The 51,158-nt window shown below is 62.7% G+C and carries 44 protein-coding genes and 2 pseudogenes (1 of these 46 cut by a window edge); 28 read left to right on the forward strand and 18 right to left on the reverse strand.

The features are described from left to right. From OA2633_RS08345 to OA2633_RS08370, 6 genes are all read left to right on the forward strand, one after another. Positions 1–287, forward strand: the final stretch of a protein-coding gene (locus OA2633_RS08345) for a BCCT family transporter (protein WP_206740497.1). The gene continues 1,267 nt to the left of window position 1, outside the view; only the last 287 of its 1,554 coding nucleotides appear in the window; the start codon falls outside the window, past its left edge; it ends in the stop codon at positions 285–287. A gap of 4 nt (positions 288–291) precedes the next feature. Beyond that, positions 292–1,233, forward strand: a complete 942-nt coding sequence (locus tag OA2633_RS08350) for a 3-keto-5-aminohexanoate cleavage protein (protein WP_009802089.1) — start codon at positions 292–294, stop codon at positions 1,231–1,233. After that, on the forward strand, positions 1,230–1,664 hold the full coding sequence (locus OA2633_RS08355) for a thioesterase family protein (RefSeq protein ID WP_009802090.1): 435 nt from the start codon (positions 1,230–1,232) through the stop codon (positions 1,662–1,664). Before OA2633_RS08350 ends, OA2633_RS08355 begins: the two co-directional genes overlap by 4 nt. Positions 1,665–1,735: 71 nt before the next feature. After that, positions 1,736–2,038, forward strand: a complete 303-nt coding sequence (locus OA2633_RS08360) for a hypothetical protein (RefSeq protein ID WP_009802091.1) — start codon at positions 1,736–1,738, stop codon at positions 2,036–2,038. Positions 2,039–2,109: 71 nt separating this feature from the next. After that, a complete protein-coding gene (locus OA2633_RS08365; RefSeq protein ID WP_009802092.1) occupies positions 2,110–3,402 on the forward strand; it encodes an MFS transporter in 1,293 nt (430 codons plus the stop codon). A gap of 139 nt (positions 3,403–3,541) precedes the next feature. Beyond that, positions 3,542–6,532: a TAXI family TRAP transporter solute-binding subunit gene (locus tag OA2633_RS08370; protein WP_009802093.1), complete on the forward strand. Its 2,991-nt coding sequence runs from the start codon at positions 3,542–3,544 to the stop codon at positions 6,530–6,532. On the opposite strand, the gene OA2633_RS08375 is transcribed toward OA2633_RS08370, so the two are convergent. From OA2633_RS08375 to OA2633_RS08385, 3 genes are all read right to left on the reverse strand, one after another. Further along, a complete protein-coding gene (locus tag OA2633_RS08375) occupies positions 6,529–7,989 on the reverse strand; it encodes a DASS family sodium-coupled anion symporter (RefSeq protein WP_009802094.1) in 1,461 nt (486 codons plus the stop codon). The genes OA2633_RS08370 and OA2633_RS08375 overlap by 4 nt on opposite strands. A gap of 139 nt (positions 7,990–8,128) precedes the next feature. Next, complete coding sequence (locus tag OA2633_RS08380) at positions 8,129–8,977, reverse strand: PHB depolymerase family esterase (RefSeq protein WP_009802095.1); 849 nt, start codon at positions 8,975–8,977, stop codon at positions 8,129–8,131. Positions 8,978–9,025: 48 nt separating this feature from the next. Beyond that, positions 9,026–11,998: a TonB-dependent receptor domain-containing protein gene (locus OA2633_RS08385; RefSeq protein ID WP_009802096.1), complete on the reverse strand. Its 2,973-nt coding sequence runs from the start codon at positions 11,996–11,998 to the stop codon at positions 9,026–9,028. 307 nt (positions 11,999–12,305) lie between these two features. Between OA2633_RS08385 and OA2633_RS08390 the strand changes: the two genes are divergently transcribed. The 5 genes from OA2633_RS08390 to OA2633_RS08410 all read left to right on the forward strand — a co-directional run bounded on the left by OA2633_RS08390 (position 12,306) and on the right by OA2633_RS08410 (position 19,369). Then, a complete protein-coding gene (locus OA2633_RS08390) occupies positions 12,306–13,610 on the forward strand; it encodes a TetR/AcrR family transcriptional regulator (protein WP_009802098.1) in 1,305 nt (434 codons plus the stop codon). Next, on the forward strand, positions 13,607–15,118 hold the full coding sequence (locus tag OA2633_RS08395; RefSeq protein ID WP_009802099.1) for a lyase family protein: 1,512 nt from the start codon (positions 13,607–13,609) through the stop codon (positions 15,116–15,118). The genes OA2633_RS08390 and OA2633_RS08395 overlap by 4 nt, the downstream gene beginning before the upstream one ends. Continuing rightward, the gene (locus OA2633_RS08400; protein ID WP_009802100.1) at positions 15,115–15,987 is read left to right on the forward strand and encodes a M14 family zinc carboxypeptidase; all 873 of its coding nucleotides are present in this window, start codon (positions 15,115–15,117) and stop codon (positions 15,985–15,987) included. Before OA2633_RS08395 ends, OA2633_RS08400 begins: the two co-directional genes overlap by 4 nt. A 156-nt stretch (positions 15,988–16,143) precedes the next feature. After that, entirely contained in the window at positions 16,144–17,298 is a 1,155-nt protein-coding gene (locus OA2633_RS08405) for a site-specific integrase (RefSeq protein WP_040612557.1), read from the forward strand. Positions 17,299–17,344: 46 nt separating this feature from the next. After that, positions 17,345–19,369 (forward strand): hypothetical protein, encoded by a 2,025-nt coding sequence (locus OA2633_RS08410; RefSeq protein ID WP_156776196.1) that lies wholly within the window; start codon positions 17,345–17,347, stop codon positions 19,367–19,369. Between the two features lie 77 nt (positions 19,370–19,446). On the opposite strand, the gene OA2633_RS08415 is transcribed toward OA2633_RS08410, so the two are convergent. Both OA2633_RS08415 and OA2633_RS08420 read right to left on the reverse strand, forming a co-directional pair. Beyond that, entirely contained in the window at positions 19,447–19,650 is a 204-nt protein-coding gene (locus OA2633_RS08415) for a helix-turn-helix domain-containing protein (protein WP_009802103.1), read from the reverse strand. Continuing rightward, entirely contained in the window at positions 19,647–19,853 is a 207-nt protein-coding gene (locus OA2633_RS08420) for an AlpA family transcriptional regulator (RefSeq protein ID WP_009802104.1), read from the reverse strand. Before OA2633_RS08420 ends, OA2633_RS08415 begins: the two co-directional genes overlap by 4 nt. A 409-nt stretch (positions 19,854–20,262) precedes the next feature. Between OA2633_RS08420 and OA2633_RS08425 the strand changes: the two genes are divergently transcribed. The 10 genes and pseudogenes from OA2633_RS08425 to OA2633_RS08465 all read left to right on the forward strand — a co-directional run bounded on the left by OA2633_RS08425 (position 20,263) and on the right by OA2633_RS08465 (position 30,197). Then, positions 20,263–21,051, forward strand: coding sequence for a type IV toxin-antitoxin system AbiEi family antitoxin (locus OA2633_RS08425; protein ID WP_009802105.1), 789 nt, complete (start codon positions 20,263–20,265; stop codon positions 21,049–21,051). Between the two features lie 3 nt (positions 21,052–21,054). Beyond that, the gene (locus tag OA2633_RS08430; protein ID WP_009802106.1) at positions 21,055–21,978 is read left to right on the forward strand and encodes a nucleotidyl transferase AbiEii/AbiGii toxin family protein; all 924 of its coding nucleotides are present in this window, start codon (positions 21,055–21,057) and stop codon (positions 21,976–21,978) included. Positions 21,979–22,270: 292 nt separating this feature from the next. Beyond that, positions 22,271–22,420, forward strand: a pseudogene (locus tag OA2633_RS16690) (phage integrase N-terminal SAM-like domain-containing protein); the annotation flags it as partial. Between the two features lie 93 nt (positions 22,421–22,513). Beyond that, complete coding sequence (locus OA2633_RS16500) at positions 22,514–24,043, forward strand: IS91 family transposase (RefSeq protein WP_256377101.1); 1,530 nt, start codon at positions 22,514–22,516, stop codon at positions 24,041–24,043. Positions 24,044–24,731: 688 nt separating this feature from the next. Next, on the forward strand, positions 24,732–24,962 hold the full coding sequence (locus OA2633_RS08440) for a hypothetical protein (RefSeq protein ID WP_009802108.1): 231 nt from the start codon (positions 24,732–24,734) through the stop codon (positions 24,960–24,962). 25 nt (positions 24,963–24,987) lie between these two features. Further along, on the forward strand, positions 24,988–25,326 hold the full coding sequence (locus OA2633_RS08445; RefSeq protein ID WP_256377102.1) for an aspartyl/asparaginyl beta-hydroxylase domain-containing protein: 339 nt from the start codon (positions 24,988–24,990) through the stop codon (positions 25,324–25,326). A 98-nt stretch (positions 25,327–25,424) separates the two neighbouring features. Further along, a complete protein-coding gene (locus tag OA2633_RS08450) occupies positions 25,425–26,570 on the forward strand; it encodes a DUF1611 domain-containing protein (protein ID WP_206740498.1) in 1,146 nt (381 codons plus the stop codon). After that, positions 26,563–28,227, forward strand: coding sequence for an ABC transporter ATP-binding protein (locus OA2633_RS08455; protein WP_040612561.1), 1,665 nt, complete (start codon positions 26,563–26,565; stop codon positions 28,225–28,227). The genes OA2633_RS08450 and OA2633_RS08455 overlap by 8 nt, the downstream gene beginning before the upstream one ends. Further along, positions 28,220–29,035, forward strand: a complete 816-nt coding sequence (locus OA2633_RS15355) for a PHB depolymerase family esterase (protein ID WP_162010989.1) — start codon at positions 28,220–28,222, stop codon at positions 29,033–29,035. Before OA2633_RS08455 ends, OA2633_RS15355 begins: the two co-directional genes overlap by 8 nt. Next, a complete protein-coding gene (locus OA2633_RS08465) occupies positions 29,028–30,197 on the forward strand; it encodes an OprO/OprP family phosphate-selective porin (RefSeq protein ID WP_009802113.1) in 1,170 nt (389 codons plus the stop codon). The genes OA2633_RS15355 and OA2633_RS08465 overlap by 8 nt, the downstream gene beginning before the upstream one ends. A gap of 339 nt (positions 30,198–30,536) precedes the next feature. On the opposite strand, the gene OA2633_RS08470 is transcribed toward OA2633_RS08465, so the two are convergent. Together OA2633_RS08470 and OA2633_RS08475 are read right to left on the reverse strand one after the other, a co-directional pair. Further along, positions 30,537–30,764: a conjugal transfer protein TraD gene (locus OA2633_RS08470; protein WP_009802114.1), complete on the reverse strand. Its 228-nt coding sequence runs from the start codon at positions 30,762–30,764 to the stop codon at positions 30,537–30,539. Positions 30,765–30,786: 22 nt separating this feature from the next. Then, on the reverse strand, positions 30,787–31,092 hold the full coding sequence (locus OA2633_RS08475; RefSeq protein WP_009802115.1) for a conjugal transfer protein TraD: 306 nt from the start codon (positions 31,090–31,092) through the stop codon (positions 30,787–30,789). A gap of 173 nt (positions 31,093–31,265) precedes the next feature. On the opposite strand from OA2633_RS08475, the gene traA reads away from it, so the two are divergent. The 4 genes from traA to OA2633_RS08495 all read left to right on the forward strand — a co-directional run bounded on the left by traA (position 31,266) and on the right by OA2633_RS08495 (position 35,733). Continuing rightward, positions 31,266–34,151 carry a Ti-type conjugative transfer relaxase TraA gene (gene traA / locus OA2633_RS08480; RefSeq protein WP_009802116.1) on the forward strand — a complete coding sequence of 962 codons (2,886 nt, stop codon included), beginning with the start codon at positions 31,266–31,268 and terminating at the stop codon, positions 34,149–34,151. A gap of 10 nt (positions 34,152–34,161) precedes the next feature. Further along, positions 34,162–34,929: a DUF6118 family protein gene (locus OA2633_RS08485; RefSeq protein ID WP_009802117.1), complete on the forward strand. Its 768-nt coding sequence runs from the start codon at positions 34,162–34,164 to the stop codon at positions 34,927–34,929. A gap of 209 nt (positions 34,930–35,138) precedes the next feature. After that, positions 35,139–35,426: a hypothetical protein gene (locus OA2633_RS08490; RefSeq protein WP_009802118.1), complete on the forward strand. Its 288-nt coding sequence runs from the start codon at positions 35,139–35,141 to the stop codon at positions 35,424–35,426. An 82-nt stretch (positions 35,427–35,508) separates the two neighbouring features. Then, a complete protein-coding gene (locus tag OA2633_RS08495) occupies positions 35,509–35,733 on the forward strand; it encodes a TIGR03643 family protein (protein WP_009802119.1) in 225 nt (74 codons plus the stop codon). Here the strand turns inward: OA2633_RS08495 and OA2633_RS08500 are convergent. After that, positions 35,723–37,318: an ABC-F family ATP-binding cassette domain-containing protein gene (locus tag OA2633_RS08500; protein WP_009802120.1), complete on the reverse strand. Its 1,596-nt coding sequence runs from the start codon at positions 37,316–37,318 to the stop codon at positions 35,723–35,725. The two genes, OA2633_RS08495 and OA2633_RS08500, sit on opposite strands and share 11 nt — an antisense overlap. A 178-nt stretch (positions 37,319–37,496) precedes the next feature. On the opposite strand from OA2633_RS08500, the gene OA2633_RS08505 reads away from it, so the two are divergent. Continuing rightward, complete coding sequence (locus OA2633_RS08505; protein ID WP_009802121.1) at positions 37,497–37,676, forward strand: hypothetical protein; 180 nt, start codon at positions 37,497–37,499, stop codon at positions 37,674–37,676. Between the two features lie 236 nt (positions 37,677–37,912). Here the strand turns inward: OA2633_RS08505 and OA2633_RS08510 are convergent, their stop codons facing one another. The 4 genes from OA2633_RS08510 to OA2633_RS08525 form a co-directional block, all read right to left on the reverse strand. Next, a complete protein-coding gene (locus OA2633_RS08510; protein ID WP_009802123.1) occupies positions 37,913–39,283 on the reverse strand; it encodes a M28 family metallopeptidase in 1,371 nt (456 codons plus the stop codon). Between the two features lie 93 nt (positions 39,284–39,376). After that, positions 39,377–40,753, reverse strand: coding sequence for an efflux transporter outer membrane subunit (locus OA2633_RS08515; protein WP_050752863.1), 1,377 nt, complete (start codon positions 40,751–40,753; stop codon positions 39,377–39,379). After that, positions 40,750–43,869: an efflux RND transporter permease subunit gene (locus OA2633_RS08520; protein WP_009802125.1), complete on the reverse strand. Its 3,120-nt coding sequence runs from the start codon at positions 43,867–43,869 to the stop codon at positions 40,750–40,752. Before OA2633_RS08520 ends, OA2633_RS08515 begins: the two co-directional genes overlap by 4 nt. Next, positions 43,866–44,978 (reverse strand): efflux RND transporter periplasmic adaptor subunit, encoded by a 1,113-nt coding sequence (locus OA2633_RS08525; RefSeq protein ID WP_156776198.1) that lies wholly within the window; start codon positions 44,976–44,978, stop codon positions 43,866–43,868. Before OA2633_RS08525 ends, OA2633_RS08520 begins: the two co-directional genes overlap by 4 nt. A gap of 175 nt (positions 44,979–45,153) precedes the next feature. Between OA2633_RS08525 and OA2633_RS08530 the strand changes: the two genes are divergently transcribed. Beyond that, positions 45,154–46,086: a glutaminase gene (locus OA2633_RS08530; protein ID WP_009802127.1), complete on the forward strand. Its 933-nt coding sequence runs from the start codon at positions 45,154–45,156 to the stop codon at positions 46,084–46,086. Positions 46,087–46,101: 15 nt separating this feature from the next. Here the strand turns inward: OA2633_RS08530 and OA2633_RS08535 are convergent, their stop codons facing one another. Further along, positions 46,102–47,313 carry a glutathione S-transferase family protein gene (locus OA2633_RS08535; RefSeq protein WP_009802128.1) on the reverse strand — a complete coding sequence of 404 codons (1,212 nt, stop codon included), beginning with the start codon at positions 47,311–47,313 and terminating at the stop codon, positions 46,102–46,104. Between the two features lie 831 nt (positions 47,314–48,144). On the opposite strand from OA2633_RS08535, the pseudogene OA2633_RS16695 reads away from it, so the two are divergent. After that, positions 48,145–48,292, forward strand: a pseudogene (locus tag OA2633_RS16695) (transposase family protein); the annotation flags it as partial. A gap of 51 nt (positions 48,293–48,343) precedes the next feature. Here OA2633_RS16695 and OA2633_RS16700 read toward each other — a convergent pair. From OA2633_RS16700 to OA2633_RS08555, 5 genes are all read right to left on the reverse strand, one after another. After that, positions 48,344–48,454: an IS66 family transposase gene (locus OA2633_RS16700; protein WP_009802130.1), complete on the reverse strand. Its 111-nt coding sequence runs from the start codon at positions 48,452–48,454 to the stop codon at positions 48,344–48,346. 18 nt (positions 48,455–48,472) lie between these two features. After that, positions 48,473–48,610: a transposase gene (locus tag OA2633_RS16705; protein WP_206740499.1), complete on the reverse strand. Its 138-nt coding sequence runs from the start codon at positions 48,608–48,610 to the stop codon at positions 48,473–48,475. Positions 48,611–48,621: 11 nt separating this feature from the next. Then, positions 48,622–48,846, reverse strand: coding sequence for an IS66 family transposase (locus OA2633_RS16710; protein WP_009802131.1), 225 nt, complete (start codon positions 48,844–48,846; stop codon positions 48,622–48,624). 740 nt (positions 48,847–49,586) lie between these two features. Then, the gene (locus tag OA2633_RS08550) at positions 49,587–50,273 is read right to left on the reverse strand and encodes an OmpW family protein (RefSeq protein WP_009802132.1); all 687 of its coding nucleotides are present in this window, start codon (positions 50,271–50,273) and stop codon (positions 49,587–49,589) included. 94 nt (positions 50,274–50,367) lie between these two features. Next, positions 50,368–51,158 (reverse strand): AMP-binding protein (locus OA2633_RS08555; protein WP_040612563.1); only part of this gene is annotated, 791 nt, incomplete at its 5' end.

The raw sequence follows: 51,158 nt of genomic DNA on the forward strand, positions 1-51,158 counted from the left end.
GCGCCTCCTACATTCTGGCGTCGAGCGCAACCCAATCCTTGCCCGCCGGGCAGGACCCCGCCCTGTGGCAGCGCCTGTTCTGGGCCGCCATGCTGGGCGCGCTGCCGGTGACCTTGCTGTTCGTGGGCGGCTTGCGCGTGGTGCAGACCGCCGCCCTGATCGCCTCCGCCCCGGTCGTGCTGATCGGCCTCGTGATGGCGCGATCGCTGATGACCCAGCTGTCCGAAGACTTCTCTTCCCCCGGGAGCGCCCCTGACGGCGATCCTGATCCGCAACCGATGGAGTGACGACGTGACCGCCCAAGATCAAAAGCTCAACCGCAATGTGATCCTGACCTGCGCCGTAACCGGCTCGGGCGACACCGCCGGCAAGACGCCCCATGTGCCCGTCACCCCCGCCGAGATCGCCAAGGCCTCCATAGAGGCGGCGAAAGCGGGCGCCGCCATCGCCCACATCCATGTGCGCGATCCGCACACCGGCGCGCCCAGCCGCGACCCCGAACTGTTCAAGGAAGTGGTGGACCGCATCCGCGAACACGATACCGATGTGATCATCAACCTGACCACCGGCATGGGCGGCGATCTGTTCCTGGGCCCAGATGACAATCCCACCGACTTTGACCGCACCGATACCGATTGCGTGGGTCAGGTGGAGCGCATGCAGCATGTGGAAATGCTGCTGCCAGAGATCTGCTCGCTCGATTGCGGCTCGTTCAATTATAACGTCCCCAACTATGTCTATGTCTCCTCCATCGGCATGCTGCGCATCGGCGCGGAACGGCTTCAGAAGATCGGCGTGAAACCCGAGCTGGAGGTCTTTGATCTCGGTCATATCTGGTTCGCCAAGCAGTTGATGGCGGAAGGCCTTCTCGAAGAGCCGCCGCTCTTCCAGCTGTGCATGGGCGTGAAATGGGGCGCTGAAGGGCTGACCCGGAACATGCAGGCCATGGTCGACAATCTGCCCGAGGGCGCGAACTGGGCCGCCTTTGGTCTTGGCGCCAACGAAATGCCCATGGCCGCACAGGCGGCGCTGATGGGCGGGCATGTGCGCGTCGGGCTTGAGGACAATCTCTATCTCGCCAAGGGCAAGCCCGCCACCAACGCCCAGCTCGTTGAACGCGCCCGCTCCATTGTCGAGATGATGGGCGCCAGCATCCAGACGCCCGAAGAGGCGCGCCAGACGCTGGGCCTGCGCAAGCTTGAAGAGATGAAGAAGCTGCGAGCGGCGGCATGATCGCGCCGTTTCGCGCCGTCGCCCATCCCTGGCTGTGCGATGTGATGGGGCATCTGACGACACGCGATTACATGGCGATGTTCGATGACGCCTCCTATCACGCGCTCAATGCGGTGTTCGGATGGTCCGGTTCGGACGCCGAAGCCGGCGGGACCGGCTTTGTCGATGTGCGTCACGAGATCGATTATGTGGCCGAAGTGCGCGCGGGCGACCTTCTGGAGATCCGCGCCCGACTCGATCGTCTCGGCGGCAAGTCCGTCACCTTCGTCTATGACATGATCATTCTGGGCCGGGAGGATCGCGCGGCGCGCCTGACGGCGGTCTCGGTCTGCTTTGACACGCAGGCGCGCAAGGCCGTCGCCCTGCCGGAGGACTGGCGGAGCCGCGCCCGAACCTTCGAGGGATCGAGCCCAGGTGAGGGCCAGTCTTAGCCCTTGCCCGGACCAACAAACCACACGCACAGTGCCACGGGTTCCTCGTGTGACGACTGAAAGGGCGCGCCATGCCATATCCGACCCTCGCCCTGACGGGCGCACTCGTCCTGATGCTGGGCGCCTGCACGACGCCTTCACAGCCGGCGCCCTTCGTCTTCCCGGCCTCCGTGGGCGCCTTCGGCGACGGATACCCCGTCTCCGGCGCCCCGTGCCGGCGGCTTGGAGAGACCGCCGCCACCGGCAATTATCTTGATCATACCGCCGACCTCGCGGGCTGCCCGGATCGCCCCTCGGCCATGGCGCTGGGCGGACGCATCGTCGATCAGATAGACGGCGTCTGGCTCGTTTCGGTTCCGAACGGGAAACCCTGACGCCCTGGCGTGATTAACACCCGGACCCGGGCTGCGGCACACGCGCGGTTCAGTGGCGAAGGAGTGCAGCGATGAGCCTCACCGACCCCTCCGGCGAACGCAGCCTTCTTCAGGCCGTCCTGCAGCTCTGGGCGCTGTTGCTGGGGATTGCGCTGCTCCTGGCCGGCAATGGCCTGCAAGGCACGCTGCTGGGCGTGGTGGCGGAAGATTCAGGCTTCTCCTCGGCTCTGACCGGTCTTGTCATGACCGCCTATTTCGCGGGCTTTTTCGCAGGCTCCGCCAGCGCCGAGCGCCTGATCGGCCGGGTCGGACATGTGCGGACCTTCGCCGCTCTCGCCTCGCTGGGGTCCATCGCCATTCTGATCCACGGCATGATCATCGACCCCTGGGTCTGGGCCGGCATGCGCTTTCTGACAGGGTTCAGCTTCGCCGGGCTCTATGTGGTGGCGGAAAGCTGGCTGAACCGGGAAAGCTCCAACGCCTATCGCGGCGCGCTGCTGGCCATCTACATGATCATCACCCATGGCAGCCTCGCCATCGGCCAGGGGCTTCTGAACATCGCCTCCACCACCAGCCTGACGCTCTACGCCCTCTCCTCGATCATCATCTCCGGCGCGCTGGTGCCGATCCTGCTCAGCTCCGCCCCCCAGCCGCACTTCACGCTGGAAATCGAGCGCCTGACCCTGCGCAAGCTGTTCTCGATCTCGCCCCTGGGACTGACCGGCAGCTTCAGCGCCGGCGTCGCGAACGGGATCATCCTGGGGATGGGCGCGGTGTATGCGCGTCGTCTGGGCCTTGAGGTGGGCGGCGTCTCCATCTTCATGGCGGCGACCCTAGTGGGGGGCGCCGCGCTGCAATGGCCGATCGGGCGCCTGTCTGACGCCTGGGACCGCAGGATCGTGATCGCCGGCGTGGCCGCTGCGGCCGCGGTGATTGCGGCCCTGTTGCCGATGGCTGCGCAGCAGGGCCTGATGACCCTGACGCTGGCGGGGTTCTTTGCGGGCGGGCTGACCATGACGCTCTATCCGCTGTCGATGGCGCACACCCATGACTGGCTCGAAGTCGATCAGATGACCCCGGCCTCGAGCGCCCTTGTCATGGTCTATGGCGGCGGCGCTATGCTGGGGCCGATGGGCACGGGCCTCCTGATGGGGGCGCTCGGCACGAACGGCTTCGCCTGGTACCTCGTCGGCCTGTGTCTGGCGCTGAGCGCCTACGCGGTCTACCGCATCACCCGACGCCAGGCGCCGGATAGCACCGAGGATTACCTTCTGGCCCCCGCCGCCATGTCAGCAGGCGAATACTGGGCCGAGACCGCGGTCGAGGAAGCGGGCGAATCCGAGACCGACGCCTCCGCCCCATGACCCGCTCCGTCCGCGGACGGGTTCACCTTCTGGTCGTATCCGATATAACTGAACCGGAATGCGCCAGGCGCGCCGGGGGTCCATTTGGACATCCAGCCCCCATATGCCAGCGCGACCAAGCGGCTGGGGGGCCGGGCACATGCGGGCGATTGTCTGTCTCATTGCGTTTTGGCTGATGGGCGCCGCCGCGTCGGCGCAAGGCGCGGACTGCCTCGGAGCGGGCGAAACAGGCGGGCGCTATCATGCGTTCGCCGAGCGCCTGACGGAACTGGCGGACGGGGTGGAGCTGTGCACCACCGACACCGCAGGCAGCGTCGAGAATCTGGACGGCCTGCGCACGAGCCGTTTCGATTTCGCGCTCGCCCAGAACGATCTGGCCTATCACCATTTCTACGGCAATCACGGCTTCCCGCGCTGGCGGGAATTTTCCGCCGTCGCCCCCCTGTTCCCCGAATATGTGCAGGTCTTCGTGCGCAACGCCGCCGAGGCTCCGACCTTGCTGGGCGATCTCAGGGGCCTCTCCGTCAATCTGGGGCAGACCGGCTCGGGCAGCTATTACAATGCGCGCGAAGTGATGGATGCGGCGGGTCTGCGGGAAGGCATCGACTATCGCGCCCGCAATCTGGGACTGGGCGAGGCCTTTGCTGCGCTCGAGAACGGCGAGATCGACGCCCTGTTCGTGACCGCCGCCGCCAATCTCGAGTTCGACCCCCAGCGCGTCAGACGACTGGCCCTGCCGCCCATGGTGGTGTCCGAGCTGTCCGCGGGCCGCCCCTATTACGAAAGCGGCTTTCTGCAGATCAACGGCGCTCCGGCCGCCGCCCTCGCCGTACGCGCCTATCTGTTCACCCGGTCCGACGCCACCGCAGGCCGCGTGGCGCAACTGAGCGCGGCCCTGATCGCGAACTGGGATACGCTGTCCTCGGAATTTGACGGCCTGTTGGCGCCGGACCAGTTCCTCTTGCGCGCCTCCCTGCCGGTGCACCGGAGCGCGCGGGGCTCTCTGGTGGACGCCGGCCACGCCAACCCGCAACCGCAATACTGGATGTGGATGTTGATCTGGGCGGCTCTGCTGGCGATCAGCTTCATCGCCGTCACGTTCGAGACAACCTATGACCGCACCGGGGTGAAGCGGGAACGACGCGGGCGCTTCGCCTTCATCCAGGTGGCGCTGGACTGGTGGGCGCGCCCCAGCCCCTGGATCATCGGGTTGAGCCTGTTCGCGCTTCTGTTGCTGACCGCGCTTCTGACCCTGCGCTCGGCGGAGACGGCCCACGCCCAGGCCTATCAGCTGGACAATCCCTTCGCCGACCTGACCCTGTCGGAAGGCTTCATCTGGATGCTGACCTTCGTGGCCAGCGGCTTCACCGAGAACAACGCCTATCCGCTCAGCACCATCGGCCGCGTGCTCGTGGCCATTCTCGCCTTTATCGGCGTCGGCGGCCCGATCGCTGCGATCATCATCATCGTCAACATGTGGGGTCGACGCCGCTCCGAGCGCATCGCCGGCCTGATGCCGGCCAGGTTCAGCAATCACGTTCTGGTTTGCGGCTGGAACGAACATCTGGACGGGGTGGTCTACGCGCTGACCGGCAATGACGCCGAGCACGCCAAGAAGGTCTGTATTGTTGCGGAGTCGGGAGACGCATCGCCGCTGGCGACCCATCATTTCGACCAGAACAAGGTCAGCTTCAGACGCGGGGACAGCGCGGACCGGGACACGCTGGAGAAAGCCGGCGCCCGGGAGGCCGGGCACGCCATCATCCTGGCCGATTACGATCGACGCTCGAGCCAGAATATCGGCGCGATCCTGACCGCGATGAACCTCAAACGGCTCAATCCCGACATTCATATCTCGGCCGAGCTCGCCTTTTCCCAGAATGCGGATCATTTCGCGGCCTTCGGCTGCGCGACCCTGATCACGCCCGACATCTTCGTCGCCAAGGCCGCCGCGCTGAGCACAATCCATCCCAACATGATCGACTACCTGCTCGAAGTGCTGACCTATGACGCCTTTGACGAGCTCTATTCCATCCGGTTCGAGGAATTGTGCGCGCAGAACCCGGACATTTCACTGGGCATGACCAATAGCGACCTGGAAAGCGCGCTCTGGTCGTGCGGCGCAAACCTGGTGGGGCTGGTGTGCAGCGAGCTGCGCCGCGAGGCGGTGTATGACGCCGAGGTGGTGGATGGCGGCCCCATCATCTCGCTTACCCGCGCGGAGGGCTATGCCTACACGCCCAAGCCCGATGACCGCATCATCTACGCCGCGGCCCGGCGCAAGAGCGTGATGCGCACGCGCGACCTGAACGAGGTGCGCGACGCCGAACCCATCCCGCGCGACCGGTTCCAGCTCCAGCGCAGTGAAGGCGCACGCATCCTTCTGTATGCGTCTCGCGCCCACCTTGAACGTCTGGAAGCCAATCTTCGGGTCTTCCACCAGAACCCGACCATCCACGCCATCACCATCGAGGACACGCCCTTCCTCACATCGGAAACCCTGAACGAGCAGCTGCCCGCCAGTCTCGAATTCGATCACGTGATCCTGCTCGCCGACGCCGCCAAGAAGCGCGACGCAACAAGTTCGGCAGAGGTGCGGGCCGTGGACGCCTCCACGCTCCTGGCGACCAAGCTGATCGCCGAGCATGCGAACCGGCGCGGCTGGCCGTGCAAGATCATCGCCGAAGTGCTCGACCGGGAAGACCGGGACGCCTTCCTGACCGAAGGGGCTGGCGCCCATGTGGTGATCCCCAGCACGACGCTGGTCGAACGCTTCCTCGTGAAAGACGTGTTCGACGGCAACGCCATGCTCGATTTCCTGATTGCGGTCATGAACATGCGTGACGGAACGCATCTGTACATGCACACCCTCGAGCCTGGGGATCCGCTGATCGGACACAGCTATGCCAGCCTGATCCGGACCCGGCATGCCGGCCTTCACCTTGTGGGCTGGCTGCCCGTGACCAAGCGCGAGGAGCTGCGGAACCGGGCCGGGGATTTCGCCTTCCACTTCCGCACCGCCTATGACGAACGCATCGAGCAGAAGACCCTGCAGGCCGGAGACCTTCTGGTCTTCACGGCCTGCCTGCGCATCTGGGATGGCGACCCCGACCCGGTCGAGAGCGCCTAGAACACGATCGGGGCCAGCAATAGCGCCACGAGGCTCAGCACCGCCACGGCGATGATGTTGAGCACCAGGCCGGCCCGCGCCATTGCGGGGATCGCCACCAGCCCCGAACTGAACACCACGGCGTTGGGCGGCGTGGCGACGGGCAGCATGAAGGCGCAGCTGGCCGCCAGCGTCACCGGGATCACATAGACCAGCGGATCCTGTCCGGTCTCGACCCCGATGGCGGCGATCACCGGCAGGAAGGTGGCGGTGGTGGCGAGATTGCTGGTCAGTTCGGTGATGAAGATGACCAGTGCGGTCGCCGCAACCACCAGCAGGATGGCGTTGACAGCCCCGATGCCCACCAGTTGCTGACCGATCCACAGGGCCAGCCCGGAGCTGGTCACGGCGGCGGCCAGCGCCAGCCCGCCGCCGAACAGCGCCAGCACGCCCCAGGGCAGCTTGCCCATGGCGTCCCAGGTCATCAGCGCCTGGCCTTTCTTGCCCGAAGGGATGAGGAAGGCGGCGACCGCCGCAGCCATGGCGACGCCCGTATCCGTCAGCTCCCCCAGGATCGACAGATTGCTCAGCCAGCCGCGCGACAGCCAGCCGAGCACCAGAAATCCGAACAGCAAGGCGGTGCGGACCTCGGCCTTGCTCATCCGGCCCAGCCCCTCGCGCATGGCCCGGATATGGTTCATGGCCTCTTCGGACGCCTTGAAATCGATCGGGTAGATGAACCGCGTCAGCACCAGCCAGGCGAGCGGCAGCATGACCAGCGAGACCGGCAGACCCACGAGCATCCAGCGCGCGAAATCCATGTGGACATCGTAATTGTCCGCCATGAAGCCGACCATGAAGGCGTTGGGCGGCGTGCCCACCAGCGTCGCCAGACCGCCCAGCGTCGCGCCATACGCCAAGCCCAGCAGCAGGGAGACGCCGAAATTCTGGCGCTGTTTCGGCGCCAGACCGGGCATGGTCTCGCTAATGACGGTATAGACCGAGACGGCGATGGGCAGGAGCATCAGGGTTGTGGAGGTGTTGGAGATCCACATGCTGACAAAGGCCGCAGACGCCATGAACCCAGCCACCAGCGCCCGCGCATCCGCGCCCGCGAATGCGAACACGCCCAGCGCGATGCGTCGGTGAAGACCGCAGCGTTCAATCGCCAGCGCCACCACGAAACCGCCGAAGAACAGATAGATGATCGGGTGTGCGTAGGGCGCGGCGATGTCGCGCATGGGCACGACGTCCAGCAGGGGCAGGACGACCAGCGGCAGGAAGGCGGTGACCGCAACCGGAATGGCTTCGGTCGCCCACCAGATCGCCATCCACAGCCCCAGCGCGGCCACGATCACGCCCGCGCGCGACAGGCCCTCCGGTTCGAACGTCAGAAACAGGATCAAGGCGGCGATCGGGCCCGCAATCAGTCCGATCCGCTGGTATAGCGCCTGTCCGGCGTCATCTTGTGCAGTCATGGTCGGTCGGCCTTGTGTATGTCAGGTGGACAGTCCGGCCGCAGGAGACCTTGCGATGAAGGCCAGGCCTGCGGCGGCGGGAGGAGCGATCCGCGCGCCCCGGGTTCAGCGGCGGCGTGTGCAGCTCCGGACGGCGGCGTCAGTCATCGCGAGCGGTCTGTGCAATCAGGCTCGCCGCGGTCCGGGCCATGCCGGCATTGTCATGGGCGACGCCCGGAACCGTGACGACCCGCCAGCCCAGGGACACGCCTCGCTCCTGCGCTTGCCGGCCCGCATGATCAAAGAAGTAGTGACCGCGGGCAAGGCGGTGCGGCCCCTGGGCCAGCGCTTCAGGCGTGCGACGCAGATTCGGATCCCCCGGATCGATGTCGGCCTCTCCCAGGAGAAGCGTCATCGGGCGCTCCAGCCAGGCCCCGATCCGGCCCTCATCAATGTCGATCCCGGAGAGGCCGTAGGGCCAGGTCTCGTTCCGGTCCGGCAAGGTGTACCAGCCGGCATTGGCGGAATACGCCGTCAAAAGATGCGGCAGGTCTTCAAACAGAAGGGCCCGGTGGACAAATTGCGCGCCGGCGGAATGCCCGAACAGGACATAGCCGCTCGCGGCTCCGCGTTGCGTGATGGCGGTGAAAAGCGGCTCGATCGCGGCATAGGAGGACGGCCCGTCCCGCCCCACGCCGCCCAGATTGTAGGATGCGGCGCCCGGGAAGGCGTCCTGGGTGAACTCCGGCGCATAGACGCGCAGGCCGTAGTGCTCCGCCAGCGCGATCCAGTTGTCGCGATAATCGTCGGCATTGCGATTGACGCCATGCATGACGATGACCACAGGGGCGTCCGGCAAGCGGCCTTCGGGCGGCTCCACATAGAAGACGCGCAGGGCCGGGCCGTCCCAGTCGGACAGGATGAACTGGCCGGTGCGCCAGTCCTCGGCCCAGGCCGCACTGATCTGTGTCGCCGCAAGGACGAGAAGGGAGAGAAGAAAGCGCATCATGACAGCGTCCGGGCGCCCTCGCGAGGAGAGCGCCCGGCCTTGCCGGTTCTAGAAGCGTTTACGGACGTCGAAATAGACCTGACGTCCGCGAATGCTGTGATACGCGGCGTCATAGCCATTGGTCTCGTCGGCCAGCGGCGGATCTTCATCGAAGATGTTGTTCGCGCCGACACGGACCCGCATGCCGTCCAGGATGCCATTGGCGTCAATGTCGTACTGGACATAGGCGTTGGTCTGGGTCCAGGCGTCCACGATGAACGGATCGCCGTTCGGATCGAGGCCCGCGCCGGTGTCGATGAACTCGCTGGTGTAGTCAGCCCGGATACCCGCGCCCCAGCCGCTATCATGACGCCAGGTCAGGGACGCAGCGACCCGCCACTCCGGCTGACCATCCTGGAGGATGATGTCGCCTTCCTGGGAGACCGTGATCTCATCCGAGATCAGACCGCTATCCACCGCGTCCGCGATCTGCTGGGCGCCAGGAGACAGGGCGATGAAATACGTGTCGAGATAGGACGCGTTGACCTTGAAGTCGAAGTCGCCGATCGGGGTGTCATCGAGTGAGTAATAGACTCCGTAATCGATACCCTCGACATCGATATCCTCATTGTTGTCATAGGTATCACGGATAAACAGGATATCGCCCGCCGGGGTCAGGCCCGCCGCGTTGAAATAGTCGATCTGGTCCTGGTTGGGATCAGCCCGCACCACGTTCGGGTTCGAGGAGCCCTGCAGACGCAGCAGGTAGTCGAGGCTGATATGGTTCTCCGCGCCGAACACGCCGACCACGTCGGTGCGTTCGATCTCCCAGCGGTCCACGGTGACCGTCAGACCGTTCAGGAAGCGCAGCGCGCCGTCCAGACCCCGCGGCTCGAACACGAAGCCATAGGTGATGTTGGTGTCATCTTCCGGACCGATGTCATCAGCGACCGAACGCCGCTCGGTGCGGCCTTCGGAGAAGCCGGTGCAATCAGCAAAGCTCGCGAACGTGCCGTTGCGTACGCCCGCCTCACAGGCATAGCTGTCTTCGCGCCCATTGGAGCGGTCCACGCCTTCATTGACGACGATCAGGTTCGGCGCCCGGAAGCCCTCCGAATACGCGCCGCGCAGCTTGAGGCCGTCAAAGGGGACCCAGGCCGCGGCCACACGCGGCTTCACGCCGCTGCCGCCGAAGTCGGAATAATCCTCGTAGCGCGCAGCCAGCTGCACGTCGAACGTCTCGACGAGCGGGATATTCATCTCGGGGCTGACGATCGGCACGGACGCCTCGGCGAAGATGCCGAAGACTTCGCGGGACCCGCTGGAATCCGGCGTCGGGCTGGTGCCGTAGACATCGGTCTCGCTGACCTCGCCCGTCACCATGTCGGTGAAGGTGATGGTGCCGTCCAGACGGGAATCGCGATCCTCGTCATAGGCCTCATAGCGGGCCTCAACGCCGGCCGCGATGCCGATCGGTCCGCCCGGCAGGGTGAACACATCGCCATTGCTGACCTTGAAATCGATCAATGCCAGCTCGGAAGTGCTCTTGCGCACCACATCGATCAGGAAGGGTTCGATCAGGTTGCGCGGATTGGGCGTGGCGTCGCCGACCGAGGGGTTGGCCGGATTACCGCCATTGAACAGATTGTAGACGTCCGGGCCTTCGCGGAAGAGCTCCTGCTGCAACAGGGTGCGGGAGACCGAGTTGTTCGCCGTATCCTCGGCATAGCCGCGGTTGTACAGCGCCGCGCTATCCCAGTCCCAGCCTGAATCGCCGAACTCGCCGCGGGCACCGCCCAGAATGCGGTACTGTGTGTTGACGACCTCGATGTCGCGGAAGCCCACATCCACGAAGCGGTAGCGACCCGCATCGGTGAACACCGGCAGCCCTTCGGCCGGCACATTGGTCAGCCCCGGCAGGCGATTGGGGTTGATGGAGCCGTCCGAGAAGGTCACAGGCCCGAACGGGTTGTAGTAATAGCTCGCCGGCACGGAGATGCCGGTGGCCGTGATGCCGTTGCGCGGCTCGTTCGTGGAGCGCGTCTCGGCGTAATAGACGCCCAGCTCGCCATACAGATGCACGCCATTGTCGAGGTCGTGATTGAAGAAGCCGAAGGCGTTGAACCGGTCGCGATCTGAAATGATCGACCGCTCATACGCGCCGTCATAGCGCAGGTCGCGGTCCTGGCTGCCGTCGTCAATGCACAGGCCCGGCGTGGACAGGCTGTCGGCCCGGCATCCGGGGAAGCTGTCAGGCTGGAAGTGGAAAACGCCCGAAGTCGTGGTCAGGATATTGCCGTTCTGGCGCACCCGGGTCGAGGATGTGGTGTTCAGCGTCCACTGGCCCCAGGGGGTCTGGGTGGCGCGATTGTCGAAGGACACGTCGCCTTCAAAGCTGGTGCCCACGAGGAAGCGGCGCAGATCCTCGCTCGACGCGCGATCCACCTCATTGGCGAACAGGCCGTCACGGCGTGAATATTCCACGGCCAGCGAGGCGTTGGTGCGACCGTCATTGAAGTCCTGACCCGCCTTGATGGTCAGGGTCTGCTCATTCAGGCCATTGCCCGTGGCGTAGAGATGTCGCGCACGAACATCAAAGCCCACGAAGTCATCGTCCAGGATGGTGTTGAACACGCCTGCGACGGCGTCGGTGCCATAGATGGCGGAGGCGCCGTCATTGAGCACCTCGACGCGGGCGATGCCGGCGACGGGAAGGGAGTTCACATTTGTGGTGGTCACCGGGGTCGACAGCTCGGCCTGGGTCGAGGGGTGGTTGACCACGCGGCGGCCGTTGAGCAGCACCAGGGTGCCGCTCGATCCGATAGAGCGCAGGTTGATCGAAGCGACGTCACCGCGCGCATTGTTGTTGGTGGTGTTGTTGTCGGTGCGGAACTGCACGCCGCCCTGGGCCGGCAGCGAGCGGATCAGGTCTTCCCCGTCCACGCCGCCGATCGTGGCGAGATCATCCTGCGTGACAATGGTGACCGGCAGCGCCTGATTGATGCGGGCGCCCTGGATATTGGTGCCGGTGACGATGATCACGTCTTCCGAAGCCGGCGGCGCGGCTTCTGGGGTTTACTGCGTCGTTTCAACCGCTTGCGCGAATGCGGCCTCACCCAGCGCCAGTGCGCCAAGGGCGATTCCGGAACGCAGAATCATCTTGAGTGTCATTTGTCCCTCCCATGCGTGTTGTTTTCATGACGAGAGCAACGCTTCTGGACACTGTCAACGAAAATTATACACTCGGTTCAAATTCCGTACGGACTGCCGACTGTAAATTGTCAGCCGTGGCGCCGAAGCTACTATCATCACCCGCAACACACGGGCGGAGACGAAGGGGACCCCGACGATGACCGTACTCAGACCGGACTTCCCCGATCACGGCTCGCCCTTTTCCCGCCGCCAGGAGCGCGATCTGAAGACCGCCGCCATCCGGTCCGCCGCCTCGCGCCGCTTCAACGCCCAGGGGGTTCTGGGCGCGCGACTGGAAGACATCGCCGCCGATCTCGGCCTCACCAAGACCAGCATCGCGTATTATTACGCGTCCAAGGAGGAGCTGGCGGAAGCGGCGTTCCTGTCTTCCGTGGAGTTCCTGATCGAGGCGGTGAGCCGCGCCGAGGCGGCCAATGACGCGCCGGGCCTCAAGGTGCTGGCGCTGTTTCAGGCCTATGGCGAACAGCTGAGCGAGGCGATTGAAGGCCAGCGTCCCTTCCCGGCCCGCCTGCAGGAACTCGACACCCTGTCTGAAGAGGTCCAGACCCGCATCACCGGACAGCTCTCCGAAGCCGTCAACCGCGTCAACGCGATGACCTGCGACTGGCTTGAAGAAGCGGGACTCAGCGCGCGGCGGGCCGAACCTGTCACCTATTGCCTGTTCGGCTTGCTGGACTGGCTCACTGTCCGCGCCGGCGAGGAGACCGCTGCACAATTCTCCGATTCCGCCAACGTCCTGCGCGACATTCTCCGACAAGGCCTGACCGAGGCGGGGCCCGTCTCCAACGAGATCGCCCCGCAATTTGTCTCCAATGACGAGCTGCCGCAGATCTTTGATCGCGAAGCGCGCAATCGCATGAAGCGGGACGCCTTTCTCAAGGCCGGAATCCGGTTCTTCAACCTGTATGGTTTTGAAGGCGTCTCCCTGGCCGAGGTGGCGGGATCCCTGGGCGTGACGCGGGGCGCATTCTACTATCACATCCCGGACAAGGAGAGCTTCCTGGACCAATGCCTGGAGCACTCACTGCAGATGGTGGAAACCACGCTCGACGCCGCTGCGGACAGTCTGGACGGGCTGGCCTTCCTGCGTCGCGCCGCCTTTGACCTCATCTACATGCAGGCCAGCGGAATCTCGCCGATCATCCGGCTGGAACTGATGGCGGCCCTGCCGGCCGCCCGCCGCAACCGGCATCAGGCGCGCCTGCGCAATATCACCCGTCGCCTGGGCGACAGCCATGACGCGGCGGTCAGCGCCGGCGAAGCCCGGCCCCATGAGGCCTCGATCGTGGAATCCATCCTGACCGGGGTGACGTTCATCAATAGCGGCTACACCCTCGCCGCCAGCAGCACGATGAATGACTGGCGCATGTCCCAGAATCCCCAGTCCGCGACCAATGATTTCCTGTACGTCCTGTTGTACGGGCTGGCGGCGCGCCCATGAGCACAAGACTGACGCTTCTGCTGTGCATCCTCGTCGCCGCCTGCTCGGCGCAGGAGCCCGATGCGGCACCGACCGGGTCCGAGAGCGAGACCGGAGCCGCCTCGTCAACCTCCGGCCCCTCCGAGGCCGAACGCACGCGCTTTGATCCGCAAAGCCCAACCCTCTCCGCCAATCGTGAGATCGAGGCGGTCTTCTCGACCCAGGCTCTCAACGCCCAGGTCCTGCGCCTTGAGGCGGCCCTGGCCCGCGCACAGGCGCAGGAAGGCGTCATTCCGCAATCCGCTGCGGACGCGATCACGGCCGCCGCCATTCCGGACAACATTCCCCAGGACGCGCTCGACGCCGAATACGATGTGGTGCGCCACCGCATGGTCGCTCTGCTCAACGTTCTGCGCCGCTCACTCGATGAAGACAGCGCCAATTACCTGCACTATGGCGCGACGACCGTGGACCTGTATGACAGCGCCGCCATGTTGCAGATGCGCGAGGCGGTCCTGGCGCTGATCGCGGATTTGCGGGTGATCGAGCTGCAGCTTATCGAGCTGGCCGAGCGCTACAAGTCCACGCCGATGATCGGCCGCACGCTGGGCCAGCACGCCCTGCCCCTGACCTACGGCAAGTCTGTCAGCGGCTATATCGGCGAGAACCGCCGCCATATCGACCGGCTGGCGGACCTCCTGGACCGGATCGACCGGTCCATCATCATGAAGGGTGCAGTGGGCAGCTATCTGGGGCTGGGTCCCGAAGGCCAGCGCGTCGAGGCGCGGATGGCGCAGGAGCTGGGCCTGCCCGCCCCCTATCCCGATGACTGGCACGCCAGCCGGGACGTGTTCGCCGAGTTCGCGCTGGTCCAGTCCATGATGGCGCACACCTGGGCCCGGTTCGGGCAGGAGGTCTTCCTGCTCCAGATGACCGATATCGGCGCGGTGGTCGAGGAACGCCCCGGCGGCGCCGTCGGCTCCAGCACCATGCCGCACAAGGTCAATCCGTCGCTCTCTGAAGCGCTGATCCAGCATGGCCGGGTCATCCCGCGCCTTGCCGAGATCGTGCAGGACGACATGATCAACTTCTTCGAGCGCGACAACACATCCCGCCCCAACAGGGCCGTTGGGGATGTCGCCATCGCGACCGAAGACATGCTGGGCGATGCGAGCCGTCTGATCTCGCGCCTGCGGGTCAACGAGGCGCGCATGGCCGAGACGCTGGAGCTGAGCGAAGGCTGGATCCTGACCCAGCGCATCGTCTTCGCCATTCAGGATGATCTGGGCCGGGAGGGCGCCGAGCACCGCCTGCGCGATCTCGCAGCCGACGCCAGTGAAACCGGCGTGAGTTTGCGCGAAGCCCTTGAGAGCGATCCTGACCTCCTCGCCCTTTTCGCGCCCGGGGAGCTGGACGCGCTTCTCAACCCGCGCACCTATCTCGGTCTCGACGCCGCGCTTGTCGACGCCGTCATCGCCCAGGCCCGCGCCGCCAGAGAGACCGACCCGGTCCGAACGGAGACCCCATGACCTCATCCGCTCTCGTGCGCTTTGTTGCGCTTGGCGTCGCGCTGATCCTGCCGGCTTGCGCCACGCAGACGCCCTTGGCGCCCCAGCCTGTCTCCACGTGTGAAACGGGCGCGACACGCCTGACCCAGGACTTCTCCACCGCGCCCGATTACGCCTGTGAACGCGCGGGCGAAGCGGCCTTTGCACTGACGGTGACGCCCGAAGATCCCGACATCAATCCCAGCCCCTGGTATGCGTTCGACCTGCATGCGGAAGCCATGAGCGCGGCGCAAGTCGCGCTGGAATACCCCGAGTACCGCCATCGCTATCATCCGCGCATCGAGCTGGAAGGCGGTCACTGGGCCGCCCTGCCGGAAGACGCCGTATCCGTGTCCGAAGACGGCCGGCGTGCGGTGCTGGCGCTCGAGATCGCTCCCGGCGCCACCCGGATCGCCGCCCAGGAAGTCATCACGCTGGAAGAGCGCGCCCTCTGGCGCGCCGATTTCGGCGACCGCACCGGCATGACGCGCAACGTCATCGGCGAGAGCCGCGAAGGTCGCGTCATCGAAGCCCTGACCCGGCCCGCAGCCGTGTCTGGTGCGCCGCTCATCATCATTCTTGGCGGTCAGCATCCGCCGGAAGTGCCGGGCGTTCTGGGTCTTCGTGCGTTTCTGGACGCCCTGTTCGGAGAGCAGACCGACCTCTCCGTCCTTGACCGATATCAATGGCTGATCATTCCCGATCTCAATCCAGACGGGGTCGAGCATGGTCATTGGCGGCACAATACCGGCGGACTGGATCTGAACCGCGACTGGGGCCCCTTCACCCAGCCCGAAACCCGCGCCGCCTTCGCCGCCATCGAGGCGCAGATCGCGCAGGGACAATGCTAAAACTTCTGTCGCAGGCAGTGTCGGGACGTCCCTAACTACTCTGTAAAATCAGGGATTTGTCTTCTACCGTGTTCACGGTTGATCGCCCCCGTTTGCCTGCATTTCGATCACCATGTGGGGTCGAAAGTTGGAACAATTTTATGGTGTGTATAACCTATGGCACTGACAGCATTGAAGGTGAAGAACGCCAAGCCCGGTCGCTACGTTGATGGCCGTGGCTTGTGTCTGTTCGTAAAGGAAAGTGGCTCGCGCAGCTGGGTCTTGCGGATGCAGCATAACGGCAGGCGGCGCGACTACGGATTGGGATCAGCACTCGATGTGACGCTGACCGAGGCGCGGGACGCAGCGGCAGCCTTGCGCCGCCAGGTTCGCGCAGGGATCGATCCAGTGGCGGAGCGGCGAAAGTCGCGCAAGGTGGTGCCGAGCTTCGAAACCGCAGCGCGCGAATGCTACGAGGCGTTGAAGGACGGGTGGAAGAACCAGAACTATCGCAACTGGATTTCCAGCATGGAAAACCACGTCTTCCCGCTGATCGGCAGGAAGCCCGTCGATCAGGTGGACAGCACCCATGTGGTTGAGGTGCTCACGCCCATCTGGCTCGAAATCCCCGACACCGCCCGCAAGATTTTGCAGCGAATCGGTGCCGTGCTCGACTTCGCGCATATCAAGGGATGGCGGGAAGAAGAGGCCGCGCTGCGCTCTGTCCGCAAGGGCTTGCCGCGCCAGACCGACAAGGTCGAGCACTTCAAGGCCATGCCCTATGCAGAGATTCCGGCGTTCATGAAGGAGCTGGCGACCGCATCACCCACCACGGGCCGCGATGCCCTGCGTTTCACCATCTACAACGCCGTGCGGTCGAGCGAGACGCGCAAGGCCGTCTGGACCGAGATCGACTTGGACAAGGCGGTCTGGACCATCCCTGGCGAGCGGATGAAGGCAAAGGAAACGCATGTGGTGCCGCTCTCCAAGGCAGCGGTTTCCATCCTGCGGCGGCGCTGGAAACTGCGCACGAGCGACGATGGCCTCGTCTTCTCGAACAATGGCGAGAATCCCATAAGCGACATGACAATGACCAAGCTATTGCGCGACGCAGGGATCAAGGGCGCAACCGTCCACGGATTCCGCTCCGCTTTCACCGATTGGGCAGCGGAAAAGACCGACTTTCCGAAGGAAGTGGCGGACAAGGCTTTGGCGCACAAGCTGAGCAACCAGGTTGAAGCCGCCTATCGCCGCACTGACTTTTTCGACAAACGGCGCGAGTTGATGGCGGTTTGGGCGGCGTTCTTGGACGAAGCACCCAACAGAAATTAGCCAATCACGCCTTCCAAAAGAAAAGTCAGCTGAATTGGATGGGCTGTTGGTTCAGCCCGTTGCCAGTGGCAATTCCGAAATTCAGAATGCATACACCGCTTGTATGCACCTAGACGCACAACCGAATTTCAACGACAGGGCCAGCAAATTGAAGTCTTTCCCATTCCTGCTGGCCGCGTTTTCGCTGACTATCTGCAGTCCAGCATCAGCCCAGACTGAGCAGCTGGATTTCGGCCCACAGTTTAAAACCATCCTGGCCGTCGCCCGCCTGAATGCGGATTGCTCCAATCAGCAGCCTTGTGTCGTCCCCTCAGGGCCGGCTCAGTTGCTGCAACAAGAAATTGATGGCGCACGTTGGATCGGCAATGGCGGCGACGAATACGTTGATGGCTATCAAGACGGCTTGGCCCGCTATTTGATCGAGCAGAAGGTGCGTCCTCAGATAGATCCTAACTTCTCGACAGCGGATCGAGGTCGCGCAGAACTGGCACTGAATATTCTCGGTCGCTACTGGGATTGCCTTGATCGCCACATTAGGATGGCAGACGAGAGTGAACTTGCGACCGATGCTGCGCTAGATGGCTTGGCAGAGGGCGCTTCCGAGAGTTGCTCCGAGTATCGCATACAAGCGATGACGCGCATTGCGCCAGACGCTCCAGATTTTGCTGGTTTTGATCCGCTCCGCGATGGCGGTTTGCCTGATGCAGGAATTGCTGAGGTCTTGCACGCGATCCAGCGCTTTGCCGTTGCGTACAACGCAGGCTTGCGAGGCTACCGACACGGCCACGCGATTGAGCTGATCCTCCTGCCCGCACCAATCGTGGCGCAATCATCGCCAACAGCATCCCCGCTTGTAACTCCTGCAACACCACAGGCGGTTGAAGCCTTCACGCTGTCGAATGATGATTGTGTCAGCGTCCACGCCGATGGTGACCCCTGGAGGGAATGTGGGTTCCAGTCTTTCGCTGTCAGTCCCGATGGCACCAGAGTTTTGACCGTCAGCGCGCGTGGGACAACCCAGCTATGGAATGAGCGCGGAGAGGAAATCCGCAAGGTTGTGTGGAGCGACCAGCCAGGTGGAGCAAGCGGTTATCCAGATGGCCGCACGCTCATCTTCGGGCAGTACGCAATTGCAGTCGTCCATCAAAACCAAATTGTCGTTCTGGATTTGGCCAGTGGCGAAATACTCGCTCAGAATGCAACCGACGCAATGTTAATCGACGAACTGAGGCCGGGCACTGCAAATAGCGCATTTGTCGGTTTCAGGCTGTGGGACTGGCATGGTCGCCGTGCTGCTGAGCTTTCTTTGCCGGACGGCCAACTGCGTGAGGCCGAAAATCTCGACGACCTCAGGCGGTCTGGACCAGGATATTGGGTTAGCGGCAGACAAGCCCCCTTTACCCTACATCGTCCTGACAGAACGCCGACCGAGCTTTCGCTCGAGAGATCGTGCATGCCAATCAACGAGCGCTATTGCAGTTGGCGCGATATTCCAGGTCAGTCGGTGCATGTTTTGAGCATCGAAACCGGAGAATGGAGTAGTTTCGATCTCGGCAGAGTTTTCTCAGGCCAGGAAAGCATTGAGGTCGTTCCTGCCGGGGATACCCACTTCGCAGTCATCTGCGGTCGCACAATCTCCTACTTTCCCGATATCAAACCTTGCAGCGTCAGGAACCTCCGGGAGGGAGGAGAGCTACACCAGTTTCAAGCAACACGATATCGAACTGCTGGTTTTGTCTCCCCGAGCGGTCTGGCAGAGATTCGTTTGACGATTCAGACTGGCGATGAGTGGCGCACAATCACTGTCCCCGGGATGGGGACGCCTACACACTCGCTGAGGATGAGGGCGCGTGGCTTGGATCTTCGGATGGAAACCTGCTTGTCTCTCGTGGCGACGATCAAAGCGCATTGGTCACACCGCGCAATGGGGAACTTGTGCAATTTCCATTTTCGGCGCGGAGTTGCGGCATTGGTTGGCCGAATTGGTCTACACAATGCAGGCTTGCCGCGAATGGCAGGCGCTGGCTTGTTGCACGAAGGCAGCCTTCGGAATCTCAAGATAACCACTTAGCACTTACCATGTATGAGGTTCCGTCCCGTTTGGAAGAATCCGCAACGGCGCTGGGCCAGCTTCCTGAATGACCGGCATCAAGCGCGTTGGTCGCGCGCGCGCCGCCGCCTCACTAGGTCATGCAAGCTGCTAGTGGTAACGCGCGTTGCTTTTCCGATCTTTACCGTTTCGAGCTCTCCTGTTGAAATCAGCTCGTACAGCTTCGTGCGCCCGATGCCGATCATGCGGGCAGCCTCATTGATCCTGACGCAGATCGGCTCGACGGTTTGCTCACCGCTCATTCTGCCGGTTCCTCTTCTCGATAGTGAGCGGGATCGGCGATCCAGCGATTGATGGCTGACTCGTGCCAGCCCGCGCCGTGGATGCTGATCTTCACTTGCGACGGGAACGTGCCCTCGGCGATTTTGCGATAAATGGTGGAGCGGGAAAGTCCGGTGCGGTCGAGCACGGTCTTGAGGCGGATGATGCGTTCGGTATTCGACATAGGGCATTCTCTCTTTGGTATCGGCAGCCCCTCGCCGGAACATAATGAGAACTTTTCTTGGAGGTGCAAGGGTGAGGTTCAGTTGGAATTCGGGCAATTCTTCAACGATTTGCACGATTTGAACCGACTATGGACGGTCCGAGACCTTTACGGACAAACCGCTCCGTTGCCCTTGGTTTTGAGATTTTTTTCGTTCGACGCGAATTTACGGCTGGCACGCGCGAATTTGCGACGGCAGCGACGGATTTCCGCGCCAGCGTTGCCGGATTTCGCGCACGAATCATGTCTTCTTTCGCGCAGTCGGCTTGGTTAGGCGGTTTGATTCTTTGCCAGAACGCTAAGTTAAGCTTAGTCTTTTGAGGTTATTTCAAACTGGACACGAGTTTACACAAATGGCAAAACACTAAGCATGGCTACGCGTTTGGACAGCAAGCTAAACCAACTCCAGCAGGAGCTCCCGGAAGGACTTCTGGTCGATGCCGCCTGGCTGGAGGCCAATGGCTATTCGTCCGCGCTGCGTAGCCAGTATGTAAGTTCCGGCTGGCTGGATAGCCCAGCGCGACGGGTCTATCGCCGTTCACGCGGGCCTATGACCTGGCAGCAGGTCGTAATCTCGCTCCAGACCATGCTTGACCTTCCACTGACCGTTGGCGGTCGCACCGCGCTCGAACAGCAAGGCTATGCCCACTACCTTTCGGCAAACGTCCGGACAGTTCACCTTTACGGACCGACACGACCGCCAACCTGGCTGGATGATTTGCCGCTCGACGTGACATTCGCATGGCACAACAGCTTGCGCCTGTTTCCGACAGATGCCGACACGCCGCCATTGCCAAGCCCCACCATATATAGTGCTGCTGGCGCGCAATTGCCTGTTCGCTATTCGAGCAAGGAACGCGCCGTTCTCGAATTGCTCGATGAACTGCCCAAGCATGAGAGCTTTCATCAGGTCGATGCCTTGATGGAAGGCTTGAGCGATCTCAGCCCTCGTCGCCTGCAAACTCTTCTCGAAGCCTGCTCCAGCGTGAAGGTAAAACGGCTATTCCTGTTCTTTGCCGACCGGCACCGCCATGCTTGGCGACCGAAACTCGACCTGGCCAGGATCGATTTGGGTTCAGGCAAACGAGTTCTGGTGAAGGGGGGCAGGCTCGATCCGCAATACGACATCACGGTGCCCGCCGATCTTGGAGGGCAATAGGAAATGGCCTTCCAGGACGCTTATCGGCAGCAGGTTGCCCTCCTGATCCGCACCATCCCGTTCGTGGCGCAAGAGCAGTGTTTCGCGCTCAAGGGCGGCACAGCGATCAACCTCTTCGTGCGCGACTTGCCGCGCCTCTCGGTGGACATCGACTTGACCTACTTGCCGGTCGAGGATCGCGCTTCATCACTCGCAGCTATCGACGCGGCGATGGTGCGGATCAAGGAGCGGATCGAAGGCGGGATACCGGGCGCGGCAGTCGCCCCATCGCGTTCAGCAGGCGACAACATCATCACCAAGCTCATCGTCCGTTCCGAAGGCGTTCAGATCAAGATCGAGGTCACGCCTGTCTTGCGTGGCACCGTCTACGATCCCGTGGTCATGAGCGTCGTGCCCTCAGTCGAAGATACGTTCGGCTTCGCCGAAATACAGGTTGTTTCCTTCGCCGACCTCTATGCGGGAAAGATCGTGGCGGCACTGGACCGCCAGCACCCGCGTGACCTGTTCGACGTGCGTGACCTGCTGGCGAATGAAGGTATAAGCGACGAACTGCGGCGCGCATTCCTCGTCTACATTATCAGCCACAATCGCCCGATGGCCGAAGTGCTCGCTCCGACCCGCAAGCCGCTGGACGAGGAGTTAGAGCGCGGATTTGTCGGTATGACGCAAGAGAATGTCGAGCTTGCCGATCTGGAGGCTACGCGCGAGGCACTCGTCGCCACAATGGTTCGCGAGATGCCAGACGTGCACCGCCAGTTCCTGATCGGCTTCAAGCGCGGTGAGCCGGACTGGGAACTTCTCGGCATACCAGAAGCCAGGCACTTGCCAGCGGTGTTGTGGAAGCAGCGGAATCTGGGAAAGATGCTACCTGAGAAACGGCAGAAGCTCATTGCGGCATTGGAGAAAGTGCTAATGGTGGCCCGATGAAGCCTGATGCGATTTCCTTGACGATTTCCCAATTTGCACGCGGCGAGAGATTTGTCTTCTGCCGAACCTGACCGCCCGAAATGGCTGAAACTGGGCCAATGCACGAACCCGCTTCGCGGGAGTGGTTCTGGCGGCAAGGATGACGCCAGGCAGCGGGCGTAGCGCATAGATCGAGCAAGGCCGAACATTCCGGCTCCTTCAACTGAGGAGTCGAACGATGAACGATCTTGTACCGGTTATTTCAGCCACTCCGGTCAGCCCGCTGCGTCAGCGGCTGATCGACGATATGAACATGCGGCACTTCAGCCGCGAGACGCAGCGTAACTATATCCGCGATGTCGGGCGGTTCGCCGCCTTCCTTGGGCGTCCTCCCGATACGGCGACATCAGAGGATCTGCGCCGGTTCCAGGTCGAGCAGCGTGAAGCAGGCATGCCCATACCAACCATGAACAGCGTGGTCTCGGCGCTGCGGTTCTTCTTCACTCATACACTTGACCGTCCCGATCTTGCCCGACGGCTCGTGCGCATGAAGCAGATGCGCAAGCTGCCGGTGGTGCTGAGCCGGGATGAAGTCGCCCGGTTGCTGGGTGCAACCACCTGCCTCAAGCATCAGGCTGCATTGTCGGTTGCCTATGGCGCGGGTTTGCGCGTCGGTGAAGTGGCGATGCTCAAGGTCCGCGACGTGGACAGCGAACGCATGCTGCTGCGTGTCGAACGTGGCAAGGGTGGCCAGTACCGCAACGCCATGCTGCCTGCCGACCTGCTCACACTGTTGCGGCAATGGTGGAAGCTGGGCCGCGAACAGGGCGTGATGCACCATGATGGCTGGCTGTTCCCCGGCCTGCATGCGATGAAGCCGATCAGCACAAGGCAACTGCACCGCATCGTCGTCGAGGCGGCGCAAGCTGCAGGGATCACCAAGCGCGTCAGCCCGCACACGCTGCGTCACAGCTTCGCCACCCACCTGCTTGAGGATGGCACCGACATCCGCATCATCCAGGCATTGCTCGGCCATGTCGAAGCCTGCACCGACTGCGGCCACTGGCGGATCGCCTACAACTCGTGCCGCAACCGCCACTGTCCCAAGTGCCAGGGTGCGGCGGCACGCACATGGCTGGAGGCGCGGGAAGCCGACCTGCTGCCGGTGGGTTACTTCCATGTCGTGTTCACGCTTCCGGCCGAGGTTGCCGCCATTGCCTTTACCAACAAGGCGCTGGTGTATGATCTTCTGTTCAAGGCAGCAGCCGAGACGATGATGGCCATCGCTGCTGATCCCAGGCATCTGGGTGCCCGCATCGGCATCACCGCCGTGCTCCACACCTGGGGCTCGGCCATGACACATCACCCGCATGTACACATGATCGTGCCCGGCGGCGGCATCACGCCTGATGGTCAGCGCTGGATATCGTCACGCCCTGCATTCCTGTTGCCCGTCCGGGTGCTCGGCGCATTGTTCCGCCGTGTGTTCCTGACCCGCTTGATGGCACTGCACGATGCCGGAAAGCTAACCTTCTTCGGCAAGCTGGCCGGGCTGACTGATCGACGTACCTTCCTCAAGCACCTCTCACCGGTGCGCAAGAAGCGCTGGGTGGTTTATGCCAAGCCGCCCTTTGCCGGACCTGAGGCGGTGCTTGCCTGCCTCTCGCGCTACACGCACCGGGTTGCCATCTCGAACAGCCGCCTGATCCGGTTCAACGGTCAGAATGTCACCTTCCGCTACAAGGATTATCGCCGCTCCGGTGCCGACCGCCAGCAGGTGATGACGCTTCCTGCCGACGAGTTCATCCGCCGCTTCCTGCTCCATGTCCTGCCAACCGGCTTCCACCGCATCCGCCATTACGGCCTGCTCGCCGGGGCCACGCACAAGGCCAACATCGCGCTCGCCCGCAAGCTGCTCGCGGTTGCATCACCGCCGGACGATGATGAACTGGAGGAACCGGCCCAGTACCATCCGCCATGCCCTCACTGTGGTGGGGACATGGTCGTCATCGAGACCTTCACGCGACGGCAACAACCCCGTGCGCCGCCGACAGCCACACCGCCCATCCGGGAACTCGCGCCATGACCCGGCATGGCTCGATTTCACCGCACCGGGCCCCTGACAGGCTTCCGGTAATGTCGGCGCTCGCCCTGACGTCGTCGTCGAACGGTCTTGTACGCGCATCACACCATGATCGGCACCGCCGCCCGCAAAAAATGCTTCAGAACACGCTCGTCCCCGATCACTTCAGCGCACATCTCTGCCGCAGTGCTGGTCAGTCCAGGTCTAACCGAAATCCGAAATCCCCATAGCTCACCGCGTGCGGCCCGCGGGTTCGGGCCTCGCAGACTTCCGTACGCCTCCGGCGCCCGGAACCCTTCACGGAAGAGGAACTTCTGGTTTGAGTAGCGAACATGCAGAAAGCGGCCTTTCGGCGACCATCTCGAAAATTGTCGCTTAATACGCACAACTTACACTGCAACTGAGGTGCATTTGCATTGTCAGCCTTATGTCAGGTCCACTAGTCATAAATACCATTCATTTCGCCGAAAACTGACCATTAGGACCCTGTGGTCGGTTAGGGACCATTCGGATCAGGACTAGAGTCAAAGCTCGTTCCATCGTTACGAGATGTGGGATGAACGGCTTGGCAGGCATTGGAACAGAATTCTTCACCGTTGGAATAAGTTGCGCCGTGCCACGTTATTGAGAGTGTCCGGGGCAATCGCCCCGAAGTTCAGATGATATCCGCGCAGGAAGACGGGAGAAGGTCGTGAACCAGATTGTTGCTGCTGCAACTGCTGAAGAAGCCAGCGAACTCAAGCTGTTCAAACTACTCAAGGCCGATGTCGACCCTGATCCTTTTCTCGCGGAAATAGCCGCGATTGACGGCGTTTGGGATCTCAACACTGGACGGCAGGACAAGATCAAGGTTCAGCAGGAAGCGCGCGGTCTCACTGCGCGGAGTTCGCAAGTCTGCAATTCAGGGGCGCAAACGACGTGACGTTCACGAAACGCGCTACACGACGATTTCCCATCGCTTTCCCTACACGATGTCCTTCCTGAGCGCCTTTGCCGAGGAGCAGGGAGGGGAGCTGAGCCGGGCGAAGCTGGTCAGCCTCCCGCCCGGGCACAGAGTCTATCCGCATATCGACCGGGGTGAGTATTACGCGCTCCGCAACCGCTATCACCTCGTGCTGCAGGCCGGAGCGGGATCGTGGCTGAAAACCGCCGACGAAACGGTGCACATGCAGGAGGGAGAGCTTTGGTGGTTCGACAACAAATCCATCCACGAGGCATTCAACGGCACCGACACTGATCGCATCCATTTCATTTTCGACCTCAAGCCGGGTGCCACGAACGATTAACCCAATTTAAAGCACCGAATTATACCATTGGACGGAATAGACGCCACAGCGAACCGTTCTCCAGGCAGACGAAATAGATAAAGGCAGATATAATGCTCATGGAAAACATGAAGGGCATCGATGCGCAGAGCGGTGATGAGTTAGAGTGCGAAAACGCTTTTGAGTACGGAAGGGCCACGCAGCTGCGCAGTCGGCTTGCAGGTGCGCGCCATGCCTTCACGACCCGTAATGTAAATATGGATTGCGCTGCTCAGCTGGATCGCAAGGCCTCGCCGGAAGTCGGTGACCTTGTCCTCGCTCGGGTTGTCGCCATCGGCCACCATACCAAGCTGGAAAGCCCCGAGGGTCGCCGCCAGCAAATGTATGTCGGTGACGAGATCGTGGTCGCCTATGGCCATCGCTATGCCCCTGACCAGTTCGAGGCAGAAGTTCCCGCGACACAGGAAGAATGCCATCTCGTGGCAGGCGGAGGGGTCGCGTCGTCCATGCTCGCCAAGCATGCCCGTACCCGCAATCCCACGCGCATCCAGCCAATCGGTCTGCTGGCCGACTGGAAGGGCAATGTGCTCAACCTTCGCAGGTTCACGAAGGATGTCGAAAGCGTTTCCGCCCGCTCCAATGCTTGCAAGGTCGTAGTGATTGTCGGCACCTCGATGAACGCTGGCAAGACGACGACCGCAGCCAAGCTGATTCACGGCCTGAAACGCGCGGGGCTTCGGGTAGGCGCGGCCAAGGTCACCGGGACAGGATCTGGCGGCGACATCTGGTCGATGATTGATGCCGGTGCGCGGACCGCGCTCGACTTCACCGATTTAGGCCATGCGACCACGGCAGGCGTTCCTTTGCCCCAGTTGGTCGAGGACAGCCTCAAGTTGGTCTCCACCGTCAGCCGGGAGAACGACGTCGCCGTGATCGAAGTGGCAGACGGTCTGCTCCAGGAAGAAACCGCAGGCCTGCTCAAGTCGCGCGCCTTCGCTTCGGTTGTCGACCATGTCGTGTTGGCCGCCGGTGACGCGATGGGGGCCGCCTATGGCCATTCTTGGTTGCGCCAGAACTGCCTGCCGGTTTCGCTGATCGCAGGCCGTGTCAGTTCCTCCCCGCTGAGCATCCGCGAGACCGAAGCGGCGACGGGGCTGAAGGTGGCGACACTGGCCGAGCTCTCCGACAGCGAGCTTGCACCGAGCTTCTGCTTCGCCACCGCCCTGCGGGGATGTGGCCTGAACTCACTAGCCAGCTATGCCTGATTTTTTCTCTCCACGGCGCGCACGTTTGTTCGCGCTGCTGATGCTGGTCTCACTGATCCAGTTGGCGATCGCGGTAGCAGTTGCAGGCCTGGTGGGCGAACTATTCCGCCAGCTACTGGAAGACGCCTCAGTCGGGCAGGCTCATCTGCCGCTGCTGGGTGGCGCCATTCTTGCCACCGTGCTTGCCGAGTTCGCCCGGCGTCGGCTGACCGAGGCACTCGGGCTCGACTATGCCCTCTCCGTCCGGATGGTATTACTCGAGCGGCTGCTGAGGCGCACGGTTCGTGGCCCCAAGCCACGCAGCCGTGGAAGCCAACTGCTACCCTTCGTCGGTGACCTGACAGCTCTGCGAATGTGGTGGGCTGACGGCATCGCCCGGGGCAGCTCTGCAGCACTGATCGCCACTGGCATTTTGGGCTGGCTGTTTTTCAAAAATATCACGTTGGGCTGGTGGGTGCTGGCGTGGAGCGGTGCCACTCTGGCGCTGATGGTAGCGATTGCCCGACCTTATCACCGCGCCACCAGCCGCCAGCGCCGCCTGCGCGGTTCGATGACAGCACTGATTTCCGATCGCGTTGCGGCGGCGCACAGCGTGATGGGCATGGGCGGGATGCGGCGCGAGCTCAATCGAACCGAGAAGCGCATCGGGCGGATGAATGCCGCTTCGATGAAGCGGGCGACCTGGTCGGGCAGCATGCGCGGCCTGGCGGCGGCCTTTCCTTTGGCCGGGTTCTTCATCCTGCTGCAACTGGCTGCCAGCGGATCGCGGGCGGGTGCGATTGCCCCCTACGAAATAGCAGGGCTGCTGACATTGATGGGTATTCTGGCCGGGTCCGTGGCAGATATCGGACGAGCCATCGAATTGGCGATCCCGGCCCGTATTTCGGGCCGACGCCTGCACGGTCGCCTGAGCGAGATCGAGCCGGTCATGCCAGATAATGCAACCGGCAAGGCGGCGACCAAGGCAATCCTTCAACTCGATGCCTTTGCCTTGTCGCCCAAGGCCTCCGGCTTTAGTGCGAAGGCGCGAAAGGGCGATATCATAGCGCTCGAAGGCGGGCCGGATGACGATCCGGGGCGGATGATCGAGGCGATCGCCGGGCTGCAGCCACCCGCTCAGGGGGAGCTGACCGTTTCCGGCCGCCAGGCCATCGGCCTTGGCCAGCGGCAGCGGCGCCAATGGCTTGGCATCGCGGCAGCATGGACCCCGATTTTGCAGGGCAAACTGCCGGAGAACCTGTTTTACCGCATGCGCCGCGGGGCCGGGCTGGACGAGATCGAACCGCTTATGCGCAAGCTGGGCCTTGCCCACCTGTGTGGCCAGGATGGCCAGCCAATAGCGCTGTCGCTGCGTGAGGAAGGCAGCAAGCTGTCCCCGCAGGACCTGGCGGCAGTCCGCCTTGTTCGGGCGTTGATTGGCTCTCCGCGCCTGCTCTTGCTCGACCGGGCGACGCATGATCTGACGGAAGCGCAATTGCGCGGCCTTGCCGAGATCATCGCTGGTTGGCGCGGTGTTGTGGTGATGGTGGCAGATAGTCCCGAGATTCGCGCGCTGTGCAACCGCTGCTGGAGGATTGCCGACACCGGGATTGTTGAAGTGGAGAGCTCAGCCAGCGTGACGCCGCTCCATGCCTCAATGGACGCAGGTCGTGACTGATCCAGCCCTTGGTCAATCCGGCTATTTCGCCTTCGGGTCAGCCGTGCCCCGGCGCTATTACTATCACGTCCCGGCAGTTGTCAGAGCGGACAGTCCGGTGATCGTGTCGGTTCACGGCATTTCACTTAACGCTGCCGAACACATGGTGCGCATGCGCCAGGAAGCCGATCGTATCGGCGCCGTCATAATCGCGCCGTGGTTTGATCGCACGCATTACCGCGGTTATCAAAAACTGCTGTGCCGCGACGGTGAAACCCGCGCTGATCTCGCCCTGATTGACATGCTTGAGGATGCGAGCGAGCGCTTTGGCGTTGATACCTCACGTGTATACCTCTCGGGGTTTTCCGGTGGCGGACAGTTCACTCACCGCTTTTCAATGTTCCATGCCAACCGGGTGATCGCTTGCGTCACCTGCGCTGCCGGCTGGTATACTTTCCCTGACGCCACGTCTCCCTATCCGCTCGGAACAGCGCCCGAATCCGGCCCTGCTGGAATGTCGCCCCATCCGCAGGCGCGCAAGGTCCCGATGCATGTTTTCGTCGGTAGCCGCGATGACCGGGTCGAACCTTATCTGAACATGGATGACGACGTCATTGCCGTCCAGGGCGTGGGACGGCTGATGCGTGCCAAGCGTTGGGTCAAGGCCATGCGCCAGGATCGCAAACAGCACGGCGGCGCAGATGTAACCCTCACCCGACTTAAACAACTGGGGCACGATTTCACCAAGGCCATGGAACGCAATCGGCTCGATGCGCGTGTCGTCGAGAGTTTCGGCCTGAGTAGTTCAAAGGAGACAATAGATGCGTAAATTCAACATGGGGGCCGCCATGGGAGCGGTGGTAGCTGTCGCTTCCTTTGCGACGCCTGCATATGCCGAGGACGAAGTTACCGTCGGCGACCGTGGCCTCGAAATCGAAATCGGGGACGAGGCGCTGGATATCAGGCTGGGCGGCAAGATCCAGTTCGATGGCTACACCTATGACGATGGGATCATCGATACGACTTCCGCCGACTTCCGCCGTGCGCGCCCGGACCTGCGTATCCGCGTCGCCAATGTCCTTTCAATGCGTGCCGAGTGGGAATTTGCCGGCAGCAAGGGCTGGCGCAACCTCTATGCCCAGCTCGAGCCGATTGAGGACCTGACTATTCGCGGCGGCAATTTCACCGTTCCCTTCGGCATGGAAGACGTGCAGGCATCGGCACGCATCCCCTTTGCCGAACGCTCGCTGGTGTCAGCGATCACTCCGGGCTTCGGCCTTGGGGGGCAGGTCGGTTATTCGGGCCGCCGCTTCACCGTGAAGGCCGGCTATTTCGACGATGCGCTGGATACCGAACGCGGCCGCTCGCCCGAACGCGGGGAAGGCTTCAGCGCACGCGCGACTTTCCTCCCCATCGACCACCGGCGCACCAAGTTGCATATCGGCCTGGGATTCGAAACCCGCGATTTCGATGCCACTGAAACGCTGCGTTATTCCGCGACGGCAGGCACCGCTATCGAGCCCGATTTTCTCACCACCACGCGCCTCCGGGACATTAATTCCCTGCAGTCGATAAACGGCGAACTGGCCTTCATCAGTCATAACCTCGCCTTTCAGGGACAGTATGTGCACCAGGAAATCAATCGCGACCTCCTGCCCGACGTGTCGGTTTCGGGCGGTTATGCGCAGGGCAGTTGGATGATCACCGGCGAGCGCTATCGCTATTCGCGCGGTGGCGGCACGGTCAGCGGGCCGCGTCTGCGCAACATGGATGGCATCGCGCTGGAACTGGCTGGCCGGTTCAGTTGGCTGGATGCGGGCGATGTTGCACTTGGTGGCCAGACCGCCGAGGCGATCGACATCTCTGGTGTGGTTCACCTCACTCCGTACGCCCGCGTGATGCTGACCGGCACCAAGGCCTGGTGGAATGACGAACTGAATGTGGACCGCGATCTCACATCCGGTCTTGTCCGGCTGCAACTCAACTTCTGATCGCGTCCAGTGGGCCCGCTCGCGCAACTGCAGCGCGGGCGGAGCCGTCGCAAACTCGATCACACGATGCGCTAGTCGGCATCCAAATCTTCGATGCAGTTCTGCTCTCAGAGCGCTACCAAAGCCAGCCAACCAATAAGATTCCAAAGCAGGAGAATACCCAGTCCATTAGTGATCGATATAATATGTTCTCATGATGCTCCTTTGTGAGAAGCAGCCCCAGCGAATGTCCGTTTTTGGACCGAGAGAATCAGAAGCTCATGTCTTGGATTAGGGCGCTTAGCTGCCATTAGCCAGCAGACGAAAAGCCATAAGAATTCTCCATGACACTCGTCTATCTCAACCCTGCTGCTCCGCCTCGAACGCCCGCTTTCCCTTGCGCCTGAACAGGACCAGCGCCTGTGCACCATCCGGCCCGCGCAGCTTGGCGGCTACGGTGAGAAACGCACCATAAAGTGCAGCCCGATCATCGTCGGTTAGTTCGACCAGATTGGCCTTGGCCACAAGGCCGCCCAGCTCGATCAGTTGCCGGGTCCGTTCGCGGCGTTTGACCTGCCATTCGCGCATGTCAGTTCGTGCCTTTGCCGCCTCAAGCCGATGCCGCGCCGCCGTCGAGCGGGAGAGTGCCTTCCTGCTGCTGGCGAGGTCCGCTCGAAGTGTCGTGTGACTTGCCCTGAAAGAAGGCCGCGCCGCGCTTGTGCCAGCCCTCCCCGATTGCCTTGTCGGTATTGGCAGCCGCATCGAGCAGCGCACCTGCAAGGGTCTCGGCATCGAGCACATCGGCTCCGGTTGCCGTGACCAGCACGCCGAGGTCGCGCACGCGGCGCTCCTTCAACTGTTTGGCCTTATCGGCCAGTGCTTTCAGTTCCGAATCAAAATCGCGGGGTTTGCGCATCTGTTGTCTCCATCGTTGGTGTGATGAAGCCATGATAATCGGTGAGCTTTCTCAATGCAGTAGGGTCGCCGGGACAGTGTGATACCGCCTAGTCCCGATCAGGATTTTATCATGAGAGGGCGCGCTTATACGTCGTGCCGACGTGGCGTTTGCGGTGTAACTGGATTGCCGCCATGGCAATCTTTCATTTCAGCGCAAAAGTCATCGGAAGGTCGAGCGGACGCAGTGCCGTTGCGGCTGCGGCCTATCGTGCTGGCGAACAGCTCCACGATCAGCGAATTGATCGAACCCATGATTTCACCAACAAGGCAGGCGTTCTCCACTCCGAAGTGATGCTGCCCAAAGGCGCGCCTGAAGCCTTCGCCGATCGGGCCACGCTTTGGAATGCAGTCGAGGCTGCCGAGAAACGCAAGGATGCTCAGCTTGCCCGCGAGGTTGAGTTCGCCCTGCCCCGCGAGCTGTCGAAGAAGGACAACATCAAGCTGACCCGCGAGTTCGTGAAGGCCGAGTTTGTCGAGAAGGGCATGATCGCCGATCTCAATGTCCATTGGGATATTGGCGAAGACGGCAAGGCCAAGCCGCACGCCCACGCCATGCTAACCATGCGCGAAGTGACCAAGGACGGCTTTGGCGCAAAGGTCCGCGACTGGAACAGGACCGCGCTCATTGAACAATGGCGCGAGCGCTGGGCCGATCACGTCAACCGCGCGCTGGCGGAGCGCGACATCGATGCGCGGATCGACCACCGCAGCCTGGAAGCGCAGGGCATTGCGCTCGAACCGCAGGACAAGATCGGCCCCGCCGCCTCGCGCATTGGTGGACGCGGGTTGGAAGCCGAACGGATCGAAGAGCACCGCGCCATCGCCCAGCGCAATGGCGAGCGGATCATCGCCAATCCCGCGCTGGCATTGGATGCGATCACGCACCAGCAGGCGACCTTCACCCGGCGAGACCTTGCTGCCTTTGTTCACCGGCATAGCGACGGGAAGGAGCAGTTCGACGCGGCCTACAACGCCGTGCGCAGTTCCGCCGATATGATCGCCCTGGGCACGGACGGACGCGGGCAGGATCGCTTCACTTCGCGGGCGATGATCGAGGCCGAACAGCGCCTGCATCGCGCCGCCGACACGATGGCAGAGCGCAAGGGTCACGCCGTCAATGATGTGCAGCGAAACGCCGCTTTCGCCAATGCTGCGAAGCGCGGCTTAGTACTCTCCGGCGAGCAGAAGTCCGCCTTCGAGCATGTGACCAACAGCAAGGGCCTTACTATTGTCGTTGGCTATGCCGGGACCGGCAAAAGCGCGATGCTTGGCGTTGCGCGCGAGGCTTGGGAAGGCGCTGGCAACACTGTGCGTGGCGCAGCGCTTTCCGGTATTGCCGCCGAAGGGATGGAGAACGGCTCTGGCATCGCATCGCGCACCATCGCCAGCCTAGAGCATCAATGGGGCAAAGGACGCGAACAGCTCACGTCCCGCGATGTGCTTGTTATCGACGAGGCGGGCATGGTCGGCACGCGCCAGATGGAGCGCGTACTGTCCCATGCCGCGAAGGCCGGGGCGAATGTTGTTCTGGTGGGCGACCAGCAGCAGTTGCAGGCCATCGAGGCAGGCGCAGCCTTCCGGGCAATCCACGAGCGCCACGGCGGCGTCGAGATCAGCGAAGTCCGCCGCCAGCTTTCCGCATGGCAGCAAGACGCGACCAGGCACCTCGCCACGGGCCGCACCGGCGAGGCTATCAGCACCTATGAAGAGCGCGGGATGGTCCATGCCGCCGATACGCGCGAGACTGCGCGCGCTGACCTGATCCTGCGTTGGAATCAGGAACGACAGGACAGCCCCGGCGACAGCCGGATCATCCTTACGCACACCAATGACGAGGTCCGCGAGCTGAACCGGATGGCGCGCGAAAAGATGCGCAAGGCTGGCGCACTGGGTGCCGATGCCACCATCAAAGCAGCACGCGGCGAACGCCAGTTCGCGTCGGGCGACCGCATCATCTTCCTGCGCAACGAGCGCGGGCTTGGGGTCAAGAACGGAACTCTCGGAACGGTCGCAATGGCCAATGACCAAAGCATGGCCGTGCGCACCGACGATGGCCGCGAGGTTGCGTTCGACACCAAGGATTATGCGCACATCGATCATGGCTACGCGGCCACGATCCACAAGGCGCAGGGCATGACAGTGGACCGGGCCCATGTGCTCGCCACACCGGGCTTGGACAGCCATTCTGCCTATGTTGCCATGTCGCGCCACCGCGAGGGGCTGGCGCTTCATTATGGGCGCAATGATTTTGCCGACCAGTCCAAGCTTGTCCGATTGCTAAGCCGCGAGCGCGGGAAGGATTTGGCGGGCGACTACAAGCCCGAGCAGGCTTTCGCCGAACTGCGCGGAATCAGCTTCCGCGAGCGGATCATCGAGGTGGTTCGACAGGTGCCCGAACGCGCCAAATCGATCTTCGGAAACTTCCGTCCGCAGGCACGGCAGCTTGAGCCAATCCCGGCATTGGCGAACATGCAAGACGACCAGCGTCGCGCGGTCGAACGCTACGCCCGTGCGCTTGGCGATATCGCTACGATGCAAACGAAGGGTTTGCCCGTCCTCCCGCATCAAAAGGCCGCTCTGGAGAAGGCTGGAAAGGCGCTTGATGCGATCCGGCCCCATGCCGCCACCGATCTCGCCAAGGCACTGGATCGGCGTCCCGAGCTGATTGCAGAGGCCGCTGGCGGGCGCAGCCAGGAAGCCATGCGCGCCATGCAGCATGAGGCTGCCGTGCGCACCGATCCGGCGCTTCGAACCGAACGCTTTGTCAGCGATTGGCAGGGACTCAGCACGGCCCGCAAGCAGCTTGAGCAGCAGGGCGACCGTGCGGGCGCTGCCCGCGTATCGGCAAAGCAGAACGAGCTGGCGAAGTCGCTTGAACGCGATCCGCAGGTCGAAGGTCTTCTGCGCGGGAAGAGCCGCGAACTTGGCATCGATCCGAAACCCGAACGCAGCATCGCAAACGAACTCAGCACAACCCTCACCCGCGAGCGCACCCGCTCTTTCGACATGGGCATTTAGGAGAACCGAAATGGAAGAAGACCACATCGAAGAAGTGCAACTGGACCTCGAAGTCGAGGAACCACCAACCCCAGAACGGGAAGCCGTTACGGAGAGCGACCCGGCAACAGAGGCCTTCGCCCGTCTCGAAGGCGAAATGGCGATGGTGAGACATACGGTCCAGAACATGGCCAGGGAACGAGCCGACATCGTGATTCCGGACTACACGGCCACACTCGGCCAGATCGCTACTCAGCTAGAGGAGGTGTCCGAAATCCTGGGGGTTATGGGCAGCAAACCCGCAATGAAGCTCACTCCCGAGACGATTGCCGATCAGATTGCCCACGCCTCCGAAGGTTCGCGTCGTTACGACAGCAACCAGCTCATGAAGGCCCAAAACTTCCATCGTGAGGCAACTGCCGAGATGCACACACTGGTAGGGCGCGCCCGCACCATCGAAGAACAGAACCGCAAGTTGCAGCACATGGCAGGCGCGGGCCTACTTGCCGGTATCCTGCTCTGGTCAGTACTTCCCGGTACCATCGCCCGCGCCATGCCCGAAAGATGGCAGTGGCCCGAACGGATGGCGGAACGAGTTCTGGGAGAGTCGTCGCGGTGGAACGCGGGCAGCAGGATGATGCAGAGTGCCGATCCTCTCGCGTGGCATGTCCTTGTTGCGGCGGCTGACATGCAGCGAGATAACCGGGACAAGATTGAAGATTGCAGGAAACGTGCGAATTCGAGCGGGAAGAACGTATCCTGCACGCTCCAGATTCGGGCGCAAAACGGAGACGACTAGCGCGCCGGAAATCGCCTTCACGCACCAAGAAGCGTCCCGGAAAGCCCCAGATTGTGCTGGAAAAGCCCGCACATTGTGTGGGGTCAATCGTAGGAACGCTTTCTACAAGTCTGCCGAATTTTGTTTTAAAACAACGCACTAAGGCGGTTGACTGGCGCACCCGACATGCGCCCTACCTGCTTCTGGACTTTCACGCGACCCGTCGTGACGTGCTCTACACCCCGCCGGACGCAGCCGAACTGACGCCGTTTGCGTTCAGCGAGGACTGGATCGCCCTGATCTCCGCGGCCTGGCCCGGTGACGAGCCGGCCTTTGACCGCGGCCCCAGCCACAATGTGGGCATGCCCACCTCCAAGACCTGGTTTGCGGACACTTACGCCGCGCCCGGCGTCACCGTAGAGTACGGCGATGACACCGATCGCGACCGCATCACCGCCCTGTCGCAGACCGCGGCGCGGGCCCTGGTGCGTTATCTTGGCGTGGCGCAGGCCGACTGAGCCGTCCGTCAGTCGTTCTCTCCTCGTCCCGATGCGGGTTACGCCCTAGATCCTGTGCGCGACGCAAGGAGGATGAAGGCGCATGAGTCCGGAACAGATCAGCGAAGTCATCGCGCTCGCCTGGGCTGACGATGTGAGCTTTGAGGCGATAAAAGCAGAGACCGGGCTCAGCGAGCCGGAAGTCATTGCGATCATGCGCAGCTCGCTGAAGCCATCAAGCTTCAGGCTCTGGCGCCAGCGCGTGTCCGGACGGGTCAGCAAGCATGCCAGGATCAAGGCCATGCGGGACAACGCCCCTAGACCCTGATTGTGCCCTTGTCGGCCTGGAGGATCAGCTTGCGATAGTCATTGAGGTCGCCGTCATAGCGGGTGGCGCGACCGTTATTGACCAGCCAGAGCTGATCCGCCGTGCCTTCGGCCAGATAGACATCGTGGGTGATGAGGATCACCGCGCCCTTATAGTCGTTGAGCGCGTAGATCAGCGCTTCGCGGCTGTCGATATCCAGGTGCGAGGTCGGTTCGTCGAGGATCAGCACATGAGGCTTTTCCATCGCCATCAGGCCCAGGAGGAGGCGGACCTTCTCGCCGCCTGACAGCTTCTCGATCTTGGTGCCGACCTTCTCATGGGGAAAGCCCATGGCGGCGGCCGCGGCGCGCTGCTTGGATTCCGGCGATCCCTGGGGCAATGCGTCCTGAACGTGCTGCAGCACGGTTTCGCCTTCGCGCAGCTCGTCCATCTGGTCCTGGGAGAAATACCCGATCCGCAACGAGCGCGGCGCGGTGCGGTCGCCCGCAATCAGCGGCAGGCGCTCTGCGATGGATTTGACGAGCGTGGTCTTGCCCTGACCATTGGCGCCGACAATGGCGATGCGATCCTCGGGATCAAGGCGCAGATCGACGCCCTTGAGGATCACCGCATCCTCGCCATACCCCACCTTGGCGTCGCGCAATTGCAGAAGCGGCGGCGACAGCGTGTCGGCCGAGCTGGGGAAGGAAAACGGGGTCGTGCGCTCGGCGATGGGGATGGTGATTTCCTGCATCTTCTCGAGCCGCTTGACCCGCGACTGGGCCTGGCTGGCCTTGGAGGCCTTGGCGCCGAAGCGGTCGATGAAGGCCTGCAGGTGCGCGCGATCGGCTTCCTGCTTGGCGCGCTGGCTTTCAAGGAGCGCAGTCTTGGCGGCGCGCAGCTTCAGCCAGGCGTCATAACCGCCCGGCGAGATCGACAGCTGCTGGTGTTCGAGCGCCAGCGTATGGGTGACGCAGCGATTGAGCATTTCCCGGTCGTGGCTGACGATCAGCACGGTGTGGGGGTATTTCTTCAGATAGCTCTCAAGCCAGGCCGCGCCCTCAAGGTCGAGATAGTTGGTCGGCTCGTCGAGCAGCAGAAGATCAGGTTCCGAGAACAGGACGCCCGCAATCGCGGCGCGCATGCGCCAGCCGCCGGAGAACTCTTTCGTCGGCCGATAGAGATCGGCGTCGCTGAACCCCAGACCCATCAGGACTTCCGCCGCGCGTGATTCCGCAGACCAGGCGTCGATATCGGCAAGACGCATATGGATCTCACCGATCCGGTCGGGGTCGGTCGCGGTCTCCGCCTCCTGCATCAGGGCATGGCGTTCGGCATCGGTGGCCAGCACCACATCGAGAATGGTGTCGTCAGAGGCTTCCACCTCCTGAGCCACCCAGCCCATGCGCGCGCCCTTGATCAAACGGATCGGGGAGTCCGGCGACGGCTGGTCGATCTCTTCCCGGATCAGCCGCAGAAGCGTGGACTTGCCCGTGCCGTTGCGCCCCACCAGACCGACCTTCCAGCCGCTGGAGATTTGCGCCGAGGCGTTTTCAAACAGCGAGCGGGCGCCGATGCGGTAGTCGAGATTTGAGATCGTAAGCATGGGGGCGGTGTAACCGTCACAGCGCCAGACGCAATGAAAACACGCTGCACCTGCAGCATTCGGCCCTCATTCAACAGACGCGTTCATTGTCACAAATTCGTTGCGAACCATGGACAAGCGTCAAAATGTATATACGCTGCATAGACATTGCATAGCAGATCGGGACCGGAGTGCGCTCATGGCGGACGAGAAGAAGGCCAAGAAGAAAAAGGACAGCCAGCTTGTCATCCGCCTGAACAAGGATCAGCGCGACCAGTTCGTTCAGCTATGCGATGAGCTGGATACCAGCGCCGCCCGGGAGCTGCGCCTCTTCATCAAGGGCTTCATCGCCCGGCACAAGCCTGAAGTGTCCGCCTGATCCCAAAAGACGCGCCTCACCTAAAAAGGAGACCCGACATGGCGTCGAAGAAAGTCAAAGACCTGAAAAAAGAGATCAAAGCGCGCAAGCAAAAGATCGAAAAGCAGGAAACCAAGCTGAAAAAGGCGAAAAAAGCGCTCAAGAAAGCCGCTTGACGCCAGGCCCAGCCTGACGAAAAAGCCCGCCGGTTCATCCGGCGGGCTTTTTGCTGACTGAAGGCGTCTGCCCCCTCGGCGTCAATAGCCGCCGAATGAGCCTGCCGGACCGGGGAAGACCACCGGGCTTTCAGAGCCATCGGGCGCCACCGACGAGACGCCGAAATAGTAATTGTCGATCACGACATTCTCGAGCGTGAACTCGGTCACATCGCCGACATAGCGGCTGTGGGTCCATTGCGGCGCGTCTGTGAGACGCCAGTAGACGCGATAGCCCATCAGGTTCGCCGCCGGCTCGCCTTCAGGACGCGCCCAGCTCAGCGTCGTGGATGGCCGGACTGCGCCGGAGATCGTGACATCGGCCGGGAAGGGCGGCGCCCCGGCCAGTTGCGCCAGCGTGGCGATGTTCAGGGCGGTCAGCTTGGCGGCGTAGTCAAAGTCGACGGCTTCGAGCACATCGCCATATTCGATGCCGTCCTCGACCCGGATATCCTGATGCTGGCGGTTGTAATCCTCATGGGTCTCCATGATCCGCACGCCCGGCATGCCCGCCTCGTTGAAGGGGCGGTGATGCCCGCCGCGGCCAAACCGGTCGAGGCGATAGACCATCATCACATCCAGATTGGGCACATACTGATCCGCCGTGCGGTCAATGAAGCGCGCCAGATTGCGTGAGGGAGAATCCACCTCGCCCCCGGTGAAGCGGCGGATGCGCGCCTCTTCGGGGGTCTCGGTCGCCCGCGTGCCCTCTGAGAAGACGCGCGCCGTGGCGTTGTCGACCACGCCGTCAATGCCGGCGCTGTTGCCGATCATATCGTTATTGATGACCGCCTTGATCCGCCAGCCCTGTTCCAGCGCGTAATCCGCCACGATGCGGCCGCCGAACAGACCCTGCTCCTCGCCCGCCAGCGCCGCGTAGATGATCGAACCGGCGAACTCGTCCTGACTGAGGACCCGGGCGGCTTCCAGCACGCCCGCGACACCCGAGGCGTTGTCATTGGCGCCCGGCGCATCAATCTCGGCGTTCATGACGTCCGACGCCCGGCTGTCGATATCGCCGGACATCACCACCATGCGGTCGGGATCCGTGGTTCCGCGCTGGATCGCGATCACCGAAACCACGTCGACCGGATCGGGAATGCGCCGCTCGCCGCTGATGGTCTCGGAGACATACATCACCTCAAGGCAGCCGCCGCATTCTGCGGAAATGCGCTCGAATTCATCATGGATCCAGCGCCGGGCCGCGCCGATGCCGTGGGTCTCGCTCTCGGTTTCAGACGCGGTGTGGCGCGTGCCGAAGCTGACCAACGTGGTGATGTCGGCCTCGATTCGGTCTGCGGACACCGCCGCGACATGATCATGCACATCGAGAACCTCTGAGGGCGGCGCGACCTGCGCGCCCGCGGCCCCGGTCAGGCCGGCGGCCATGACCATGCTGACAAAAATCCGCATACTGAAAACTCCCCTTCTCCGGTCCGTTCGGACTCAGTTCGGCTGCAAGCTAGACCGCACGGGACCGCGCGCCAAGGCGCGGCGTGAACTGCGTCACCCGCCCTGCCCTGTCGGAGCCGCCAGGGCGAGATTGAGTTCGATGACGGCGAGCGCCAGATCGGCCTGGGTGTCGACAAGAGCCTCCCGGTTGCCGATCAGGGTGCGCTGGGCGTCCAGAACGTCAATGAAGCTGGCCAGGCCCTCACGATAGAGCGCGTTGAGCTGGTCATAGGCGCGTTCGCCTTCGGCCACGGCGACGCCAAGGTCGTCCAGGCGATCCTGAACGCTCTCAATCGCCACAAGACCGGTCTCGACCTCCTCCAGAGCGCCCAGCACCACATTCTGATAAGCCAGCGCCGCTTCCGCCGCCTGCGCCTCGGCCGCGGTCAGTTCGGCCTCGCGGCGCCCGAAATCGAGCAGGGGGATGTCCAGCACGGCGCCGAGACTGGCCGTCAGACCATCCGACAGCCCATCCTCCAGATCCGTGCTGACCGAGCCGGGGAGCCTGAGAGACGGATATAGCTCGGCCGCCTGAACGCCCACATCCGCCGTCGCAGCGATCAGGCGCGCTTCCGCAGCGCGCAGATCGGGCCGGCGCTGGATCAGCCGGGCGGGCTCGCCGATCTCGATCTCGGCCACATAGCCCAATTGCAGGGCGTCGCTGTCTCGCGCGCCGGCGTCTTCCAGCAGAGCAATCGGCGCGCCGGGTGTCCGGCCCAGCAAGACTGCGAGCGCGTTCAGGGCCCGGGTCTGCTGCAGCTCAAGGGCGCCGCGCTGCGCCCGCGTGCGGGCCAGGTCCGCCGCCGCCCGGCGCACATCGAGGTCGGCGGACAAGCCCGCCTCGGCGCGTCTTTGAACAATGTCGAGCGTGCGCTGTTGCAAATCGAGCGAGGCGTCCAGCAAGGCGAGCCGCGCCCGCGCCCGGCGCAACTGCACGTACAAGGTCGCAGCAGAGGCGGCTGTCAGACGCCGCACATCCTCGACCTCGTAGGCGCTCGCGAGGACACGGGCCTGCGCACGGTCTTCCAGGCGACGCAAGCGGCCATTGATATCAAGAACCTGACCAAAGGAGAGCGAGGCCGTTCCCGTATCCCCGCCCGAGCTTCGAGCCGTATAGGACACGCCCGCGTCCAGATCGGGCAGGAAGTCCGAGCGGGCCGCGCCCAGAAGCGCTTCGGCGGCGATCAGCCGCTGAGTGGCCTGGGCAATGTCGAGATTGTCGGCCAGCGCCTCGTTCACCACCGCCGCCAGGGTCGGATCCTCGAAACCCGACCACCAGGCCTCGCCCGCCAGATCATCGGCGTCCTGCTCGAGGGAGCGGGAAAACTGCTCAGGTTCCGGCGTGATGGGTCGAACATAGTCCGGCCCCGCCATGCAGCCGCTCACGGTCAGCGCGGCGGCGACCATCAGAAGACCGGTCCACCCCCTCATTGCGCCGGCCCATTTTCGCGCAGGACGATGGCGTCTGCGGCTTCCAGCTCCGAGGCCAGGCGCTCCTCGGCTGCAGCGCGAGGCGTGCCGAACCGCGCCAGACCCAGATAGACCACGGGCGTCAGGAACAGGGTGAAGGCCGCAGACAGGCCCAGACCGCCAAAGACGGTCCATCCGATGGAAATGCGGGCCTGGGCGCCGGCGCCCGTCGCCAGGATCAGCGGCAAGGCCCCCAGGACCGTCGAGATCAGGGTCATGGCGATGGGTCGCAGGCGGATGATGGCGGCTTCCTCGATCGCCTCGCGCACGGACTTGCCCTCCGCGCGCAGCTGGTCGGCGAACTCGACCACCAGAATGCCGTTCTTCGCCATCAGGCCAATCAGCATGACGAGGCCGATCTGGGAAAAGATGTTCAGCGAGGTGCCCGTCAGGAACAAGGCGTACACTGCCGCCGCCAGGGCGAAGGGCACCGTCAGCATGACCACCAGCGGTCCGGTGAGGCTCTCGAATTGCGCGGCCAGAACCAGGAAGACGATCACCAGCGCGAACACATAGGTCAGTATGAGGTCCCGCGTCGCCTGGTTCAGCGTTTCGGCTTCGCCTTCAAACAAGAGTTCGATATCGTCGGGCAGCGTGTCGGCGGCGAGCCGACGCATCTCGTCTGCAGCTTCGGCGATGGTGAACCCGTCCAGGATATCGGCTTCAAGCTCGATCGCCCGACGCTGTTCGGTGCGATCCAGCTCGGCAGCTACGCCCTGCTCGATGATGGTGGTCAGGGCCGAAAGCGGGATGAGCTCGCCCGAATTGGCGCGCACATACAGGTTGCGCAGGTCGGCGGGGTCGCGCACCGCGCCGGTCTCGCTTTCCAGCACGATCGGGATCGCGCGGTCGTTGACATTGAGATCCACCAGGTTCTCGCCATCCACCATGGCGCGCAAGGTGACCGCAAGCTGGTCCAGGGGCACCCCGAGATCGGCGGCGCGACGACGGTCAATCTGGATGGACAATTGCGGCTGGGTCGGCTCATAGCTGATCTCGGGATTGTCGAGAATGTCCGACTCCTGATCCAGACGATCCGCCAGCGTCCGCGCCGCCTCGAAGATGGACGGGTAATCACCGCCCGTCAGAGCGACCTCGATGCCGCTGCGCTGCCCGCCGCCGCCAAAGCTCAATCCGCCCCGCCCGAAGGCGCTCGCGCGCACGCCCGGAATGTCAGACAGCGACGCACTGATTTCGGCGGCGATCTGTGACTGGGTGCGGTCCCGCTCGGTATAGGGCGCCAGCGGCGCCGTGATGAAAATCCGGTTCGGGTCCCAGCGCCCCACGACGGTCAGAAGCGACTCGATCTCGCCGCGGTCGATATAGGGTTGCAGGATGGCTTCAATCCGGTCCGCCTGCCGGTCCATATACTCCAGACCGACGCCATCGGGCCCGCCGGCCCAGACATAGACAACGCCGCGATCCTCCTCCGGCGTGAGCTCCCGATCGAGCGCCATGCCAGCGAAGACAGCCCCACCGGCCGCCAGAACACAGATGCCGGCCGTCACCCAGGGATGATTGAGCGCTTGCCGGATCAGCGCGGCGTAACTGCGCGCAAGCACGCCGCCCGTGCGCTGGATCGGCCCCTTCGCGTCATCGCCCGAAGTCAGGTCAAGGCGCGCGGCGAAGGCCGGCACCACCGTGAGCGCCACGAAGGAGGAGATGACCACGGCGAGCGCCAGCAGGAAGCCGAATTCACGGAACAGCCGGCCGGCGGTGGATGGCAGGAAGGAAATCGGCACGAACACGGCGACGAGGACGGCGGTGGTCGCGACAACGGCGAAGAAGACCTGACGCGACCCGATCACCGCCGCCGCCCGGCGCCCGACCCCTTTGGATTGCAGACGATGGATGTTTTCCAGCACGACAATTGCGTCGTCCACGATGAGCCCGGTCGCCAGCACCAGCGCTAGCAAGGTCAGAATGTTGATCGAGAACCCGAACAGCCACAGCCCCGCCACGGCGCCGATCAGCGCAGCGGGAATGGCGGCGGACGGGATCAGCGTTGCCCGGAATTTGCCCAGGAACAACCAGATCACCCCGACGACGATCAGGACCGTAACCGTCAGGGTGAGCAGCACCTCCTGAACCGACTCCCGGATGAACTCGGCTTCATCGGAGGTGACGGTGATTTCCAGATCCTCGAAGCGCTCATTGAGCTGCGCCACGCGCTCCTGAACGGCGTCGGATATGTTGATCGTATTGGAGCGGGCCTGCCGGATGACGCCGATCCCGATCACCTCCCGGCCGTCCAGCCGGGTGAAGCTTGTGGCGTCCGCAGGGGCGAAGAACGCTTCCGCCACATCCCCGACACGGGTCTGATCCTGAATGATCACCGCCTTCACCCGCTCGGGGGTCGCCGCCGTGGCTTCGGCGCGGACAATGAGCTGCTGATCCGTGGAGCGGAAGCTGCCGACCGGCACGTCAAACGGGGCTTGCCGCAGCGCATCCGCCACATCCCCCACCGTCAGGCCGAACCGGCTCAACCGGATGGGATCGATGACAACGCGCAGCTGCTGCGCCCTCTCGCCGGACAGGTTGACCGTCGCCACGCCGTCAATCGCGGTCAGCTCGGGCACAATGTCGTTCTCGATCCGCCGTGTGAGCTCCTGCTGGTCATAGACGTCACTGACCACGGCCAGGCTGACAATCGCTTCCGCATCGTCATCCGCCTTGACCACGCTGACCTGTTCCACCCGGTCGGGCAGACGTCGACTGACCTGACTGACCGCTTCGCGCAGATCAGAGGCGGCATTGTCGAGATCGACCCCGGGATTGAACTCGACCCGGATCCGGGCGCTGTTCTCTTCGCTCGAGGACCGGATTTCCCGTACGCCGCTGACGCGCGCCGCAGCGCCTTCAAGAACGCTTGTCACTTCCGCGTCGACGGTTTCCGGCGCCGCGCCCGGCAGGACCGCGCGCACCGTGGCGATCGGGCGATCCACATCGGGCAATTCTCGCACTTCCACCGCCATGAGGGCCGCCAGACCCGCAATGACCACAAGCAGGTTGAGCACCACCGCCAGAATGGGGCGCTTGACGGCGAGCGCTGGAAGATCGGATCCGGGGGGCGTCATTGCGCATCCGCCTCCTGGATGACATCCGCGCCCGGCCAGGACGCGACCGGGGCGTCCATCCGGGCCTCACGCGTTTCAATCACATCGACCAGCGCGCCTTCCCGCATGCGCTGGACCCCTTCGGCCACGACCAGATCGCCGTCGCCAAGAGCGCCATTAACCAGAACCGTGCCCTGACGGCGCTGGATCAGCGTGATGGGTATGAGGGCGGCGCGTCCCTCGCGGACCACCCAGACATAGGCGCCGTCGCTGCCCCAGCTGATGGCGGCCTCGGGGACGACCGGCCACAGGTCCGACAACAACTCGAACCGGACCGAAAAGCTCATGCCGGGGCGCAGGCGGTCATCCTGATTGTCAAGCCGCGCCCGGACCGTGAAGGTCCGCGAAACGGGATCGATGCGGCTGTCCACATTGATGACCTCGGCGTCATAGGCGCGATCCGCTCCGGCGAAGGGCTGAGCGGTGACGATATCGCCTACCGCAATCCGGCCGAACACCTGCTCGGGCGGATTGAAATCGACGTAGAGCGAGGAGCGGTCATCGAGTTCGGTGATGACGGTTGTCGGGGTGATGCGGGCGCCGGGATCAATATTGGTCAGGCCCACAAATCCGCTGAACGGGGCCCTCACGATGCGGTGGGCCAGGGCGACCTCGGCCTGCTCCACCTCGATCTGCGCCGCCTCGAGCACGGTGACCGCTTCATCGATCTGGCTGTCGGACACCGCGCCCGTATCCTCAATGCGGCGATAGCGCGCCAGCAACTGCTCCGCCTCGCGTACGGCCACCTGCGCCAGCCGCAGATCAAGGCGCTCCTCGTCCGCTTCCAGACGGATCAGCACCTCGCCTTCCTCCACGCGGTCGCCCGCGCTGAAATTCACGCTTTCAACGGCGCCCGCCGCCTCGGGGTAGATCGTTGCGCTCGCCATGGCCCGGGCCGTACCCAGCGCCTCGATCCGTTCCGCCTCTCGCTCCAAAACGATCTGCTGGGCGATCACGCCCACACGTCTTTCCTCTCCGCCGGCCTCAGGGCGCGACGGGGAAGCGGTGTCATCAGAGCATGCGGAAACGACGCATGCTGCGAGCGCAAGCGGGTACAGAAACTGCTTCATGACACCTCCCTACGTGTCCGGGCGGAAGCTGGATCACGGATGTGCGCGAAAAGATGCGCCCGCGCCGGAAGCCGGAGCGCTGCAAGCGCCACGGCCCGTCGCCTCGTATTGTTCCAACCGGCAAGTTCCATTACCGCTCAGGGTCCAGAGCCCCAACCGCAACCGCGTGGACGCCATGACCCAAGCCGACCCAGATCTTTCAGCCCTCTTGCCGGCCTGCGAGCGCGAGGCTCGCAAACAGATCGGCCAGGGGCGGGTTGCGAACTACATCCCGGCGCTGGCGCGCATCAATCCGAACCAGTTCGGCATGGCGGTCTGCGGCGTGGATGGACGCGAATATGTGATCGGGGACAGCGATGCGCCCTTCTCCATCCAGAGCATTTCCAAGGTTTTCACTCTGGCCCTCGCCCTGCAATCGCCGGGTGCGCCGGGCGTCTGGCAGCGGGTCGGACGCGAACCGTCGGGCAATGCCTTCAATTCTCTCGTCCAGCTGGAATCCGAACAGGGCCTGCCGCGCAACCCGTTCATCAATGCCGGCGCCATCGTCATCACCGACGTCATCACCACCCACTTCGTGAGCCCGGTTCTCCAGATCCTCGGCCTGGTCCGGCGCTACGCCGATTGCGAGGACATCTATATCGACGAGGAAGTCGCCCGGTCTGAAGAGGAGAGCGGCCATCGCAACGCCGCCATCGCCCATCTGCTCAAGAGTCAGGGCAATCTCAATGCAGGCGTGGATGACGTGCTCGCGGCCTATTACCGGCAATGCTCCATTGCGATGACCTGTCGGGACGTGGCGCGCGCCTTCCTGCCGCTCGCCGCTGCCGGGCGCCATCCGCTGACCGACGAAACCCTAATGCCTGCGCTCCGGGCGAAGCGGATCAATTCCCTGCTCCTGACCTGCGGTCTTTATGACGGCGTCGGCAATTTCGCCTACCGGGTCGGAATCCCGGCGAAATCCGGGGTCGGCGGCGGCATCGCCGCCGTCATTCCCGGCCATTTCTCGATCTGCGTCTGGTCGCCCGAACTGGATGAGCTGGGCAATTCGCTTGCAGGCACTCGCGCGCTCGAAGTGTTCTCACGCGAGACCAACCTGTCCGTCTTCTGAGGCCGTCAGCCTGCGTCAGACATAGATCGCGGTCAGCTCGGCCAGATCCTTTGAGGACTGGCGCGCGGACATGAGTGCGGTCTCCACTTCACGCAACGAGTCATGGCTGGCCTCGGACTGGACGTCCTTCAGGCTCAGCTCGAGCCGGTGGTTCAGGGCGACAATCTCTCTGGGCGGCGTGTATTCGCGCATGGGCAGCAAACCTATGGTCTTGAGCAAGCGATAGAGCTCGGCGTTTTCAACCCCATGCCGGGGACGCGCCTGCGCTCCCAGCCGCGACAGCCAGTATGCGTCCCGCGGAGACCAGACGCGTCCGGTTGCAGGACGGGCGGATGCGGTCTGCGCGGACCGGCCCGGATTGATCAGCTCCGGCAGCGCCCGGGCGCCGGGATGGGCTTCCGCCCAGTCTGAAACCGCCGAAGCGCTGTCGAGTGCGCGCGCGGTGAACTCCTGGGCGATCTGGCGCATGAGCTGCATGAAAGATGACGGGCACGAACTCGCCTTGCGATGCGGGCCCTGAGCCAACCCGTCCAGCGCGGCCAGGCGCATGCGCCACGCCTCAAGGCGGGGGAACGGCTCCAGAAGCTCCGATCCGGACCGGGCGTTGGCGAGCACCTGCAAAGCGCCCGCCACACTGAATTCGGCCATGGCCGGGCGCGCTCCAAACAGGTAGGCGCTATCGCCCAGAGCCGTGTCCAGACGCGCCAGAGTTGCGCTCAGGCGTGACTTGATGGTCTCGGCCGCCCCTTCGTCGAGGCCTTGCCTCGAGAAATGCTTGCGGATCTGGGCCGCAACCAACCGGGCCCGCCGCCTTGCCGGCTCGGAGGAATTCTCGGCTTCCAGAAACGACGCCAGACTCGCTTCGGCCTGCTCGCTTTCGCAGACCCAGAAGACATATTCCGCCTGACGGGCCAATTCGGAATCCGACCAGGCCTCCAGCAAGTCGCTGGCGAAACGCTGGGCGGGCGTATCGGGCAAGACGCTCCGGGCGGGATGCCGAGCGTTCAGATGGTCAAGCAGAAGCCGCGTATCGGTAAAGGCGGTCTGGTCTGATCCGAGGATGACGGGCGTGGCCACGCGCTTGAGCCGGGGCTTGATATAGGACTGCACCACCTCGACGGTCGCCGGTTTCTCCGTCATGGGCAGGTTCGCCCACCGCAGGAAAAGGCGCGCCTTGACCGTGGCGGCGGAAAACGGGGTTCCGATCAGCGTGTACGTCAAATCCATGGCGTGAACCTTCCAGTCAGGACTGGAGATGTAACGACACGTGGCGTGAATCCGTTCCGCGGCGGCTGCCCAGACACCGACAGGGTCGCACTGCAACACGCTTGATCCGCTTAGCGTCCGCGATGCGCAAACCTCTAACACGCACAGGAAATTCGCGCACAGTGAGGCGCCGGGACGGGTTTGCTTCAATGGAAGGAAACTGGCGGGCCGTGCGGGATGAAGGTGGGCACTATTGCTACGCGATAGCACTATGATGACATTAACATTTTCGGTTGTTGGCTGGAATGGAAGCCATTTGATACGGAGGTCGCAGGGTGTCCACACATGATCCAGGAGGAGCCGCGCAGAGGCGGGAAAAATTCTTCGGAAGGACGGTTTCAAGGTCCGGCAGGTGTCGTCCAAGTCACCCGGCGTTAGCCGGGAACAAGGGGCGAGGCACTTCATTTGGAAATGGAAAGAACTTCTACTGGCCGGCTGCGGCTTCATCGCGTATCACCATTACTGATGAATTGACCTGATGCAGGACGCTTGACGGGGGTGCCCAATGGAATCGAGGCTGGCCACAAGCTTTGAGGACTTAAAAAGGTGTATTGCAGGGGAAAGGTGACACCCGACGTCTGGTCACCTCTCGGCGCCAAAAGCGTCTCGACGATGAAAAGTGCTGGTGCGCCGATCGGTTTTTAGTCAAGAAAGCGGGACGTGCTTGCGTACTCCTCGCTCGGGCCGGAGCAGTTTGAGGTTGCCTGGAAAGCTGGCATCGATTTTTGGACGACAGTTCCGAAAGAATCCGCGTGGGTGTTCGTTGTAAAGACCGGATTAAAGTCAGATGAACTCGACCTTGTGTGCGGCAAGATTGACTATCCGAAGACGATCCGGGTCGACCAAGGCTCTGAGTTCATCTCCCGTGAACTTCGACCTATAGGCACATCCAAACAATGTGACGCTGGACGCCTCACGGCCCGGAAAACCGACAGACAGTAAGCGCCTCGCCGATCGCCTACGGATTTAGGCATGACATTTTCCGGAATCGTCAGGGCATGAGTTCCTCGATCTGGCTCTGCGGATGGCCGTTGATGATGGCGTCGAAGGTATCTGCGCGGTAGGCAATGGGATTAACGTCGTTGAGCTTGCAGGTGGCCACGACGGATGAGAGCAGCGCTCAGTTTTCGGCCGCGATCTCGTGTCCAGAAAACAGGGCATTTTTTCTGATTAGGCATATCGGCCGGATGGCGTTTTCGACCGGGTTGGTATCGAACTCGAGCCGGCCATCGCCAGGAAGCGGGTGAGCCCTTCCCAATGGGCAAGACCTTAGAGAATGTCTTCGGCCAGCTTAGAGCCGGAGGAGACCCTTGACAATTGCTTTTCAAACCAGGGCTTCAAGGCGGCTATGATCGGGGAGGAGTGCCGTTGTCGCGCGGCGATCCGAGTTTGTGGCGTCATTCCTCGCACCGTCGCCTCAATGGCGTATAGCTTAGTGAACTGGCGCACGGCGGCCTCGGCGATCGGGGACTTGGTGTTGCGCGCCAGCTTCACGAACCTTCGGCGCAGATGGACCCAGCATTGGACGAGCTTCCACGGTCCTTGCGGTCATTCCAGGCGCGTCAGCCGTTCGCTGACGTCCTGGCCAATCCTGGCCATCTCGCCGCAGCCGCACGGGCACAACGCGCGCTCGGGCTAGATGACCTGCTGCACCCGCGGCCTCACGCCGACAGGCGCGCGCCGAGCGCCTGAGCTTTGGGATGGCTCCGGGCTCGGCGCGCTCGCCAACCAACACGCTTTGAGCTATTCAACCAACGGACTCTCCCAATAATCTCGGAACCCATTGGGGGCGCCTCAGGACGTCCATTTTGCCGTCTGCTCCCAATTGGACCGTCCGACTCTAACGATCGGCGGACTCTTGCCACATTCACCTCATGCGCCGCACGAGGGGAGCAGTGTGGCGCTTACGACAGACAATGACTTTTCATCGAGTCATTCAATGGCCGGCTCAGGGCAAAATGCCTGAACCAGCACTGATGGATCGCCTCGTTAGAGCCAGCCCGTAGAGGTAAGGAAGCGCCAAATACTCCAGCCCTGAATGAGGGCACTTTTAGGGGCGGCCAAAAAATAAGGTGAGACTCCCAGAATAAACTCTGCCGCGTGGAGCTCAGGTCAGTCACGCAATACGTGTCCGCTTCGTTCTGAGGTCGGGCCCGTTTCCTCACATCTCCAAGAGCTTGCTTTTCGAGTTTTTGTTACTCACTTTCCTTGCCAGCTCTTCTAGCAATAATAGCTTAAAACCGGTAGGCAATACCGATATTGAGAATTGTTGGGTCCACCGAAATCTTGCCTCTGACTGGCGCCCCGCCGAGTGTCCCAGAGATATCTGTTTCGAATGGCGTGTAACGTATATCGGCATTGGCAAACCAATTATCGCTCATTTGATAGCGCATTCCAACTTGGACAGCGGGCGCCCAGGCGTCTTTCAAGTCGAAGTCCGCGAGTGCATCCCCTTGTTCTTCCAGAAACAAGATTCGAGCGATACCGGCACCAACATAAGGGCTAACGGATGAATTAGTCGAAAAGTGATATTGAAGCGACAAAACAGCAGGGCCATATTCCGTCTCTCCAACAGGCAGTCCTGCCAAACTGCCGCTCCCTGCAAGATTAGCGCTGGCAGGCAAACCACCAAAGAAGTTCAACGCTACAGATGAATTCAAAAAATAGGAAACGTCGAAACTCAGCGTGGTGTCATCGGTGATATTGACACCAGCCCCGGGTATTGGCGCACCGCCCGCGCTGATTGAATCCAACGTTTCGTTCGTGAATACTTTCGCCGCATTCAGGCCAAAAAGCCAGTCGCCCTTGGAGTAAAGCGGTTCCGCATTTGCGACGCTGAACGACGAAAAGCCACCGATCATCGTGATTAACACAAACTTCGAGGCAAAAGGCCCCTTGGATTTTACATTAGATTGTTTCATTTATTCCTCCCTTTTGGTCGTTTTTTTCGCGCCCTATGCGCGGTCGCAAACAGGCGGAACATGCGATCCGCAAACCCGCTTGCCTGATTTCAGGCTATGCCAGAAGCACGTCCCCATAGGCTTCCCGCAGCTTGTTCTTCAGCACCTTACCGGTTGCGTTTCGTGGAAGTTCATCCACAAAAACGACCGTATCCGGGATCTGCCATTTGGCGACTTTGTCAGAAAAGAAGGCAATCAAATCCTTCTCTGACACTTTTGCTCCTGGTGCCTTGACCGCGACAAGGACCGGCCGTTCGTCCCATTTTTCATGTTTTGCCGCGATTGCGGCGGCATACACGATACCGGGATGACCGACCGCGATGCCCTCAAGTTCGACGGTGGAAATCCATTCGCCGCCAGATTTTATGATGTCCTTGGAGCGATCCCGGATCGTCATGAACCCATCGGCATCAATCGAGGCCACATCGCCGGTTTCAAACCATCCATCGGATGCCAAAGTCGTGCCTGGCTCCGCACCAAAATAGCTGTCTACGACCCAATGGCCGCGAATGCGAAGATTGCCTTGCGCCGCCCCATCCTCGGGAAGTGTGCTGCCTTCATCGTCAACGATCTTGAGTTCCACGCCATAGGGCGGGCGGCCCTGGCTTTCTCGCACTTTCGCCTGCTCTTCCTCGGTCATGCCTGCATGGCGTTCCAGCAAGGCATTCGCGGTCCCGAGAGGCGAGGTTTCGGTCATGCCCCAGGCGTGCACGACTTCGGTGCCATATTTGTCGCGGAATTCGGCGATCATCGACGGGGGACAAGCCGACCCACCGACCACTGTCCGTGTGAGGGTTTCGGCTTTGGAGCCGAGTTTGTCGAGCGATGCGAGAAGCCCCTGCCAGA

It is taken from the genome of Oceanicaulis sp. HTCC2633 (assembly GCF_000152745.1).
GTDB lineage: Bacteria > Pseudomonadota > Alphaproteobacteria > Caulobacterales > Maricaulaceae > Oceanicaulis.

Bases quoted from the DNA above. Each gene is read 5' to 3' on its own strand.
- OA2633_RS08355 (WP_009802090.1), top strand. From the start codon at position 1,230: ATGATCGCGCCGTTTCGCGCCGTCGCCCATCCCTGGCTGTGCGATGTG.
- OA2633_RS08360 (WP_009802091.1), top strand. From the start codon at position 1,736: ATGCCATATCCGACCCTCGCCCTGACGGGCGCACTCGTCCTGATGCTG.
- OA2633_RS08365 (WP_009802092.1), top strand. From the start codon at position 2,110: ATGAGCCTCACCGACCCCTCCGGCGAACGCAGCCTTCTTCAGGCCGTC.
- OA2633_RS08370 (WP_009802093.1), top strand. From the start codon at position 3,542: ATGCGGGCGATTGTCTGTCTCATTGCGTTTTGGCTGATGGGCGCCGCC.
- OA2633_RS08375 (WP_009802094.1), bottom strand. From the start codon at position 7,989: ATGACTGCACAAGATGACGCCGGACAGGCGCTATACCAGCGGATCGGA.
- OA2633_RS08380 (WP_009802095.1), bottom strand. From the start codon at position 8,977: ATGATGCGCTTTCTTCTCTCCCTTCTCGTCCTTGCGGCGACACAGATC.
- OA2633_RS08390 (WP_009802098.1), top strand. From the start codon at position 12,306: ATGACCGTACTCAGACCGGACTTCCCCGATCACGGCTCGCCCTTTTCC.
- OA2633_RS08395 (WP_009802099.1), top strand. From the start codon at position 13,607: ATGAGCACAAGACTGACGCTTCTGCTGTGCATCCTCGTCGCCGCCTGC.
- OA2633_RS08400 (WP_009802100.1), top strand. From the start codon at position 15,115: ATGACCTCATCCGCTCTCGTGCGCTTTGTTGCGCTTGGCGTCGCGCTG.
- OA2633_RS08405 (WP_040612557.1), top strand. From the start codon at position 16,144: ATGGCACTGACAGCATTGAAGGTGAAGAACGCCAAGCCCGGTCGCTAC.
- OA2633_RS08415 (WP_009802103.1), bottom strand. From the start codon at position 19,650: ATGAGCGGTGAGCAAACCGTCGAGCCGATCTGCGTCAGGATCAATGAG.
- OA2633_RS08420 (WP_009802104.1), bottom strand. From the start codon at position 19,853: ATGTCGAATACCGAACGCATCATCCGCCTCAAGACCGTGCTCGACCGC.
- OA2633_RS08425 (WP_009802105.1), top strand. From the start codon at position 20,263: ATGGCTACGCGTTTGGACAGCAAGCTAAACCAACTCCAGCAGGAGCTC.
- OA2633_RS08430 (WP_009802106.1), top strand. From the start codon at position 21,055: ATGGCCTTCCAGGACGCTTATCGGCAGCAGGTTGCCCTCCTGATCCGC.
- OA2633_RS16500 (WP_256377101.1), top strand. From the start codon at position 22,514: ATGCGCAAGCTGCCGGTGGTGCTGAGCCGGGATGAAGTCGCCCGGTTG.
- OA2633_RS08450 (WP_206740498.1), top strand. From the start codon at position 25,425: ATGGAAAACATGAAGGGCATCGATGCGCAGAGCGGTGATGAGTTAGAG.
- OA2633_RS08455 (WP_040612561.1), top strand. From the start codon at position 26,563: ATGCCTGATTTTTTCTCTCCACGGCGCGCACGTTTGTTCGCGCTGCTG.
- OA2633_RS08465 (WP_009802113.1), top strand. From the start codon at position 29,028: ATGCGTAAATTCAACATGGGGGCCGCCATGGGAGCGGTGGTAGCTGTC.
- OA2633_RS08470 (WP_009802114.1), bottom strand. From the start codon at position 30,764: ATGCGCGAATGGCAGGTCAAACGCCGCGAACGGACCCGGCAACTGATC.
- OA2633_RS08475 (WP_009802115.1), bottom strand. From the start codon at position 31,092: ATGCGCAAACCCCGCGATTTTGATTCGGAACTGAAAGCACTGGCCGAT.
- traA (WP_009802116.1), top strand. From the start codon at position 31,266: ATGGCAATCTTTCATTTCAGCGCAAAAGTCATCGGAAGGTCGAGCGGA.
- OA2633_RS08485 (WP_009802117.1), top strand. From the start codon at position 34,162: ATGGAAGAAGACCACATCGAAGAAGTGCAACTGGACCTCGAAGTCGAG.
- OA2633_RS08495 (WP_009802119.1), top strand. From the start codon at position 35,509: ATGAGTCCGGAACAGATCAGCGAAGTCATCGCGCTCGCCTGGGCTGAC.
- OA2633_RS08500 (WP_009802120.1), bottom strand. From the start codon at position 37,318: ATGCTTACGATCTCAAATCTCGACTACCGCATCGGCGCCCGCTCGCTG.
- OA2633_RS08505 (WP_009802121.1), top strand. From the start codon at position 37,497: ATGGCGGACGAGAAGAAGGCCAAGAAGAAAAAGGACAGCCAGCTTGTC.
- OA2633_RS08510 (WP_009802123.1), bottom strand. From the start codon at position 39,283: ATGCGGATTTTTGTCAGCATGGTCATGGCCGCCGGCCTGACCGGGGCC.
- OA2633_RS08515 (WP_050752863.1), bottom strand. From the start codon at position 40,753: ATGAGGGGGTGGACCGGTCTTCTGATGGTCGCCGCCGCGCTGACCGTG.
- OA2633_RS08520 (WP_009802125.1), bottom strand. From the start codon at position 43,869: ATGACGCCCCCCGGATCCGATCTTCCAGCGCTCGCCGTCAAGCGCCCC.
- OA2633_RS08525 (WP_156776198.1), bottom strand. From the start codon at position 44,978: ATGAAGCAGTTTCTGTACCCGCTTGCGCTCGCAGCATGCGTCGTTTCC.
- OA2633_RS08530 (WP_009802127.1), top strand. From the start codon at position 45,154: ATGACCCAAGCCGACCCAGATCTTTCAGCCCTCTTGCCGGCCTGCGAG.
- OA2633_RS08535 (WP_009802128.1), bottom strand. From the start codon at position 47,313: ATGGATTTGACGTACACGCTGATCGGAACCCCGTTTTCCGCCGCCACG.
- OA2633_RS08550 (WP_009802132.1), bottom strand. From the start codon at position 50,273: ATGAAACAATCTAATGTAAAATCCAAGGGGCCTTTTGCCTCGAAGTTT.